The following is a 43,395-nucleotide window of genomic DNA, read 5'->3' on the forward strand; positions in this document are numbered from 1 at the left end:
TTGGACCTCGCAGAGCGCGATCGGCGGCTCGGCCAGTGTCCCGTCGGCGAAGTTGATGCCGTCCCAGGAATCCTTCCAGCCCTGGTTAATCAGACCGTGGTCATTGAGGCGCTCGTACTCGACAAATCCGTCGCCGTCCCTGTCCCCGTACTTCAGGATCCATTCCAGTGCGCGGTCTGCATGGGGCAGCAGTGCGGCGATGGTCTCCTCGGCGAATCCCCAGCGGCTGACAGCACCTAGGACCATCAGGAACAGGGGTGTGGCATCGATGCTGCCGTAATAGTTGGATTTGCCACCCAAAGAGAGCCCGCTGGAGACGTCGAGCCGGACTTCGTGGAGGATTTTTCCCGGCTCCTCCTCGGTCATTGGGTCAACTACGGTACCTTGGCGGTCCGCTAACGTCTGCAGAGTGCCCAAGGCCAGGGAAGGGTCCACGGGCATCGCCATTACCGAAGCCCACAAGGAATCACGCCCAAACAGGGTCATGAACCAGGGCGCGCCGGCGGCCACCACCACCCGGTCAGGGTGGTTCGGGTCCTCAATGCGAAGGGCGCCCAAGTCGTCATAGCTCCGGCGCAGGGTCCTTTCGATCAATCGGTTGCCCATCTGCAGCACCGGAATCTTAGCCACCCATTCTCTCCGGCGCTGGTCCCGGGGGGACAAGCCGTCCCGGTCAGGATGAACAAATGCCGCCACTGCTCCCTCCTTGTTGGGCAGCACGGTCAGAACTGTACTCCAGTATCCGTGCGCCGGGAGAGACACCCGATAGACCACGGCATCTTCGCTAATCTCTGCACCGGTTGCGTGGACGACCATGCCCTTCGTGACGTCTTGCCAGACAGCCTGGATAGTGAGCATGTCCCTGTAGGCCTGGCGGGTTTCGTCCCAGCGCCGCTGAATCCGTGCCTCTTTCACCTCGAAAAGGTCTGCAAAATCCGCCTCTACGCTCAGCGCAATTACGCATTCGGCCGGTTCAGCGGAGTAGTTGCGAACGATGACCTGCTCCTGAATGCCGGCCCCGACTTCCCGTAACCGCTCTACCAGCAGTGTGCTGTCGGCGTAGCCGTCAGAGCGGCTGACCCTTCCGACAAACAACGCCCGGTACGGCTCCTTGGTCTCCGCCGCCAGCGGTTCAAGCGGTTGGTCATCAACTGTAAGGCTCCAGCCCGAGAGAATTCGGGCGTCGTGGACGAAAAGGCCATGTGGATGTTCCGTATTGATGTCCCCATTCGGCAAAGAAATGCAGAAGGACGAACCTTCGACCAAAGTGATAGTCCCCGCCCCGAGGGGGCCGGCGGCCGTATCAGCGTTCCAACCTGCCATCGAAGACCTCTCAGAGCAACTAACCGGTGCCGTTATCTTTGAGCGCTGCCCCATTCACCGCCGCTTCTCCAAACGACGCTACTCTGGCTTGAACTCCCGAACCAGAGCTAGTCCAGGACAAGGTGCAGATTGCCAAAGACATGGGAATGTATGCCGGCGATACATGGACTCCCGCCTGGAGGAAACTCGGGAAGCCGCTGGGGCATTTGTCCGCAATTCGTATGACTAGGTAAAGCTCTCGTCTGGGCGTTCGACCAGGAGGAAGTGATGGGGCCTGCGGCGCTTGGGGGAGGTGCACGTGGTCTCAGGCCTACACCTCCGCGACGGCTCAACTTTAGTTCTCAGAAACGCCGAAATCGCAGTGAATCGGCAGTTCTTGCAGCCACCCCCCGCCTTTTTGAAGAGCCGATAATGACCTTTCCTCAAGCTAAGGCGACGTCTATAGGGCATAACGACGATCCCTGCGGGAAGCGCTCTCATCCCAGTTTTGCGTGGCGGAGGTACTGGTAGACAGTCTCCCGGCTGATCCCGTAGTCACGGGCAAGGAGGGCTTTTGGAACACCGGTGCCGGCACGCTGGACCAGTTCGGCGGCCCGTTCCGGCGTAAGGGTCTTTTTCCGTCCTTTGTAGGCGCCGCGCTGCTTGGCCAGGGCGATGCCTTCCCGCTGGCGTTCCCTGATGAGTGAGCGTTCGAATTCGGCGAAGGCTCCCATGACGGAGAGCATGAGGTTGGCCATGGGGGAGTCCTCGCCCGTGAACACCAGGCTTTCTTTGACGAACTCCACCCCGACGCCTTTGCGGGTGAGTCCCTGGACCAGGGCACGCAGGTCATCGAGGTTGCGGGCGAGCCGGTCCATGCTGTGCACAACCACAGTGTCGCCTTCACGGGCGAAGCGCAGGAGTTCGGTGAGCTCTGGCCTGACGGTGTCCCTGCCAGAAGCTTTGTCCGTGAAGACCCGGTCCAGCACCTGGCCTTCGAGCTGGCGTTTCTCGTTCTGGTCCAGTGTGCTGACCCGCACATAGCCGATCCGTTGTCCCGCCACCCTGCGCCTCCAACCCTCGTCATGTCAGGCTGAGTTCTAAGCTCTTCTCAGAACAAAGTCAAGAGTGGTGACCACCGTCACCCTTTTGTGGCGTTTACGGGGTAATAGCGAGATTGAACGTGCCGCTCTTAGCCGCCGCCGTGCATTCGAAAGGGAATTAGTCGAGTTGGTTTCCACGGCGTGTGATGAAGGCTCGATTCGCGAAACCCTCAGTTGCCGCGCGCATGCTCATTGGGCCGCTGAAATGCCGGCTGAAGGGTCTTTGCCGCCACTCCCCCGGCCAGAACCGTTAGCCGATAACCGTGATTCCGTTAACTTGCCTCTCTCGGCCAAGTCGGTCGGCTACGACGTCGCCCGGGCGTTGGCATAGGCCTTTCCTCTTCCCGATCAATAGGGAAGGGGGAGGAACAGCACCGCTTTTTTGCGGAATTCTTCTCATGTCCTGTACGTTGCAGGACCGGTAACCCACCCCAGCAGAGAAGAGATGCACCGCCGTGGCAACCGATTACGACGACTGTGCACCGACGTTAAGGAGTCCCAGGAAAATTCGCTGGAGGCCCTGAAGTCCGCCAAAGCACCGGATGCCAAGTCTGTAGTTCAGGAGCTCGACGAGGCTGACACCCTCGACGGCCTCACCCCGGGCGGCGAGTTCATTGCCGAAGAGCTCGTTGTGCAGGTCATTCCGCAGGCTGAGGATGAGTTCACCTGCAACTCGTGCTTCCTGGTCCGCCACCGTTCGCAGAAGGCGCGCGAGAAGGACGGCCATGCCTACTGTGTCGAATGTGAGGGCTGAGCCCCACTACTGGCCGGCTGTCCCGGAGCAGGTCTGGGATAGCATCCGCGAAGAATTTACCCTGCCAACCGCGGCAGACATGGAGACCCACTTCCGGTCTCTCGGCGAGCCCGAAGGGATGCGCCGGACCGTCCGGGTGTTTATCGGCGAGGAAACCTTCTGCCCGGGCTTGCAGCTCAAAGACGGGGTTCTCCACGAACCCGTACTGCGGCTCTTTGACCACGCCATGGCGCTGAAGGTCCCGCACAACGTGTTCGCGGCGTGGATGGTCAGCCCGCTGTCAGTCGGGGCGTGCTCCAGGCCCGTGGACATGCTGGACAGCATGACGCTGCTCCCGAGCTCCCTCGCTGCTTTCGCAGACAGGCACTGCCCGGTCGAAAAACGACGCTGACGCCTTGATGGCTACTCTCTTTGGCCAGGCGTGCATGATTCGAGCTCTTCAGCTGGTTTTGGGTTCTGATCTTCCGCAGTGCACGTGAGGCTCGACTCTCTTGGAGCGAAAAAGGAATAGGGATGCCTTCCAGCGCCTTGTTGCTGATGGGGCCGCTGACCGTTGGCTGCCTCATTCGAAAAGACCCTCTTGCCCACAGCTTTCATTCCCTTCACCATGCGCGCGTCAGCCCGTAATGACCACCGCGGCACCTTCCGCACTGACATTGAACGACTGAGCGCTGGACACCGGCACTGGGCGCCCCTGGACGTGCTCAGGTCCACGAATACCCAGGCTGTTTTCCGCGGTGCCGTGCCGAAGGGCGTACACACCGTGACTGATGCGAGCCTTGCACGCTTCCTTCAGGACCGTCTCGCCACTGTTGACATCCATCTGGACCTCAGCGTCACGATCGAGCGATAGCCGGCCCCAAAGCCCCGGACCATGGTCCGGGGCTTTTCTTGTGCCCGTTATAGTCACGAGTCCGGTCAGGCCAAAGGAAGGCCAAAAGAACCGCGGCTGACAGGGTCTCGGAGATCGCCTCGCCGAAGAGTCGCGTTGGACGGCCTGGCAGACAGCGCGTGGCCACTTGCGGCCGCCGATCGGCCGGCTTCACCTGGCAAGCGAAACTCGAAGCAACGATCGGCGTGGCGTCAGAATAGGGCGAAATTGCCGTTTGATTGACAGTCGCTCATGATGTTCTCAAATCCCACCCTGACAGTCGAATGGCAGTAAACCGAGGTGCGGTAGCCCGAGAATCGTCGAAATAGGCCAAAGAATCGGGACTCGATGAGACTCGTTTGCGGCCGGAGCTGACGAAGTCCCCTCTTGCGGCTCGACAGGTGTCTGAGAACAAGACCCAAGCCCCACCGGCAGGTGAATCCTCCCTTGTGAAACCGCCTTTACGTCAGGTTGGGGTGTGCTGCAACAGGACGCGGTAATGGAATGTGGCGCGTAGTACTCGTCGTCCTGAACCAGGCCGGCCCCTGCAATGGTCCTGACCGCTCGCGTAACCGCCAACCCGGTAGCCCGCCTGAGGGCTTCCCGTCCGAGAGGCCACCCGACCATCCCGTTCCGTGAACATGAGATGCTGGCCGTTATGGACTCTCCTGGCTGGTATCCCAATGAAGTCGCTCTCGCGGGCCGAGAGAACTTGGACGTGGAGCATGTCGCCCGGTACGACGGGAAGATGGACTCCAGTGCCAAGGATGAGCTCTCAATTTTGAGAAGGTACGGGCTCAGCGCGCAGTCGACTGTTATCGAATTTGGGGCAGGTACAGGACAGTTTACGGTCGAGGCGGCGCGAGCCTGCGCCCGTGTAGTTGCTGTCGACATCTCCTCACCGATGCTCGGTTATCTGGAGAAGAAACTCGCGGACCAGGATCTGACGAACGTGACCCTGGTGAACGCTGGGTTCCTCAGTTACATCCACCGTGGGAGTCCGGCCGGCTTCGTGTACTCCCGCTACGCGCTGCATCACCTTCCGGATTTCTGGAAAGCGATCGCGCTGTGGCGGATGCGGAAACTCCTCTCCCTCGGGGGCATTTGCCGCTTGTGGGATGTCGTCTACGACTTCGACCCCGCGGAGGCCACAGGACAAATTGAGGCATGGTGTTCCCAGGGAAGCGCCAGCGTCGATGGTGAGTGGAGCCGTGATGAGTTCGAAGAACATGTAAGGGACGAGCACTCAACGTTCCGGTGGCTTCTCGAACCCATGATGCAACGCGCCGGTTTCGACATTGTCGACGTCCAATACACGGCGGAAAGTTTCGATGCGAAGTACATAATGCGCGCCATCTAGGGGCATCGCTGCAGGGTTGCGCAGTCGCAGTTCGTCCGGCTTTTCGAGGACGTCATTTATTCATAGTCGTTGGTGATCTCACGCAAAGTTCCACCAATAATGAGCCGGCTTCTGATGTTTCCCAGACCGCATGCTCATAGTCGAACAGGAGAACCCCTATAAGCGAGGGACCTGGACATCTCCCTGCTCCCCCCAAATCGCTTCGGCTGCAGTGCTGCGCCCTTACCCAAAAAGGTGGGAACTCTGAAGAGGCAGGTGATCCACGATGCGGGGAAATCTGTTCTGAGTGGTGGCATATCGGCAGATTTCTATGTGTGCGAGTATTGCCGCATAGTCGTCCTGCAGAACATCAGAGCAAAGGGATGCACGTATTCCTGCTTTGGGAGCAGCGCTTTAAGGGGGAGGTAAGTTGGCCGGGCCTGGCGTTGTGGTGCTCATAGAGGATGATGCAGATATCCGGAATCTGCTTACGGGCATGCTCGTGCAGCAAGGGTACATGGTCCATACCGCGCCGACCGGCAGCGGCGGGATTGAACTCGTCTCTGGCGCGGTTCCCGACGTCGTCATTCTTGACCTTGGGCTGCCCGATCTTGACGGACTCGAGGTCCTGAGCCGCATCCGGCCACTAACTGCCAGTCCTATCTTTATTCTTAGTGGGCGGACAGGGAACACATCGCAACTCACCGCTTTGTCCCTGGGTGCTGACGGCTATGTCACCAAGCCTTTCCGCCCGAAAGACCTGCTGGCGAAGATAAGCGCTGTGATGAACTGGCCTAGGACCGGCGACAATCACAGATAGCAGCCATCTGAACACCTGCTCAGTTTTTGCGGAGCGTTTATCGCAGCCCAGGGTCCGGTTTTCCGACGGTTTCCAAACTAATTGCCCCAAAACCCCGATTGGAACCGCCTTCAGGCCTGCCATCCCCACCCGTCCGGAAGGACTCTCGGAATTTCCGCTCGCCCAGTCCTGCGAGCAGCCCTTCCGGCCGTGGTCATGTGGACGGTGGTTGCCGTCTCGACGGCGGTTCCCGCCGCCGGTCTGAAGCCTTCAACCCCGCCGGCGGTCCCCACCCCCGCGGCGTCACGGCCAGTCTGCAGGTCTAAATTGTGGGGACTCCCGGAGTGCCAACAGGGGATCACTCATCCACTCAGCAAGCGATCTTAGCCCCGCCTCGAGCTGTTGCGGAGCGGTAAGTATTGGCGTATCTTCGTGCTCCAAATTCGCCGGACGTGTGTCTGAAGTTTTCATTGCTCCCCCTGGACGCACCTGGTGCAACCACATTAGATATCGACAGAACTCGAAGGAAGAGATTTCATTCACCGAAGGGAATAACTGCGCAGATCTTGAGGGAACGTACGCCCACGCCCTACCCCTAACCCAGAACGTCCATGTACCTCCTACTTGAGGGTGAGGACGAGTTTGGGTGCGTATGTGCCTCCGTTGGCTTCCTTTGAGTTCAGGTCCAGGCCGTCGCCGCTGGTGGTGTCCAGGCCCAGTGAAAGCTGTTGGCCGAGTTCACCGGCCAGGCCGCTGGCGGTCAGCGGGACGTTGTAGTTGGTGTTGGCGGTTGTCGGGCCGAGCGTGCCGAGGATGGCGCCGAGCGTCGGGCGGTTGGTGTAGGTGATTCCGCCCTCGGTCCAGTCGTCCACTCCGGCCAGTTTGATGTTTTGCCTGCCCGTTGACCCGCTTCCGGCGCTGCGCAGCTGCAGCGTCGCGCTCTCCAGCGTCCTGCCCGCATACGCGGACAGGTCGAACTTCAAGTACGCGATCTCCACCGGGCTGTTGTCCACACCCAGCATGGTGCTGGTGCCGTAGTTCGTCCCCGTCGACCCGCCCGAGACATAGCTGTCAGCGGTGGCCGTAAGCGTGACGGTCTCCGATGTGCCGCCGCCAACCGGGGCAGCGGCCGTGGTGAACGTCCAGGTCTTGTCCAACGCCAAGGGGTTACCGGCGGCATCCTTCACACCTTCAGCGCCGCCCTTGATCGTCGCCGTGTACCGGGTATCCGCCGCCAGGTCCGCGCCCGGGTTCAACGTCGCAACGCTGCCCGCGTACGTCACAGCTGCCGATACCGGCGCCGTCGCGCCCGCCGCGGTCAGCGTGAACGTAGCCGGCGTGACCGTTGAGGAAGTCATCGCCTCCGAGAACGTCCCGGTCACATCCGCACCCACCGCCACATCCGCCGCGTCAGCAACCGGAGAGGTACCCGTCACCGTAGGAGCCGTCATATCCGTCGGCGCAGTGCCGCCACCGCCCGTGCCGCCATAGTAGTGCCAGTACCGGCTTGTGGCGTTCACATCAGCCAACAGCAGCAGTCCGCTGTTCGCCGTACCCCGTGCCGAACTATTGAGGTTCTGTTTGGTCGAGGTCACGTTGTGGACATACTGGTCCGCATCCACGATGCGAGGCGTCTTCGTGGTGGTGAAGCTGATGCTGTCCAGGGGTGTGGACTTCTCGTAAATCGCGCCGCCCGAGGTGGTACAGACACCGGCGTTCGTTGTGCCGCTCGGCTTGGGATAGGTAGCAAATGTTCGGAGCCTCTGGGTGCTTTCGTCAATCATTACAATCACACGGTTGGGGCATTCCGCGACGGTGGCAATTGTGTGCGCCGTCCACGTGGACGTCGATGTGTTCAGTGCCAGCAGCTGGATCAGCGGTTGTGACGATGACGTGAACGAGGTCTTGATGGCGGCGAACACCTTGTCGGAGGAAGCGTCCAGCCATTTCAAGTTCATATGGTCATCCCCGCTGCGCTGCCCCGACACCGCCGCGACGGGAGTGCTCCAGGTATTGCTCGCCGCTCCATCATTGTGGACGCTCCAGTACATGCCGTCTGTAGAGTCACCAACCTGCCGGCTCCACATCACGCCGATCTTGTTCCCGCCGAACGCGATGACCGAAGACGTGTCGTCAACGGACACATTGCTCAATGATGCAGGATGCGCGAATGGCGTGCCCCACGTCGCGCCATCCGTGCCAGTGACGTTCATGTAGATCCGGTTCCCCTGCTGCCACGTTGCCCACACCCGACCGGTCGAGTCCTTGTCGATGGACAGCGCCTCCACACGGTAGTTGTTGATTTGGGAAGAGCCGAGGCTCGTGTACGTCTTCGTGCTGGAGTTGTAGCTGTAACGCCGTAGCGTGGTTGGGAAGTTTGGTTCTGCCGGCAGGCCGTCGTTGACGAACCGGTAGCTCGCCACGTACAGAGTGCTGCCGTCCCAGAGGACGTCGTGATGAGTGCTTGCCCGCGTGTCCGTGGTCACACCTGTACTGGCCCACGTGCTCGTCGAGGCATTGAACCGGAAGATTTCGAAATCCGAACTTGCCGTGTCCCAGAGATTCCCCCACCAGATCCCGTCATGAAACCACAACGCGTTCGTCGACCGCTTTGTACCTGTTGGCGTCCCCGTTCCCGAATGCGAAGGACCCTCAACCCCCACATCACCCTCAGCAGCCGACGCTGAAACCGGCACCACGAAACCAGCCAGCGCGACAAGCAGTGCTGTCAGCAGTGCCTGCAGCCGCCAAACCCGCGACCCGCGGAAACGAAGGTCGGCCTGGCGGTCAACTCCCCGCCTTGCCAAAAGCCAGGAAGCCCTGGGACCCCTATCACGCCCGCCCTTGTGAAGAAATGGATGGTCCACGTCGCTCCCCGGAGTTGAATTTCACAGGCAATGCCCAGTTCGATCAGTGTTAGGTGCTGGAACATCAAAAACAATCCCCGGCATCCCCCCGTTGTGAGGCCCCTGGAATCCCCTAAAGGGGGTAGCCGGCATTTATCCCGAGCCTGCAGCTCCGGTTCCGACCGCCCTGTCGCACCACAGTAAACTCCATGCAACGCCCGACACACGAGTACCGACTACCTGTTTACAGGCTTAGTGATACTTATCATCAACCAGAGGCCCTGAGCCCTGACACAAGGGCATTCTTTGGTGATTCCTCTTGCCGTTTCCGAGCGATGGAGCGCTCTCTAGTGCTCCACCGCCCATCCATCAAATGCCGATAACGGATATTCCGTCAATCTGGGGGAGTGGTCGGATCACCGTTCTCCAGCTAGAGGCGAGGCTGGGTGAGGGTATTTGGCTAGTCTCCCTTCGCGACTCCGGACGGTCCTTTCCCGGTCACAACTGATATACCCCGTTTTTAGAGTCAGGGGTGACCCTCTGACCATTAGCTCGGGCGGCGAGGCTCCTTCCTCGCTTGGTATGCCAAGAGTGGACCCGGGCCCCCTGGTCTCTCATTCACGTAGGCTCCGCTGGATCACTCGGTGCGCGCCGGGAACGTTCCAGTTTCAAAGATGCCAATGCAAAAGCCCGGCGTGAGTCGGGCGTCGCGCGAACTGTCCTCGACATAGGGAGCGTTCCCTGAAATTCGTCTAATTCTTCCGAGAGAGAGCTAATGGCGAAATCCAGCCCGACTAAGTCCTCAACGGCTTCCAAGTCCAAGGCGTCCAAGGTCCATGTTGGTTCGGGCGTTCCTAGTGGCGCCTGCGCCCCGACGAGCCGGGCGACTATATCGAGTACGGGCCACGAATTGTCTCGGACTAGCTCTGCCATCCAACCGCCAACTCCGGATGGCTCAAGCCTTCGCCATTCCCAGACGAGAGCCCAAACATAATCCGGAACTTCCAGAGGGTTCGTCTGCCGATACCTGTTTAAAGTTTCTGCAATGAGTTGGATGAACCGCTTGCGTGCCGAAGCGAAGGTATCAGCTTGCGGCTGACTGGCAGTAACGTTTCGCGCCGCAGCGTCGATCCAGTGAGCGGCTAAGGAAAGGCCCTCCTCTACATGGTCCGCCGCGTCGATTGCCTTCACCGCCGAGTTACTATCCAACTGAATAAACAAGCGTTGCGTAGTCCAGCGGACGTGGTGCCTAGGCGTGACGAAGGCCAGTTCATCTTCCAATTCGTGGTAGCGGGGCAGAAACCACTCGAGAAGCGGTAGCAAGTCCTCTGCACGAGAATTAGACAAGTTCTCCATCTTGTCGACGATCATGGAAGTCTTGGTGGGAAACTCCGTTTCAACACGGCTCTTTTCCCACCCGTCCTGGCGGGCAATAATCTGGTGAAAGGCGAGTTCAACCACCGTGTCGGCGATGTCCTCAGGCGGAACTCCAAATGCGAAATATCGATCAAAGTAGTCCGGATGGGAGATCCTGCCGGGAGATGGGGAGTGAGATCTACTTCTTGATTCCACTTCTTTCCATGCATCCTCAAATCTGGGAAAGAGCTGGCTCAGCACATCAGCAACACCCGATAAATTTGCCTCAGTGACGCGTGCCTCCTCTAAACGGTCATGCCATACCTTCTTTTTCTCCTTGGGGTCTTCTTTTCCAAGAATAGACTGGACGCTCCATGCCGAGTTGGTGCCAAGGAGTTCTGCCCTTCGGGTGACCAGGAGTTCATACACCAGCGGCTCTGCGGTACGTAGCCAGGTCACTAGAAGGAAGTCGACAACATCAACTTCGGTCCTCACTGGCTCGAAGAAAGCCTCAACCTGACTAAAGTAGCGTTTGATGGACCGTGGCGTATTAAGTCGTGCACGTATATGTGCGTGGTATGCACGGCTGAAACGAGAGCTATCCTCTGAACCCAAGCTGATGCTAAATCTATTCGCGAAGCTGTTCAGCGCATTATCGACCCAGGTCGACACTTGGTGTTCACGCAATGGCGGAAGGTCGAGCCGAATTTGGACGATTTTTTCGAGATAGTCAACCGCTCTACGGGGATCTTCCTTGCCTACAAGACCGGTCCTGCTCAGAGCGTCGAGAAGAGTGTCCTCGTCATAGGACACTAGGTAGTACAGATGTGGCAAACGGCCGGTTAAGCGGATGAGTTTGAATACGAGTAAAAGTTCTTCCGGTGCTAGCCGGTCGAGATCATCGACTATAACTAAAACAGGTTGGCCTGCTTCGCGAAGGGCTGCTTCGGCTTCCTGACGAGCAGCAGCCAAGCTTTGGTCGCCTCCGACCAGGTCTGCGATGGCTTCCACCACCGGAGCAGCGTCCACGCCGACGATCGACCCCAAAGAACCCAGCGGAGCTACTCGGCGGCCAATCTTTGACAGCGCGTCTCTGGCACGTGACCAGGCCGTCCCAGGCGGCAGTGCAGATTGGAGTTCGGTGAAGAAGCCTGCTTGCAGAGACGCGAGGTCTTGATAGTTCCACGGATTGAAGTCCACCGTGCGCCAAGTTACGTTGCCATTTGCTGTTGGAAGCCTATTGCGAATCATGTTTAAAACGCTGGACTTGCCCGCCCCCCATGGGCCAATGAGTGCAACTACGGACGATTCGCTTTGTTCTCGGAGGCGGTCCAGCATCGAAACGGAGGAATCGGCAAAACCCTGCCGGTCAAGCAAATCCAAAGCCGGATTTTCCGGGCTTATAGGATCATCGCTGAGCCAAGCATCTGTTTCCGGCAGGGTTCTTGTCATGGGGTAATGCTCACATGAAGCTACGTGCCGGGTAGAGAGGACACGGGGTCATGGAGGAAGTCCGGCGGGTTCTTTGTCGGGGCAGACTCCTCTTTCCCAGCAAATTTTGCATTAAGGTCAACTATCGAATATAATTGTTGACTCCGCTAGCTGAGCCTGCTAGTAGGTGCCGTTCAATTCGGCACTCTATTGGGGATGGCTGTAGCGATCCTGGTTCTGGCGCTTTTACGTCTGCTAAGTGAAAGAAAAATCCACTTCAAACGTCGAGGCAACAGGAAAGGAACAAAATGACCGGAAAGAACAATAACGGTAACATAGGCCAGAGAACCTTCGTGCAGTACCTATGCGAAACAATTTGGGCGATTGGCGCCGGAGCCTTGGTGGCCTACTGGCTTCCTGAACTAGCGGTAAAAGACAGGGTCTGAGAACGAAGTTTCTCAGACCCTTCTTTTATACGTGCCACACCCCACCATACGGACGGTGAAGAGCCGTGATTTGAACCCCGCGACCCGCTGGATCATGCGGAACCGCCCGTAATCGAAACAAGCTCTGTGACGGTCCTCCGTGCACGTTTGCCCGACCCGACTAGGTCGAGCCGGCACTGCCGTTATGACGACGGCCCCGGCGGGGAAAGGCTTATTCCTCCAGCTTTGCGTGCCGGAGGTACTGGTAGACCGTTTCCCGGCTAATCCCGTAGTCGCGGGCAAGGAGGGTTTTGGGGACACCCGTGCCTGCGCGCTGGACGAGTTCGGCGGCGCGTTCGGGGGCGAGGGTCTTTTTCCGTCCTTTGTAGGCGCCGCGTTGCTTGGCCAGGGCGATACCTTCGCGCTGGCGTTCTCTGATCAGGGAGCGTTCGAATTCGGCGAAGGCTCCCATGACAGAGAGCATGAGGTTGGCCATGGGGGAGTCCTCGCCAGTGAAGACCAGGCTCTCTTTGATGAACTCCACCCGCACACCTTTGCGTGTTAGTCCTTGGACAAGAGCACGCAGGTCGTCGAGGTTGCGGGCGAGCCGATCCATGCTGTGGACAACAACAGTGTCCCCGTCGCGGGCAAACCGAAGCAGTTCAGTGAGCTGCGGCCGCTCGGTGTCCCGGCCCGAAGCCTTGTCCCTGAAGACCCGGTCCAAAACCTGGCCCTCGAGTTGGCGCTTCTCGTTCTGGTCGAGCGTGCTCACACGCACGTAACCGATTCGCTGTCCAGCCACCTGCGCCTCCCACCCTCATCCTGTCAGGTTGAGTTCTAGGCCCTTCTGCGAAGAAAGTCAACACAGGGGGTAGTGCCCTCAGATACGGAACTCCTTGGGAACTAGCAGGGGGGAGTTTCATACCGCGGGACATGTCAGTCCCACGTGCGAGACTTGCACTCACTAGGTCAACTTAAACGGGGGTACAAATGAGGCTTGTTTCTGTCCACATCAAGCGGTTCAAAAGCGTAGATGATTCTGGGAACTTCGATTTAGAACCTGATGTAACAGCGTTGGTCGGGAAAAACGAGTCCGGAAAGACGGCCGCTCTGCAAGCCCTCTATCGAGTCAACCCGGTCGCGTCCGGTTACTCGCGCAAGTTTGACGCGCTCAGGGACTATCCTCGAGGGGATTACAACGAGGACGAGGCGGATGGAAACATCGCCGGACTGTCACCTGTTACGGCTATCTTTAAACTGGATGATGGTGACAAGGAAGCCATCGCTGAACAATTTGGGCCTAAGACGCTAAAAGCTGATGTGATCTCCGTCAGTCGCCGCTATAACGACGACACGATATTTATGGGTGTAGAGATCGATGAACTGGCGATGGCTAAGCACCTGGTCACGGCCGCGGGTGTCGATGAAAAAAAGTACGCTGCGGGAACGTCAGTAAAGGCCATAATTGATCGGCTCCAAGGCGAAGCTGAGGCTGCTGCGGTCATTGAACTTGGTGAAAAGTTAGCCTCAATGGACTTCAGTGCGGTAGTCCGAAAGTTCATTCGGCCGCGGATCCCCAAGTTTGTCTACTTCGACGAATGGGGGACGATCGGCGACGACATCCCTATCAACCGCCTCTTAGACGATGAGGCCGATCTAACTCCATCCGAGCGGACGGCGCTGTCACTGCTCAGGGTCGCGAAAGCCGACGCCGGGCGATTCACAGAGGAAAACTACACGATGCGGAAGGCCTCGATGGAAGGCGCCGCAAACAGCCTCACCCGAAAACTTTTCAAGTACTGGAGCCAGAACCAGGACCTTCGCATCACTCTAGACGTCGACATGCGCAAGACCGAGATTGACCCGATCGTAAGCAACCAAGGCATGAGTATTCCCCAGTACGACTTTGACCCCTACTTGAAGATAGGCGTATTCAACAATCGCCATCAGGTCACTCTGGATATCGGCCAACGCTCCCGAGGGTTTCTCTGGTTCTTCTCTTTTCTCGCCGCCTTCAGCGAGTACGCAAGAGACAAGACACCCAAAATCATTCTGCTCGACGAGCCGGGACTAAGCCTTCATGCAACGGCACAGGCTGACCTTCTTCGGTACATCGAAGAAGAACTCGCCCCTCACCACCAGGTGATCTACACGACGCACTCGCCGTTCATGATCGATGCCTCACACATCGAACGATGCCGAACCGTGGAAGACCGGCAATACGAGGGCACAAAGATAACTGCCGACGTCCTTCGCGCCGGACAAGAAACAATGTTTCCTCTGCTCGCGGCAATCGGTGTTGATCTGGCACAGACACTCCTCATAGGTCCACACCAACTGCTCGTCGAGGGACCGAGCGATCTGCTGTACCTAGCCGTCATGTCAGAAGCTGTGAAGACGCGGACAGATAATCCTATGGCGGGGCTGGACCCCCGATGGAGCGTTGTCCCTGCCGGCGGCATCGAAAAGATGCCTGCCTTTATCAGTCTCTTCACTGGCAGCAACCTCAACATTGCCGCCATGATTGACGTCGCAGCTAAGGGCAACCAGCGAATCGACGACATCATCAGCAAGGGACTCATCGAGCATTCGGCCATTATTCGCCTGACCGAGTTCACCAACACCCGAGAAGCAGACATAGAGGATCTCTTTGACCGCGCTTGGTACTTGAACCTTCTGGATGAGTCCGGCATCGGCACCTTCACTGCCGATAGCCTGAACCCTGGCCGCATCATGCCCCAGGTCGAGAAACTATTGGGCAATAGATTCGATCATTACCATCCTGCCAGCGTCCTCAGCCGCAACCCAACTTTCATCGACAAACTTACAGAGGAAGACATAGCGCGTTTTTCGAGGCTATTCACTCGCCTCAACAACATGCTGCCAACGGAATAGGCAGTCCAAAGCGGCAAAAGGATCCGGTCGGATACTTCTGATCGGATCCTTCCGTGGGCCCTTCTGATTGAGCAGGCCCAAAGCCGCCGTGCCCCGAACAGGTGGTAAAAGAGTCGCGATCTGGGTTGCCGCTGAATCATTTGTCGCGGTCGTGGTGTGCGGCGCAAGGTATGGTCCGCAGAGGCTGCCGAAGCCTTCGGGAAAGCCCCTTTCAGCGCTAGCCTTACATAACGTCGGTTATCGGCGTTTTAAAACGGGCAGGGGAGTGCCTTTAGAAGGGGCTGTTCCTGCCATCGTTCGTGGTGTTTTTCCCGCCGGGCTCATAGCGGCCCCCGTCACCTTCGCTGCGGAGTTTCACCAGTGGCGCCAAGACATTTGACGCAGGATTTCCGGACACAATCACAGGATCTGCGCAGGGTTCACCGAGGAAAGGTTGAAACGGTGTCTCTTCCCGATTCCTGCCTAGAGAATTATCTGGGACGCCTTTTCAACGCCTCCTCTGAGACTTGGGCGCGCGAAAAAGGGCTTCCGGTTCGTCGGTTTGGCAGAACATTGCCAGGCGCCATAGACAAAGCATCGCGGGGGCTGAGCCAAGCCACCATGCAGGGCAGTGATTCTAAGAAAAATGTTGGGGAGTATCTGTGGGTAAAAAACGTCTTTTTCAATCAATCGTTACGGGCATTGTCCTGTCACTGGCCGTGTTGTTCAGCATTGCAGTACCTGCTGGGGCCGCAGGCCGGGCCGAAATTTCCCTTGGTGCTACTTCCGGGCCGACAGGGGCCTCGGTAACAGTCAATGGCGCTGGCTTCGGTCCTCATGCCTCCGGGACGATCACGGCAGGTTCGACCATCGTTGAATTCACCACCACATCCAACGGCACCTTCACGGCCGCTGTGACTATCCCGCAGACGAGCTCAGCCTCGGTCACAGTAACGGCCAAGGCGCGTAAGGTGACGGCCTCGGCTCCCTACGCCGTCACGTACAGCCCCGCCTCCCTGCGAGCCGGCTCCCCAAGCGCGACAGCGGACCCACGAGCCCTGATGACGATGTCCGCGCAAACCCAAACGACAACAACAGTCGCCCCGCCGATAAGTTCGGACCCGCTGCGCTTCGGAGTATCGACACCCGGTGGCCCACTGGCCACGGGCGAGCTGGACGCGGTCGCCGCCCTGGTCAACGAAAACCCGTCCATCATCATGTCCTACAAGGACTTCAGCCAGGCGGCCCCGATCGCGGACCTGAACGCCGTAAACGCCCGCGGCGCCACGAGCCTCATCACGTGGGAGCCCTGGTTGTGGAGCGGAAACGGTGCCAACCAGCCGGCCTACGCACTGGACCGCATCACGGCCGGAGACTTCGACACCTACCTTCAGCAGTGGGGCACTGCCCTGAGGAACTGGGGCAAACCGGTCATGCTGCGCTTCGCCCACGAAATGAACGGTAACTGGTACCCCTGGGCCGAAGCGGCAAACGGAAACGGTGCCGGTGACTACGTTGCTGCCTGGCGCCACGTCCACGACGTTGTGGCCGCAACAGGTGCTTCCAACGTGCAGTGGGTCTGGAGCCCGAACGTACCCTACTGGGGGTCGACCCCGCTGACCGGGCTCTATCCCGGTGCCGGATACGTCGACACCGTAGCCCTGGACGGTTACAACTGGGGCACGTCACAGTCGTGGAGCTCCTGGACCTCACCCTCCGCCCTGCTCGGCGACGGCCTGGCAGCGCTGCGCAGCCTGGCACCCGGCAAGAAGATCATCATCTCGGAGATTGCTTCAGCTGAAGCCGGAGGATCAAAGGCCAGCTGGAACACAGCCCTGGTCTCCTACCTGGCAGCACAATCCGATGTCACCGGCTTCGTCTGGTTCCACCACAACAAGGAAGTCGACTGGCGGATCAACAGCTCCACTACCTCCGCCAACGCTCTCGCCACAGCTCTGGCCGCCAGGAACTAGCACTTAGGGAGGGCCCCGTCCCCGTTGCCCTCCCATCACACAGGAAGTTACCCCAACAGCTCCCTAGCAACGCAATTTCCCTCAACCTCCGGAGGAAACCCTTGCCGCTGCTATTGCCGCTCCCCCGCGGAGTTACCCCAGACAATTTTTCTAAGCCTCTCGTGACCTGCGCCTTCTCCATTCATCTTGGTGCGGGCGACTCGAAGCCTCTGTCATGACAGATACTGTCAAGTAGCTTGTCGTAGGCGTAATCTAAGCTGGTCAGTGCTTGGGGCTGACGGATACCTGGGGAGGGTCCGACAGGCGGATAGGGCAAGTAGTCCAATACTTCACATCGGTTCAAAGACAAGGTCTCAGTCATGAAAACTCCTTCTGCACGCACCCGTAAACTCGCGATGTTCGCCGCCGGCCCCCTCGCCGTCCTGGTCGCGGGCGGCATGGTCTGGCAAGGTTCGCAGGCAGCCTTTACCGCCAACACCCGTAACGCTGGCAACTCCTGGAGCACGGGGAACGTCGTTCTCACCGACGATGACCAGGGCGCTGCAGCGTTCACGGTGGAAAACATCGTTCCCGGCCAGACGGGCCAGAAATGCATCGTGGTCACGTCCCAGTCCAACGTCGCCGGCGAAGTCCGCGCTTACACCCAGAACCTGATCACCTCCCGCGGCATGGAAGACAGGATCTTCTTTGACCTGGAACAGGGCACCGGCGGGTCCTTCAATGACTGCACCGGCTTCACCCCGACCGCCAACCAGGTCCCCGAACTGCCGTTGTCGACCCTGGCTTCGGTGAACCGTGACTTCGCCACCGGCGGCGCGCCGTGGCAGACCACCGGCACCCCGGGTGAGACCCAGAGCTACCGCGGCACATGGCGTTTCGACACCACCGGCATGAGCCAGGACGCGATCAACGCCCTGCAGGGCGCCCGGGTTGGCATCGATCTGGTCTGGGAACTGCAGTCGGACGACGCGCCGACCCCGTAACCCGCAGACGGCGCTGACCATCCTGTGACTCCGGAGAGGACCGGCGCTCACCCGGTCTTCTCCGGCGTGGGCGCGTTGTTTTCCGCGGACGGCTGGGCGCTTTTCCTTGCCTGCCTGGCTTCCCGGCTGTACCTGGGCGTGATGCTCAGCCTTGCCCTGATCGCTGTCCTGCCCGCCCTGGCAGGTTGGCACGGCACCGTGGTGCAGAGCGGATCCATGGAACCGCACATCAGCCCCGGAGATGTCGTCCTGGCATCCGCCCTCGAAAACACTGCACCCGTTCCGGTGGGCGGGGTCGTGGAATTCACCAGCCCCGCAACGGCCGAACCAGGTGGTGTCGAAAAGACCCGCCTGCACAGGATCGTCGCGGCAAACCAGGACGGGACCTACGTCACCGCCGGTGACGCCAACGCCGACCTGGACAGCACCCCGCTGGTCCGCGAACAAATCACCGGGCAGGCACGGCTGCTCATCCCCTCCATCGGGCTACCGGGTCTCTGGCTGGCCAAAGGCAATCTCCCTGCCCTGGTGCTCTGGACGGTGCTTACGCTGCTGGCCGTGGCCGCCGCACTCTTCGCCGGCTACCCGGCCAATGAACCAGGACCGGAAGACCCCGGGCCCGGAGAATCGGGATCGGAAAAGCCCGGCGCCGGGCCAGGCGGTCCGGAAAGGCCAGATGGCGCCGGAACTCCCGGTCCTGTCAATGACATCCCGCGGCTGTCGGTGCGGGCGGGGGCCGCCGCCGCAATCGTAGCGGCCCTCACTGTCATGGTTTTCGCAGGGGCCGCAGTGTTTTCCTCGGCGGCGTTCACGGCGGCCACTGCCAACGCCGTCAACACCTTCAGCGCCGCACCGGACTGGACACCGCCGTCTGTTTCCCTGACCTCGCCCGGAGCCACGGTGCAGGGCACCGTCACCCTGACCGCCGAGGCCGCCGACGCCGAAACGGGCATCCGCACAGTCTCTATCCAGTACTCCCCCGCGGGCAGCAGCACCTGGACGCAGCTCTGCACCGTAGCTGCTCCCCCTTACTCATGTGCGTGGAACACGGCCACCACACCGGATGGCGGGTACGACCTCCGGGCCCTGGCAACAGACAACACCGGCTTGACCAGCACCTCAGCGACCATGGAAACGCGGGTGGCGAACACCTTCAGCGTGGACCTGACCGACCCGGGCGAATTCCAGCGCGGCACCGTCACGCTGGCCACGACGATCAACAACCCCGCCGGTGGCAACTACACCGTCAGGGTCGAATACTCCGTGGCCGGCAGCAACAGGTGGAACACGCTCTGCAGCAACCTTGCTGCTCCGTACAACTGCACCTGGAACACGACGGCCTTCACCAATCAGGCCTACGACCTCCGCTCGGCAGCCGTGTCCGGCAGCTCGGTCACCTACTCCGAGACCATCACTGATGTGCTGGTCGATAACCAGGCACCAGCGGTAACCATGACTGATCCGGGCACCCCGCTCAGCGGTGTCCGCAGTATCACCGCCCAGGCCAGTGACGCCCATTCCGGGATCGCCCATGTCCAGCTGCAATACGCCCGCACCGGAACCACAACCTGGGCCACCCTGTGCACGGCCGACACCGCTCCATACTCCTGCCGGTTCGACACGACAACCGTGCCCAACGGCACGTACAGCTTCCGCGCCATTGCAACAGATGAGGCAGGATCGTCCACCACCTCCGCTGCGGTCAGCAACCGGACCGTGGACAACACGATCGCCTCCGTTTCCGTCGACGACCCAGGCGCTTACCTGACAGGCAACGTGTCGTTGACTGCTGCCGCCAACTCCAGCGCCGGGATCGGCACTGTCAGGATCCAGACGGCGCCGGCAGGCACCAGCACTTGGACCACCCGCTGCACACTTAACGCCGCCCCGTACACCTGCACCTGGGACACCCGCACCATCACCGACGGGACGTACGACATCCGCGCCGTCCTCACCGACACCGCAGGCAGGGAAACCACCTCCGCCACCGTGACCGGCCGACGAGTGGACAACAGCCCCCTGCGCGGAACCGATATCCAGGCCGCCAACGGCTCCGGGACCGCCGGCCGGCTCAGCACGGGCGACACCATGACCTTTACCTACAGCCAAGCCGTGAACCCGGCCACCGTCACCCCGGGCTGGACCGGCAATGCCCTGCCGGTGACCGTACGGCTTCGCGACGGAAACCTGCTGGGCCTGGGCAACAGCGGTGACACCCTCGATATCCAACGCCCCGGCAGCACCATCAACCTCGGATCCGTAAACACCAAGAACAACCTGGCACGGAGCCGGAAAACCATCACCTTCAACGCAACAATGACAGCCGCCAACTCCACCATCTCTGGCGTACCCAGCACCGTCGTCACCATCACCCTCGGCAGCCCTGCCAGCGGCAGCAGCAGCCTGCGCACTTCCAGCACTGCCGCAGCCATGGTCTGGACACCGACATCCACTGTCACCACAGCCCAGGGAAACCCGTCCTCCACCGCCCCCGTAACCGAAACCGGCACCCTCGACAGAGACTTCTGACGAAACAGAGGATCCCCTTGCAGCTCACCGCCCACATCATCAGCGCCGCGGACGGACAACTACTCCTCGGCACAGAAGAACTGCCAGCCCTCCGCGCCACGGCGCGGAACATCGACGCCATAGCCGACGCCGTGCGAACCGAAGCGGCGCGCCTGACAGGACAGGCCTCGGAAGACATCCACGTGGAAGTTCCCTACTAAACCTTCTGATGCACAACGGCCCAAATCCGAGGCCGTCTCGTTCCGCGCCGACAAGCGACCCCTAACAATGACGTCATAAGCAGCTTTACAGAATCTCCATTATCGGCGCTTGAAAATAGGCGGGGGAGTATCCCGAAGCGGCCAGCTGAGTTGAGTCGGCGCCTGGGGCGGACTTGCGGTCAATCTACGCCAACTGGCGAGCACTTCTGAACGTACTGCAAGGACAAAAGTGAATCCTGCAGAGGAAAGTCTTACCAGGCATCTGACAGCTAGCGAACGCCGGCTTGCCCACGAGGCCTAAGGGGTACCTGTGACAAGCCTGCCCGAAGGCACGAACTGTCTAAGCGTAAGGCAGCTGGAGTTGGTTTCGACACAGAATTCGCCGGCGTGCTGCCGTCAAAGCTCGGGCCTTCGAGGGCAAGATGGAAACTATGGAAGTCCTTGCAAGCCGCATTCTGCTTTGTCCGTCCGACCTTGAGCGCAGCCACCGTTTCTACCGGGACACGCTGGGCCTGGCGATTTACCGGGAATTCGGGAACGATGATGTTCCGGGCCTGGTGTTTTTCCTCGGTAGCGGTTTCCTTGAGGTCAGTGGGCATTCGGCCCATCCATCAGGCGGCACGATGGCGATCTGGATCCAGGTTCGCGACGTGCAGCTCGAGCACCAGCGACTACTTGCAGCTGGCGTAGCAGTGATACGCGAGCCGCAGAAGGAGCCATGGGGGTTAGTGGAAATGTGGATCACGGACCCGGACGGCGTGCGCATCGTGCTGGTTGAGATTCCCAGTGATCACCCCCTGCGGCGCGACCAGCGGGAAACATTAGCGGACGCATGACGTCGCCCTGCCCAGTTTTTCAATAAACTCCTTCCACCTTACCTGCGGACTATCTTTGTGAGGCGTTGAATAAGGCTGTTTACAGGAAGTGGAAGTGAACGAGCACTTTGTAGGCCCGGGGGCCGAACCCTCGTTCAAACCGGTTCGCCGTAGTCAGGCCAGTCAACGGTAGACGGAAACGCGACTGACCCTGAGGGTCTCCCCTAGTACTTGCCGACGAAGCCCTCAGCTCTCAGATCGCGGGAGCGCCCAACCTTCAAACAAGGGAGCCAAGTGCGTTGCCATAACTGTGACGGAAGCGTAGTCGGCCTTCTCGATGCGGATCCGGTACATCTTCGGGAAGCGGATATCCGTGATTGGGCCCTCGAGTGTTCGGACCAGCACCGGCTACCTAGGCGGCACCTTCGTGAGCCCTTGCCTCGGGGAAGACCAGACCGAGGCTCGGCGTCCACTTGGGCAGTTGCATCAGTTGAATATCAAACCGCCCAAGCAGTAGTGGTGCACGTCGTGCCGCCAAAGACCGCCTTGAACTCTTCTTCCAAAAGGGCCCGCATGGACAGTTAGAGGATGCTCTCGTTGCCCCTCGAGATCGACCTTTATCGCTGAAGGAGACGACGATGTCTGGTACGCCGGCTTACGAAGGCCCCGATCGGGCAATCAGGTTCAGTGTCCTGTTGCTCGAACTACAGCTCCCGGAGGCACCATAAACAGCTAAATGCCTTAGGCCTGAGAAAACTAAGAATGCAGTGAGCGGCTTCGTACTGAGATACCACCTCTGACGAAGTCCAAAGACTTCGGGGCAGGGCCAGTAATCATTGAAGCGTTGCAGTTATAGACCTCACTCACCAGCCGCGATCCGCTAAGCCCGAGGGCGCCGCTACGGCGATCGCCGTCCTTCACGTCCGCTTTCCGCAACTGGCGTAGGAATACGCGTGGATAGAAAGAATCCCTGAAGGACCCGGAGGGAAGACATGAACTTCCGGTCGCTTGTCGAACTAGGCGCCGACTCGGACAAAGGTACGCCGGTTCAAGGTGGCGCCTCACAGCCAAACAGAAGATCATACCTCATGTGTGACTTTGACCGCCGATGACCAGGTCGCGTCCGGCGAGCACACCGGTCACGGAAACAGCAGCCATGATGCCTGCGGTGACGAGGAGCGGCAGCGTCCAGTCTCCGCTGAGGTCGCGAAGACCGCCGAACATTACCGGCCCGACAGCACCTAGACCATAGCCGACAGATTGCGCCATTCCCGACAATGAGGCTGCCTGAGGGTAATTCACGGTCCGGAGGCTGAACAGTGACAGAGCGATGACAATAAGGCTCCCGCACCCGATTGCGCCCAGAAGGACCCACAGCAATATAAGGTCCGGCGCAAATGCCAGCCCGAGAAAAGTCACGAACATCAGTGCGCCGCTGGCGAGCGATACAAGCCGTTGGTCTGAACCGCGGTGCAGGATTCCCCCAGTGGCAAGGCTGGCGAAGACGCTGATAAGCAGGAAAACGGACAGATGGATGCCGGCAGTAGTGGCCGGGACCCCGCGGCTTTGTTCGATGGTGGGCAGCCAGGCCATCAGAACATAGAAAGCGATCGACTGCAGCCCCATGAAGATGGTCACCTGCCAGCCCAGGGCTGAGGCCCAGGGCGACCGGTAGGAAACCTCTGGCTTGGTGGTGGTCAGGGTGTGTGAGCCGTGCCGGCGCAGCCACGGCAGGAGCACCGCCATGGCAATAAGAGCAAGTCCCACCCACATTCCGAGAGCAAAACGCCATCCCTCCTGGGACGTTTGTGCCACGGGAACGACGACGGCGGCCCCGATCGCGGCGAAGGCGGCTTGCGTGGCGGAGTAGCTTCCGGTGACCTGGCTGACCCTCATCGGAAAGTCCCGCTTGACGAGGGAAGGCACTAGTACATTGAGGAACGCGATAGCCAAGCCGATCAGTGCGGTGCCCGCCCAGATGAAGCCGGGCACCGGTAAGGAGCGAAGCATGATGCCCGAGGCGAGGATCAGCAGTGACGTCCACAGCGCCCGGTCGAGACCCAGCCGGGAAGCGAAGCCGGGAGCGACGGGTGAGAAGATGGCGAAAGCAATGAGTGGAAGACCTGTGAGGAACCCTGCTGCGGCACTGGATAGGCCAAGTTCGCTGGTAATGTTCGCGAGTACCGGTCCCACGGTGACAAGGGACACCCGAAGGTTGACTGCGATGAGCAGAACACCGATAAAGGCGAAGCCGATCCTGGTAGTCCAGTCCGACGCGCCTCGAATGGCAGCGGGCATCATGCCTTTTCCCTCCAGGAGACGATTGGCGCTCGGCGCGCCCCTTCGGTTCCAGCGTAGGTTGCTGGAGACAGCTTTTAGGCACTACAAGCTCCTACCGAAAGTTAAGCGCGCTGGTAATGAGGTGCTCCCGGCTCAGTAGCACCGGAAGGCGGGCAGATGGCCCTATCCGCGCTTGGTCAGAATGGCAGAACGCGAGGTCCCCCGCAGGTGCGGGGGGACCATCACGTTCTAACTTCAGAAAAGCCCTAACCTACGAGCTGGGGGAAAGCTTCCCTGACGCCGGGGTAAACCAGTGCACCTTGATCGACATTGAGCCCCCTGGCCAACGCAGGATCTGTCTCCACTGCTTTCCGTGTTCCCAGTGCGGCGAGCTTCCGGACATAGGGCAATGTGGCGTTGGTGAGAGCCCGAGTTGAGGTACGCGGGACTCCCCCGGGCATGTTGGCCACGCAGTAATGGGTGCGGCCGTCTACTTCGAAGGTCGGGTTGTCGTACGTCGTGGGCCTTGAGGTCTCAAAGGACCCGCCCTGGTCAATTGCGACGTCGATGAGCAGAGCTTCGGGTTTCATGAGGTCAAGGTGTTCGCGCCGGATGACCTTGGGAGCGACGGCCCCCGGGACGAGGACGGCCCCGATGACCACGTCTGCGGTGGAGATTTCATCTGCCAACGTAAGCGGATCCGATGAGAGCACCCGCACGCGTGTTCCGAACAGCTCTGTAAGCTGCCTGATCCTGGTATGGGAGGTGTCCAGGATGGTCACCTCGGCCTGCAGTCCTGCTGCGACGATTGCAGCCTGGGTCCCTACGACACCGCCGCCGATGATTACGACTTTGGCGGCAGGTACGCCCGGGCTGCCACCGAGCAGCAGGCCAGGACCGCCGGAGACGTGCAGCAATTGGTGGGCCGCGGCCTGTGCGGCAAGACGTCCTGCTACCTCGCTCATAGGCGCCAAGAGCGGCAAACCACTATGGTCCTGAACGGTTTCGTAGGCGATGGCCGTGGTGTTCGCAGCCATAAGCGCTTCGGTGAGGGGCTGGTCCGCGGCCAGGTGAAGGTAGGTGAAAAGCGTCTGACCTGCGCGCAGTTGGCGGTATTCCTGGGCAATGGGCTCCTTGACCTTGACCAGGAGATCGCTTTCACCCCAAACTTCGTCCGCGGAACCGAGCTGTGCCCCGGCCGCTACATACACTTCGTCGTTGTAGCCGGATCCTACCCCGGCTCCTGACTCGACGAGGACCTTGTGCCCGTCCGCGGTCAGTGCGCTGACTCCCGCGGGGGTTAGGCCGACCCTGTTCTCCGAGGGCTTGATTTCTTTTACAACTCCAACCTTCATGGGTGGACCTTCCTGAGTATGAGCTACTTGGTAGCGAGGTTGTAAAAACGGGTGTTTTGGTATTCCTCGAGGCCTTCGGCGCCGCCTTCGCGGCCGAGCCCCGAGTGCTTGATGCCTCCGAATGGGGCGGCGACGTTTGAGACGACCCCTTGGTTGAGGCCCACCATCCCCACTTCCAGGGCGTCCGCCACTCGGAAAGTGCGGTCCACGTCCTGGCTGAAGACATAACCTGCTAGGCCAAACGGCGTGCTGTTTGCCAAGGTAATGCCCTCGGCTTCTGAGCCGAACCGGGTAATGGGCGCAATGGGGCCAAAGATTTCAGTTTGGGTTATGGCGCTGCCTGCGTTCACCCTGTCAAGGACGGTGGCCTCGAAGAAGTTGCCGTCCCCTTCGAGGGCGCTTCCGCCGGTGCGCAGGACTGCGCCTTCCGCGATGGCTGATTCGACGAGCTTCTGCATCGATGCGACAGCGCGGTCATCAATCAGCGCACCGAGTCCTACTCCGTCGCCGAGCGCGTGTCCTGTTTCAATTTTGGACATGGCTTCGGTGAAAGCTTCTGTGAAGGCGTCAGCAATCCCGTCCTGGACCAGGAACCGGTTTGCTGCGATGCAGGATTGGCCACAGTTGCGCAGCTTTGCACGCATGGCGCTGGCCACCGTGTGCTCCAGATCGGCATCGTCAAACACCAGAAAGGGAGCGTTTCCGCCCAGCTCCATCGAGCTGCGGAGCACATTCCTGGCAGCCTGCTCCATTAGCCGGACGCCCACTTCTGTTGATCCGGTAAAGGACACCTTTCGCACGCGTGGATCCGACATCACTGCAGAACTCAGTGCGCCCGAGCTGCTGGTAGTGACGACGTTAACCACCCCGGCTGGCACCCCGGCCTCTACGAGAAGGTCTGCAAAAAGCAAACTCGTAAGGGGTGTCAGTGACGCGGGTTTTAGAATGACAGAGCATCCCGCCGCCAGGGCCGGACCGATCTTCCGGGTCGCCATTGCCAGCGGGAAGTTCCAGGGAGTGATCAGCAAGCAGACCCCGACCGGAGATCTGCTGGAGATAAGACGGGCATCTCCGTACGGGCTGGGCCGGTAATTGCCGCCGGGACGGACTGCTTCGTCTGCGTACCAGCGCAGGAAGTCGCCTCCGTAAGTGACCTCACCGCGCGCCTCGGCAAGGGGTTTGCCCATTTCGCGGGCGATCAGCAGTGCGAATTCCTCGCTGCGGTCCATAAGGAGGTCGTAGGCACGACGCAGGACATCGCTTCGGTGCCGGGTGCTTGTCGCTGCCCATGCCCGACCGGCTTCATAGGCGACGGTCACGGTATCGGCTGCAATGGACACGTCGGCGTCGGCCACGGTGGCGATGCGTGCGCCCGTACCTGGATCTGTAACGGCAATCTGGTTACCAGTTGTTTCCAGGCCAGCGCCGATCCGCAAATGACCATCGAGAGAGGTGAGAATGCGATCGGATGCTGCCAACAGCGCCGGATTTGCAGATATATTTGTCACGCTTTTTCTCCTGCCTTGTGCACGCACTCTCCGATGACATCGATGATGCGGGCGATTTCTGCTTCGGTAACGATGAAGGGAGGGCTGATCTGCACAGTGTTTCCGCGCAGAGCGCGCAGAATAACCCCGGCCTCCAAGGCCTGGTCGGCCACGAAATCGGCAGATACGCCCTCGACCAATTCCACGCCGCCGATAAGGCCGCTGTTGCGGATGTCCTTGACTTCGCCAAGAGGGGCCAGTCGCTTTAGTTCGCGGCCCAACGTTGTTGAGAGTGCGCTGACTCGGGGCAGGATTTCTTCCTGCTCCATGATGTCCTGATGGACCCATGCAACAGCGCATCCGGCCGCGTGGCCGGCGTAGGTAGTGCCATGCCGGTAGATGGGCGCATCCTTGCCCTCGTAAAAGCGTGACCAGATCCTTGGAGCGACGAGAATACCGCCCATGGGGAAGTATCCGGAGGTGATGCCCTTAGCCATCAGGAGCATGTCCGGGGTGAACCCGAAGAAAGTACTAGCGAACATTTCACCGGTTCGACCGAACCCGGTGATGACTTCATCGGCGATCAGCAGGATGTCGTTATCCTTCGCGATCTTCTGCAGGCCTTCAAGGTAGCCAGGTGGGGGCGGGAAAACTCCTCCTGTTCCCATGATGGGTTCGGCAATGATGGCTGCAATGTTGTCCGCCCCGATTTCGGCTACCTGCAGCTTGACTGATTCGATGTCGAGGTGGTGGATTCGGGCGGTTTCCGGAATGAGCGAATCGGTTCCGTAGCCCTCCCTGTTGGTTTCGATACCGGCAATGCTGGTGCCGTAGGCATGGATGCCGTGGTAGGAGTTGGCACGGCTGAGTATCATCATTTTCTGCGGCTTGCCTTCGAGCTGCCAATGGCGGCGGGCAAGTTTGCAGGCGGTTTCGACAGCCTCGGACCCACCGCTGCCGAAGATGACCTTGGCGTTCTTGAAGGGGGCAAAGGGAGCCAATCGGTCAGCCAGCGCCAGCGCCTTGTCGTTCGCGAAGCGGTTGAACACGTGATAAGTCTCAATTTTGCGGAGCTGATCGTACGCAGCTTTCGCAAGATCCTCGCGGCCGTGACCCAGGTTAGCGTGCCACAGCCCTGCTGTTGCGTCGAGGAGCCTAGCACCGTCCGAAGTCTCCACATAGGCGCCAGAACCACTGGTAATGACGACGCGTCGGTCCTTTATGGACGGCATATGGGCTTGCGCGCTCCACAGGGCGGCACCCGGAGCTTCGTTCGGTGACATCTTATTCTCCTCAAGTGAAAGTTGGGCTCTCATTAATTGTAGGACATTTCTACAGTAGAACTGTTCCTTGCCGCTGTCTATACTCGTAAGGTGACGACTTTTGATGACATCGACCTGCATAGGGCGAGCACGGCGGAGCAGGTCGCCTCAGGCCTCATGGGAAAAATCATGCGCGGGGAAATTCGCTCGGGTGACCCTCTGAGGGAGAGCGCCATAGCAAGTGCCCTGGGGGTCTCACGCAACAGCGTCCGCGAAGCCGTAAGACTTCTTGAACGCAGCTCCCTAGTCACCTATGAGTTCAATAGAGGAGCAGTGGTCAGGGACCCCACGCCCGCCGATGTCATGGAGCTCTACAGGGCAAGAGGAATTCTGGAGGTTGCTGCTGCTGGAACCAAGAACCCAGGCGAACCTCGTATCAAGGCACTGGAAAAAGCCTTTGAGGAGCTCGTGGCTGCAGCTGGGGCGGGAGAGCCCCGCGCGATCGTGTCCAAGGACCTTGCCTTCCACTCCGCCATAGTCGAAATGCTGGAGAGTTCGCGCATCAGCGATTATTTTTCACAGCTCGTTCGCGAACTTGAGTTCTACCTGATGGTTCTCTCAATCGGCGAGAAGGAATATGCGAGGCCTGGGCTCATCATTGACGAGCACCGGATAATTCTTGACGCCATCAAGGCCCGTGACGTGGATCTGGCAACGGCCGTGGTTGCTGAGCACATCCAGGGCAATGCCTCCCGTGTCGAAGAAGTCCTGCGCAGCCGCTCCGCCTGACCGCTCAAAACCGGCCAGTGGCCCCGCTCCCGGTGGGTCGACTGGCTCTAGTCATTTGGCGGTTGCTGCCGCGCCCAAGCCCTTGGGTTGTGCCGGCCCGCGGGTCCCTGTCGCCGGGATCCGTGGTCCCGCCAGAGCGGGTCGCCTTGCCCATAGCCGCCGTTGAACTGCGAAGGAGAGTTAGGCCGGAGGAATCAGAGCCCGCCCACGCTGCCGTGTCGGGAGAGAGGGGCCTGATTGGAAATCCGAAAAGCAGCGATGGGGCAGCCATGCCATCACTTAACCGCAATTGATTGAGATCGCGTAGGCCAGCCCCTGGGGTAAATCCCCTTGCCCGTGCTTCGAGGGCACCCATGGTCAGGCTGCTCCTAACAGGCAACGACTCGCGCTTCACCGGCCATGGCCGCAGCCGGAACGTACAAGAACCTTCTTGTCGGGCTTCCGCGTAGAGTCTTGACCGTTCGCTCTGCCCACAGGCCATCGCAAATTTCGTGCATTGACGTGCCCCTCAGCTTCTCCGGCAACCTTGCCGGACCACTTCTTAACTCAGGGTCAAAGCGGGCTTCGGACTCCTTCCGATGGAGCAGCACCAGGGTTGCCGGTGTAGACAAGATCGCCTGGGGTGGTGTTCATGAGGGTCGTTCGGTTTTCTTTTTCCCGGGATCAATGATTTCCGCGATGTGCAGACTTGCCCGGTCCGGTTCCAGTTGCTTGACCTGCATTGCACAGCTGAATCCATCGGCAAGAACGGGTACATCTGAGCTGGTTGCTTTCAGGGCCGGTGAAAGGGCCTGTCCGGCGACTTTCATGGAAATGTCGTAGTGGTTGGCTTCGAAGCCGAAGGTCCCTGCAACTCCACAGCAACCGGTGGCTTCCCGTACCTCTGCCACTCCCAGGGCTGCCAGGGCCTTGCGCTGGACTGTGGCCCCAAACGTGGAGTACTCGTGGCAATGGGTCTGCACAGTTACGGCTGCGGGAATTTCCACCGACGGTCTCCAACCCTGCTCGGTCCAGCCGGAGATCGCACCTGCGAAACTTTGGATCCGGGCAGATACTCTAGCGGAGGCTTCGGTGCCCAACAGTTCGGGGGCGTCCTTTCTTAGTGCCGCCGCACAGCTGGGTTCGATCACGATGATCGGAGCGTCAGTGCCGTCATCCAGCCTTGAGACGGTCTTCGACAGGATCTTCTTTGCGATGTCCAACTGGCCGGTCGATATCCAGGTTAAGCCGCAGCAGGCTTCCGTTTCGCATTTGATCTGCCGACCGGTGTCGGCCAGGACCCGCGCAGCTGCCCCGGCCACTTTCGGGCGGAAACCTTTCGTGAAGGAGTCCACGAAAAGCACAGCGTCGGCCGTGCCGGCCTTTGGTTCGAAACCGCCAAGCTCTTTGCGAAGTTCCCGACGCGAGGCAAACCGGGGCAGCACCCGTTTTGTGGTTAGCCCGCCCATCGTCGAAATGACTTTTCCTAGAGGCGTCCACATTATTGCGTTAATGATGGGACTCATGAGCGTGGTGATTTTCAGCCAGCGTGGTAGCCAACCCAGTGAAAAGTGCGACACGGGGCGGAGGCGTCGTGCGTAGTAGTGCGAGAAGAACTCCGACTTGTACGTCGCCATGTCGACCCCGGCAGGGCAGTCGTTGGAGCAGGCTTTGCATGCCAAGCATAGATCCAGTGTTTCCCGGACGTCCTCGGATTTCCAGCCTTCATCAATGGTTCTCGCGCCTCTCACCATGTCCTGCAGCGCCCTGGAACGGCCTCGGGTGGAGTCTTTCTCATCTCCGGTGGCACGGTAGCTGGGACACATGACACCACCGACGTCGGAACGGCACCGGCCTACGCCGATGCAGGCCTGGACTGCGTGCACCCAAGGGTTGGAGCCTGATCCGGCGGACCCCACGGAGCGCAGATCGAAGTTGGTGCGCCATTCGCGGTCCGGGATCTCATTGAGAGCCAGCTGTTCGTCGATGGGATCCGGGTGGGTCATGGAACCGGGGTTCAGGATCACGGCCGGATCCCAGATCTGCCGGTAGTCCTCAAACGCCTGGATCATCGTCGGGGAATACATGACAGGCAGGAGCGCTGACCGCGCCCGGCCGTCGCCATGTTCACCCGAAAGGGAACCTCCATGGGAAACCACGAGCGCCGCAGCTGCCTCGGTGAATTTTTTGAAGACGGAACGGCCCGATTCGCTACGCAGGTCGTAAGTGATGCGGATGTGCATGCAACCTGCCCCGAAGTGCCCGTACATGATGCCAGTCAGCCCGTAGTTGGCCAGTAGCTTCCTGAAATCGGCGAGATAGTTTGCGAGGTTTTCCGGGGCGACTGCGGAGTCTTCCCACCCGGGCCAGGATTCGCCACCGGTGGCTGGTCTGGAGGACAACCCTGCACCGTCTTCTCGGACGCGCCACAGAGTGGCTCGTTCCACGGGGTCGGCAATTGTGCGGCCGTCGGAGAGCCGGCCGTTCGCGTACAGTCGCTCGAGCAACTGCTCCGCTTTTCCTGCCACCTCCTCGGGGTGGTCGCCATCAAGGTCGACATAGAGAAATGCCTTGCCCTTTGGTAGGCCCAACACTGAGTCGTGGCCCCGGCGCAGCCGCATGGTGTCAACAATGACTTCGTCGATGCCCTCAACGGCCGCTGGTGAAAAATCGAGGATGGTCTCGATGTCGCGTGCCGCTTCAACAACATCCGGGTATCCGAGACAAACCAAGAGTGCACTCGCGGGCTTCGGGACCAGCTTCATGCGGGCCCCAACTACGATAGCGCAGGTTCCCTCCGAGCCGGCCAGTGCACGTGCGACGTTAAACCCGTTTTCGGGCAGCAAATTGGCGAGGTGGTAACCGGATACCTGGCGCTGAATGCGGCCAAGCTCTGTTCGGAAGGGAGCAAGATTTGCCTGGGCCAGCGCCTTCAGGTCCTCTGACAACTCGAAGGCCCGTGACACCGAGTAGGCGTCAGAAGCATCCGTCGCACACAGGCCGTGGGTTGTCGCCGTTAGCACCGCACCGTCTGTGGTTATGACATCGACTTCGCGGATGTGGTCCGAAGTCCGGCCGTACCGCACCGAGTGGTTCCCACACGCGTCATTACCGATGGATCCCCCGACGGTAGCGCGGGTTTTCGATGATGGATCAGGGGCAAACGTCATCCGCCCTTCGGTACCCTTCTCAACTTCGCGTGTGAGGGTGGAAAGGATTACCCCGGGCTCAACATCAACTGTCGATGAATGCGCGTCGATGTTGCGGATGCGGTGCATGTGCCGGGAAAAGTCCAGCACGAGGCCAGGGCCGATCGCGTTACCGGCCATGGAAGTCCCTCCGCCGCGGCTGATGAGTGGTGTTCCTGTTTCCCGACATACATCCACGGCAGCAATGACATCGCCGACGCTCCGCGGGAAAACGACACCAAGCGGCGCTACCCGGTAGTTCGAAGCGTCGTAGGCGTAGGCCGCGAGGCGGTGCCCAGATGTTTCAACAGGAATACCGCGCTGCTCCAGGCGCGATAAAGCCGCTGCCCGGTCAGTGGCGGCGAGGATGTCTTCGGTCATGACGGCTGCACCCCGTATCCTGCGCAGTTTGCACCTGTTACGGCAGCCGCAGCCGTTTCGAAGTGTTCCAGCCTCGCCATAACTTCCCTTCCGGTCACGCCATGGGCCGTAATTCCGCCTCGAAGGACGACGGTTTTCGGCCTGCCGGTTGCCATCGAGGCGAGGCGAATGGATGATTCGACTGCCTCTAATCCGGAGTTTGGGTTGAAGACGGGGTCCAAGCCGGCATAAAGCACCTCGCCTAGCTTTTCCGTGATTTCGCCTAGCGGCTTATGCACGACGGCGGTGTAGTGGTCGTGTACGGCTTTGCCGCATTGTTCGAGTGCTGCTTCGACGACCTTGGGGAAGTAGTTCGTGCCGGTCACACCGCCGGCGCGGGCGGTAAAGTCCCGAGTCTGATTGTCGTCCGTGGTGTAGATGCAGCTGCCGAGAGCACAGTCAACCACTACGGGAGCCGGATGCGTGAGATGGGGCTCATGGTTGTCATTTCCGTCCTTAGAAATTGCGGGCGCTGTACGCTGGAGCCTCGTTAAAGCAGCCGCAGCGCCTCGTGCAACGCTTGGACATGCTGCGGCGGCAGGAACCCTCCGCACGGTCGCGTTATGGTCTCATCGCTCAAGGGCGCAGGAAGTGAAGGAGATAATCTGTGAGGAAAAACGGCAATGAGTCGCTAGAGGACGCGCGTCGGCGCAATCAGCTCCGCACTCCCTGAGCAGCCGGAACAGCCGCCTGGAGAGTCCGAATAGACATGTCGAGAAGCCTCGGCCCAGCCATGTCCTTCAGGGTCAGCCGTTGAAGAGTGAACCCGTCAATGGCTCCTATAAGAAGCTGGGCCATGGTCCCAAGGTCCGTTTCCGTGTCACCGTCCGTCATGACCTCCCGCAGCAGCTGCATGAAGCCGTCGAAGTACCTGCGGTAAACCCGGCCCGCCAAGTGGCTGGACCCCGGATTCCGAAGGGACCACAGGGTGAGCTCATACATCGCCAATTGGACGTCCTGGCTTCCGCTGTTCCATCGCACGAACGACCGCATGATGTCGTCGATGCCCTGTTGGAGGCCTACGCCGGGAGTCACCTGGCGGCCTATTTCTGCAAAGGCGTTCGAGGCAGCCGACTCGTAGACTGCCTGCAGCAGGTCTTCTTTAGTGGCGAAGCAGTAGTGGAGATTGGGAGCCGGAAGACCCGCCACTTCTGCTATTCGCCGCGTAGTTGCTTTAGCTAACCCCTCCCGGGTGATGACGTCGATGGCTGCGCTGACGAACTGTCGTCGCCGCTGCTCGACCGGCATGTGGGGCTGAGCCATCGTTCCTCCAAAGCGTATACAAGCAAGCGCTCCCGGCGCGGGCAAGCTGTCAAATCTCCTTCCCAGTGTACCTGCGCACCCGCTCAAAACAGGAGAAAGTTCTGAGCACTCGAAATAAGCGCTTGATCAAAAACTTCCGGCCCTAGGCCTCTTGCCCGGTCTTCTTCACGCAGAATTTCGCAACGAAATCCGTTGGCCTCCAAGGCTTCCCGCACAAATGTTGACCCTTGCAGGGTGATGCAACTCACGCTAGACTTGAGCGACCGCTCAGGTTCGAGCTTTGGACCAGCGCTAACACGGCAAAGATGTTGTAAGAGAAAAGCCGCGTATAGGTCCCGCCAGCCACCGCCAGGGCTAGCGCAATTGGCCTCCCCTACTTTGGATATCCCAGGCAGCCAAGGAGTTACGATGACCATCATCACCGAGCGGCCCACCCTCATCAGTTCAACCGAAGCCCGCGACATCATGGCGACGCTGCCCACCAGCGTCACTGTTGTAGCCGGCGATCCCGAACTCAGCGACGAGAAAGCCGCCATGATTGTCGGCTCATTCGTCGTCATCTCCCTCGACCCTTGCCTCGTGGGCTTTTTTATTGGCCGAGAGTCCACCAGCTGGCCAAAACTGAACACTGCCGCCGTACTCGGCATAAGCACACTTGCCTCATCACAGAAGGAATTCTGCCGAAAGCTCGGAAAGAAGGAGGCCGACCGTTTCGCTGACAGCTACTGGACCCGCGGCGTTTATGGCGCCCCCCTGGTAACGGACTCGGTGCTGTCAATGGAATGCCAGGTCGACGCCATAACTCAAGTCGGTGACCATGACTTTGTGTTGGCACGCGTTCTCGGTTTCAGCTCCGGTGCCGCCAATCCACTGATCTTCCAGAACCACGGGTTTTCTGAGCTAGTTTCCCTCGGGTAACGGCTGTTGAACAGGGGGCAGGGCCCAGGTGAGTTGACCAAAATCGCAGCACACATCTTTGTACATCCAGTTGCGGCTGCACGAGAAGCGCCGGCCTTCCGTAGTGAGGATCGACCGAAGCAAGAGGACCACAAGGACAAGAAATGAAGAACCAATCCCGATGAGAGCCGAAAAACAATCGGCAGTGCGAGCTGCCGTCATAACCGGCGCCACCGGAGGTATCGGCGAAGCTGTGGCCAGGAGCCTCTACGCCGAGGGCTACCACACCTTGCTAGTGGGGCGTTCGCAGGTTCGTGGAGAGGCGCTGACCGATTGTCTCGGAGAACGGGCCCGGTTCCTCCAAGCGGACATAACCGAGCCGGGCAGACCACAGTTCATCGTCGATCAAGCACTTACTTTCGCCGGTCGGGTGGACGTCCTTGTAAACAACGCTGGCATCGACCACACCGGCGATATTCTCGGCGCACCAATTGAAGAGGTCAGGGAAGTGTTTGAGACAAACACCTTCGCTGCTCTCGCCATGCTGCAGGCAGCGGCGTGTGCCATGTCCACCGGCCGCGGCGGTTCCATTATCAACATCACTTCACGCCTGGCATCTGTAGGCGTTGCAACGATGGGTGTGTACGCAGCTTCAAAAGGTGCTGTATTGGCCATGACCAAATCGGCAGCCGTAGAGCTCGCACCCCACAACATCCGCGTGAACGCGGTAGCACCTGGAATGACGCGGACGCCCCTCTACGAAGATTGGTTGGCTTCACTGCCTGATCCTCTCTCTGCTGAAGAGGAGGTAGTCGCCGGCATACCCCTTCGGCGCGTCGCGAAGGTTGAAGATGTGGCTGCTGCGGTGGCCTTTCTAGCTTCCGAGAAGGCCAACTACATCACCGGTGTCTCCTTGCCCGTTGATGGCGGCTACACCGCAGCATAGTCACCTGACAGCCAGCCAAGGGAAGTCCGCTCCCCCGGGTACTCGGCTCCATAGTTCCAGCTTGAGGCCAAGCGGCGATTCCAGCTGGTTAGCGGTCGGAGACCACCAGGCTGGGGTAGTTTTTAACCGCCCAAACTTTGGTTTGTTCCACGTCCAAGCGCATCTGTACGACCAGCTCCTCGGCGCTGTCGAATGCGATCTGAGGGCGAAGCCGTTGAAGAAGGTGAACGCGAATCAGTCTTCCATAGAGGTTTTGGTTGACGTTCAGGAGGTGGGCTTCGAGCAGCCGGGGACCGTCACTGGAGTAGAAGGTACGACGTCTGCCTATGGAAATGGCTGCAATAGCGTGGGTATCATCACCGATTTCCACCAGGCCCGCCCACACGCCGTCCAGTTCAGGAGATCCACTGATCTGGATATTGGCCGTGGGAAAACCCATCTCACGGCCTCGTTGGTCGCCGGGTTCGACGACGCCCTGGACAACGGTCAAGGCCTGTCTCCTGTCACTCCTCGCCGGCAACCAGAATTCTGCCTGCCGTCCCTCTGCTGCCCGCCCCGCCCGTTACTAAGTGCAGGGCGGGGCGGTGGCGGTCTGCTTAAGGCTTACGGAGCCTGGATGACGGCAATGCCCTGAATCTCGATCAGTGCTTCTTTCTGCCACAGGCGCGTCACGCCGATTCCGGCCATTGCTGGGTACTCGGTGCCGGCCATCTCCCGCCAGATTCTGCCGATTTCCTTGCCGTTGGCCATGTAGTCGTCCACGTCGGTGAGGTAGATCGTGACATTGACGAGGTCCTGCGGTTGTCCGCCGGCTTCCCGCAGGGTCGTGAGCACGTTGGAGAAGGCCTGACGAAACTGGGCGACGATACCCCCGGGAACGATGTTCATGTCCTTGTCCAAGGCGGTCTGGCCCCCAAGGAAGACGGTGTTCCCGGAAAGTACGCCGTGCGCGTACCCGGATGGCTTCGGAAGCGCTGCAGGGTTGATCGTTTTGTTGGTCATGCCGGTTCCTCCTACGGATGTTTGGAAAGCATCTGGTCAGATCATTTTCCTCGTGCTACCTTGAGCTTATGTGACGATCGTAAAAAAGTCGACATATCTGATTGGAGGGAAAACAATGAAGCTGGCCACTCTTAGGTCCGGACGGCACGGAACGACTGCTGCCGTGGCGGTTGGTGAGGACAACTACATCCCGCTGCCCTACGCCAGCGTGGGATCAATGCTGATGGACAATGGCTGGAGGGAAGTCGCCGAGGATGCCGTGTCCGGCAGGAACGCGGGCGCAGTGCCCCTGCATGGTTCCCAAGTGGAACTGGCTCCCCTGCTGCCCGCGGCAGTCAAAGTCATCTGCTGCGGTCTCAATTATGGGGACCACATCCAGGAGATGGGCCGCGCCCTCCCCGACTACCCGACGTTGTTTGCCAAGTACGCTGACACCCTGGTCGGGGCCTCAGACCCCGTCTATGTTCAAGGCAGCGAGAAAGTCGACTGGGAAGCCGAGCTGGCGGTTGTTATTGGTTCCAACCTGTACCGCGTCGACGAGGGCCGGGCTTTGGCCGGCATCGCCGGCTACACCGTCGCGAACGACATCTCGATGCGGGACTGGCAGAACCGCACCCTTCAGTGGTTCCAAGGAAAAGCCTTTGATGCCACCACTCCGCTGGGTCCCGTCATGCTAACAGCGGACGAGGCACCGGCTGATTTCGACGTCCACGGCTACGTCAATGGCGAGCAGGTACAAAAGGGCAATACGTCCACCCTCGTGTTTGGCCCCGCAAAACTGGTGGCCTACATCTCGCAATTCACGATGCTTCGACCAGGAGATGTGGTTCTCACCGGAACCCCCGGCGGCGTTGGAATGGGCATGACGCCTCCCCGCTTCCTGCGCGACGGAGACGTCCTCACCACCGAAATTCCAGGCATCGGACGCCTCGAAAACCGCATTCACCTCTCCCCCACTCCTGATCCGGGCAATACCGCCCCGGCTCAGTCAACCGCCTCAAGCACCAAGGAGTGACCACCATGACCAACACCACCACCGAATACCTGACCGAAGGCGACAACTCCTCTTACGCTGGCCCGGACGGCAAGGTCGTCCCCGTCATCACCCGCGCCGGGCAGGAAGACACCAACACCGCCCAGTCCGGTGACTGCATCCGCGTCTCAGGGGTTTCCATCCAGCACACCCCGGCTACGAAGATCTGGTTCGGACAGGTATCCAACACCCCGGGTTACCGCTCGCTGCCGCACCACCACGGAGAGGCGGAAACTGGCGGATACGTCCTGCGCGGCCACGGACGCATCTACTACGGGGAGAACTACTCCGAGTACCAGGACATGAAGGCCGGCGACTGGGTCTTCGTCCCTCCCTTCATGCCGCATGTTGAAGCCAACATGTCCGTGACAGAGGAACTGGTGTGGCTCACAACCCGCACCCCCGAAAACATCGTCGTGAACCTCGAAGACGTTCCCGACGGGACCCTCGCTGACTACCGTCGGGCGTAATAGCCGTGCCTTCCACGACCCCAGACGTCCAGAAGCCCACCTCGGAAATTTTCCTCCGCGCAGTGGAGCTGACACCTGCCACTGCCGAGGTCTTCGACGAGGCATATGAGGCAACGCCGCAGTATGTGCCGTGGCCCAAAGCCTACGGCGGCGACATGGTTGCCCAGTCAGCGGCAGCAATGATGCGTTCGGTGCAGGCCGACCGCGTACTGCATTCGATGCACAGCTACTTCATGCGTCCGGTCGATGTCGGGGTGCCGGTCCGGTACGAGGTCGAAAAACTTCGTGATGGCCGGGGCTACTCCACAAGGAGCGTCCGCGGCTTTCAGAGCGGAAAAGTCGTTTTTACAGGCATGGGGTCTTTCCAGGTGCCGGAAGAGGGCCCTGAATACCAGTCCCCGGCACCGGCACACTTGGACCCGGACGAACTGCGCAGCGCTGCCGAAGTCCTCATCGACGAAGACGGAGCCGCGGCAGACTACTGGGCCGCGGGCCGAAGTTTTGATATGCGCCATGTTCCGGGTCCGGTCTATGTAGCAGTTGACGGAGGCGTGCAGGCGCACCAGGCGGTATGGGTGAAGGCCTTCGGCAGCCTGCCGACAGGGGAGGACGAGCAGGCCACAGCCGACCTGCACCGCGCAGCCCTTGCCTACGTCTGCGATTACACCATCCTCGAATCGCTCCTCCGCGTTCAAAACCTGCACTGGTCTTCGCCTGGCCTCATCACCGCGAGCCTGGACCACTCCATGTGGTTCCACCGGTTCGGAAGGGCCGACGACTGGTTGCTGTACACCCAGGAAGCCGTCTCTGCACAGCGAAACCGCGGACTGGCTCTAGGCCGGTTCTTCGACCGCAGTGGCCGTTTGCTGGCCACCGTAGCCCAAGAAGGCATGATCCGCTCGGGTTCCTGACCCGGGCCCACTCCCCATCACCTGAAAGGACCGGCCATGACTTTCACATCATCGGCCCACGTGGATACGTTCACCAGGGACCACCTCCCACCGGCCCACCTGTGGCCCACCCTCGAGTTCACCCTCGACGAACTTCAGTACCCCGAAAACCTCAACGCGGGCAGCGTGCTCATCGACGACGCAGTCGCTGAGCACGGAGCTGACCGGCCGGCGCTTCACACCCCCGACGGCGCCACTTGGACCTACGGCGACCTCCAAAGGCGCGCCAATCAGGTAGCACACGTGCTCACCGAGGATTTCGGAGTCGTTCCCGGGAACCGGGTACTCCTGCGCGGTCCGAATAATCCATGGATCGTAGCCGCCTGGCTTGGCGTGCTGAAGGCAGGCGCAGTCGTCGTCACCACCATGCCGATGCTCCGGTCAAGCGAGATCAGCACCCTGATCGATCTAACCAAGCCCGTCGTCGCCATATCCGACCACCGGTTCGTCGACGAATTGTCCGTAGCAGCAGGGGATGACGTTGCGGTACTGGCGTACGGCGGCGAAGACGAAGCTGACCTAGTCTCCCGTTGCGGGGCCAAGAGCGGACACTTCACGGCGGTGGAAACCTCCGCCGACGACGTCGCCCTCCTCGGGCCGACGTCGGGCACCACCGGGGCTCCTAAAGTGACGATGCACTTCCACCGTGACATCCTCGCCATCGCGGACACGTTCGCCCGTCACATCCTTACACCCACCCGTGACGATGTGTTTGCCGGTTCCCCGCCCATCGCCTTTACCTTCGGGCTCGGGGGCCTTGTCATCTTCCCGTTGCGGTTCGGCGCTTCGGCCCTGCTGACAGAGCGTGCAGCGCCTGTGGAACTGGCCGAGAACGCGGAAGCTGCAGGTGCAACCATTCTGTTCACGGCGCCGACCGCTTACCGGGCCATTCTCAAGGCTGAACGGGGTGATCTTCTCAGCAGGCTTCGGGTCGCTGTATCAGCTGGAGAGCACCTGCCAAAGGAGACGTGGGAAGCTGTGCACCAGGCTACGGGCGTACGCCTGGTCAACGGTATCGGTTCCACCGAGCTGCTCCACGTCTTCATTTCCGCTGCAGGGGAAAACATCCGCCCCGGAGCCACGGGCAAGGCCGTCCCGGGCTACCGGGCGACCATCCTGGACGATGAAGGGCGGGAGGTCGCGACTGGTGAACCCGGACGCCTGGCGGTCATCGGCCCAACCGGATGCCGATACCTGGACGATCCGCGGCAGGAAAAGTACATCCTGAATGGTTGGAACATCACCGGTGACACTTTCCTGCGCGACGAAGACGGCTACTTCATCTACCAGTCCCGGTCTGACAACATGATCGTTTCCTCCGGGTACAACATCGGTGCGCCGGAAGTCGAAGCAGCCATTGACCAGCACCCCGATGTTCTCGAGAACGCTGTGATCGCCCGGCCGGACCCCGAACGTGGCAGCATCGTCTGCGCTTTCATCGTGCTGCGCGAGTCGGTTGTCGGTGACGACGCCAAACGCAAAGAAATCCAGGACTTCGTCAAAGCCACAATCGCCCCCTACAAGTACCCGCGGGACGTCAGGTTTGTCGGCACACTGCCCCGAAACCCGAGCGGCAAGCTGCAGCACTACAAACTGCGCGACCAAGTCAACCACGAGAATGACCAGTTGGCCGGCGCGTCCGCCCAGCCATAAAGGAGTAATGCCATGAAGATCGCAATTGTCGGCGGCGGCCCCGGCGGCCTGTATTTCGCGACGCTGATGAAACAGCTCGACCCCACCCACGACATCACACTGTGGGAACGGAACGCAGCCTCAGATACCTTTGGGTTCGGCGTTGTCTTCTCAGACGAAACCCTCGGTGGCATCGGCAACGCAGATCCTGTTGTGGCCGAGTACATGAGCCGGCGCTTCGCCCGCTGGTCCGACATCGACATTCATTTCCGCGGTGAAACGCTGACCGTCGGTGGCCAGGGTTTCGCAGCCATGAGCCGGAAGGAACTCCTGGAACTCCTGCAACGGCGCTGCCTCGAACTCGGTGTAGACGTCCGTTTCAGCACCTCGGCACCACCCATCGCAGACCTTGAAGCAGGATACGACCTCGTCCTCGCTTCTGACGGAATCAATTCCCAAATCAGAAGCGAGTACGCGGATTCCTTCGGTCCCAGCCTGGACCGGCGCCCCAACAAGTTCATGTGGCTGGGCACAAACCAGGTCTTCGAGGCGTTCAAGTTCTTCGTCAAAGAGACCGAATTCGGCACGATGCAGATCCACGGTTACCCGTACTCTGACGAAGGCTCCACCTTTATTGTGGAAATGTCCGAAGACGTCTGGCAGGCTGCAGGCTTCGACGAAACAGCAGATGAGATTTTCGCTCCAGGAGTCTCCGACGAGAAGGCGATCAGCAAGATCCGCTCCATCTTTGCTGAGGAGCTCAAGGGATATGACGTCCTCGCCAACAATTCCAAGTGGCTGAACTTCACCACTGTCCGCAACCGCAGCTGGCGGCATGGCAACATCGTCCTGCTTGGAGACGCTGCCCACACCGCACACTTCTCCATCGGTTCCGGCACCAAGCTGGCAATGGAGGATTCCCTGGCACTGGCAGCCTGCCTGCACGAGCACCAAAGCTTTGAGGATGCCATCGCCGCCTACGAAACCGAACGGCGTCCTGTCGTTGAGTCCACCCAGCGCGCTGCCCAGGCATCGCTGGAGTGGTTCGAACGAATCGGCCAGTACAAGAACCAGGACCCGACACAGTTCGCCTTCAACTTGCTCACCAGGTCCCGGCGCATCACTCAGGAAAACCTTCGCCTTCGCGACCCCGAATTCGCCGAGGCCGTCGACCGGAAGTTCGCTGAGCTCCAGGGGCTGCCAACGGCTGCCCCCGCCATGTTCCAGCCTTACCGGATCGGAGGTCTGGAACTGAAGAACCGTGTCGTCGTCTCAGCGATGGACATGTACTCGGCCTCCGAGGGCAACCCGGGCGACTTCCACATGGTCCATCTCGGGTCCAAAGCCCTGGGTGGCGCTGGACTGGTCATGACAGAAATGGTGTGTGTCTCCTCAGAAGGACGTATCACCCCCGGCTGTTCGGGGCTCTACACCGATGCGCAGCGCGACAGTTGGAAGGACATCGTTAATTTTGTCCACACCCGTTCCACGGCAAAAATCGGTGCACAGATTGGTCATTCCGGCCGCAAAGGGTCGACCCGGCTCATGTGGGAGGGTATTGACGAACCCCTGGAGGCAGGAAACTGGGAAACTGTAGGACCTTCGGCGCTGCCATATGGTCCGAGCAGCCAGGTTCCGCGGGAAATCGACCGCGCGGGTATGGACAAAGTGAAGGCTGATTTCGTTGACGCGGCCCGCCGCGCCGATGAGGCAGGCTTTGACCTGCTCGAACTCCATGCTGCCCACGGATACCTCCTGTCGTCATTCCTTTCCCCCGTCGCCAACCGCAGGACCGACGAATATGGCGGCAGCTTGGAAAACCGGCTGCGGTTCCCCCTGGAAGTCTTCGATTCCGTCCGGCGGGTCTGGCCCGCGGATAAGCCCATGGTCGTCCGCCTCTCAGCCACGGACTGGATTGAAGGTGGCAACGACTCCGATGACTCCGTTGCGATTGCGCGGGCGTTCGTTGAGCACGGAGCTGACGGTATTGACGTTTCCACCGGGCAGGTCGGCAAAGAGGAAAAGCCGGCCTTTGGGCGGAGCTACCAGACCCCCTACGCTGACCGTATCCGCCAGGAAGTAGCAGCCCCAGCAGGAGTCGCCGTCATCGCCGTTGGAGCCATTTCCACCTACGACGACGTCAACTCCGTTCTGCTCGCCGGACGTGCCGACCTGATAGCCCTGGGCCGCACCCACCTTTACGACCCCCAGTGGACCCTGCACGCCGCCGCTGAGCAGGGTTACCGGGGCCCGGGGGCCGTTTGGATCCCCCAGTTCAAAGCCGGAAGCCGGAAGCCGCCAAGCGCAAGGACCGACGCGGTGCGGCCGCGGCTCTCCCTGCTCAAGGAACCCGACGCCGTTGTCGCTGACGGCCACCTGCGGTGGACGCCGGCACTGGTCGACGCTGCCGCGCTGGTCCAGTAACCCCAGGTTGCCCCCGGCGGCAGTACGGCCGCCGGGGCAACCTGCACAGTGCAACCAGACCGACCGATATATAGCTTTCTTGTGGCTGTCGGAATGATTGTGTTATGCTCTTTTCAGACGATGTGACCTCCACCACTAGCGGTTCTTCCGGTTCCGCGGTGGGAGGGTGCATCTGTCCAAGTTTGAACGCAGCGTAAGCCGTTGCGGGCCCACCGGGCCAAAAAATCTCGGTGGTGTGTGAGACACGTTGGTGTTACATGCGTATGCCTCTCGGCTTGTACGTTAGCTTCGCTGTACCTCCGGCGTATCTCATTTTCCTGACAACACAGTTAGTGAGAAATGATGACGCTCAAGGTTTCGATCATTGCCGGCAATCCCAAGCCGCAGTCCCGCACCCTGAAGGTAGCCCAGACCCTCG

33 protein-coding genes and 1 pseudogene (1 of these 34 running past the window's edge) are annotated in these 43,395 nt (G+C 60.2%); 19 read left to right on the forward strand and 15 right to left on the reverse strand.

Annotated elements, in window-relative coordinates:
- Both AC5RV1_RS09115 and AC5RV1_RS09120 read right to left on the reverse strand, forming a co-directional pair.
- Nucleotides 1–1,323: the 5' portion of an amylo-alpha-1,6-glucosidase gene (locus AC5RV1_RS09115; protein WP_493994282.1), read on the reverse strand. 858 nt of this gene lie to the left of the window's left edge; 1,323 of the gene's 2,181 nt are visible here — the first part of the coding sequence; it begins with the start codon at nucleotides 1,321–1,323; the stop codon falls past the left edge of the window.
- A gap of 476 nt (nucleotides 1,324–1,799) precedes the next feature.
- Entirely contained in the window at nucleotides 1,800–2,366 is a 567-nt protein-coding gene (locus AC5RV1_RS09120; protein ID WP_493994283.1) for a recombinase family protein, read from the reverse strand.
- A 494-nt stretch (nucleotides 2,367–2,860) separates the two neighbouring features.
- Between AC5RV1_RS09120 and AC5RV1_RS09125 the strand changes: the two are divergent.
- The 5 genes and pseudogenes from AC5RV1_RS09125 to AC5RV1_RS09145 all read left to right on the forward strand — a co-directional run bounded on the left by AC5RV1_RS09125 (nucleotide 2,861) and on the right by AC5RV1_RS09145 (nucleotide 6,189).
- Nucleotides 2,861–3,159 (forward strand): annotated as a pseudogene (locus tag AC5RV1_RS09125) (DUF4193 domain-containing protein).
- The gene (locus AC5RV1_RS09130) at nucleotides 3,131–3,550 is read left to right on the forward strand and encodes a hypothetical protein (RefSeq protein ID WP_493994284.1); all 420 of its coding nucleotides are present in this window, start codon (nucleotides 3,131–3,133) and stop codon (nucleotides 3,548–3,550) included. The pseudogene AC5RV1_RS09125 and the gene AC5RV1_RS09130 overlap by 29 nt, the downstream one beginning before the upstream one ends.
- A 189-nt stretch (nucleotides 3,551–3,739) precedes the next feature.
- Nucleotides 3,740–4,012, forward strand: coding sequence for a hypothetical protein (locus AC5RV1_RS09135; RefSeq protein ID WP_493994285.1), 273 nt, complete (start codon nucleotides 3,740–3,742; stop codon nucleotides 4,010–4,012).
- Between the two features lie 676 nt (nucleotides 4,013–4,688).
- Complete coding sequence (locus tag AC5RV1_RS09140; RefSeq protein ID WP_493994286.1) at nucleotides 4,689–5,390, forward strand: class I SAM-dependent methyltransferase; 702 nt, start codon at nucleotides 4,689–4,691, stop codon at nucleotides 5,388–5,390.
- A gap of 427 nt (nucleotides 5,391–5,817) precedes the next feature.
- Nucleotides 5,818–6,189 (forward strand): response regulator transcription factor, encoded by a 372-nt coding sequence (locus AC5RV1_RS09145; RefSeq protein ID WP_493994287.1) that lies wholly within the window; start codon nucleotides 5,818–5,820, stop codon nucleotides 6,187–6,189.
- Nucleotides 6,190–6,788: 599 nt separating this feature from the next.
- Here the strand turns inward: AC5RV1_RS09145 and AC5RV1_RS09150 are convergent.
- From AC5RV1_RS09150 to AC5RV1_RS09160, 3 genes are all read right to left on the reverse strand, one after another.
- A complete protein-coding gene (locus AC5RV1_RS09150; RefSeq protein ID WP_493994288.1) occupies nucleotides 6,789–8,654 on the reverse strand; it encodes a CBM96 family carbohydrate-binding protein in 1,866 nt (621 codons plus the stop codon).
- 978 nt (nucleotides 8,655–9,632) lie between these two features.
- Nucleotides 9,633–11,822: a KAP family P-loop NTPase fold protein gene (locus AC5RV1_RS09155; RefSeq protein ID WP_493994289.1), complete on the reverse strand. Its 2,190-nt coding sequence runs from the start codon at nucleotides 11,820–11,822 to the stop codon at nucleotides 9,633–9,635.
- A gap of 636 nt (nucleotides 11,823–12,458) precedes the next feature.
- Entirely contained in the window at nucleotides 12,459–13,028 is a 570-nt protein-coding gene (locus tag AC5RV1_RS09160) for a recombinase family protein (RefSeq protein ID WP_493994290.1), read from the reverse strand.
- A 188-nt stretch (nucleotides 13,029–13,216) separates the two neighbouring features.
- On the opposite strand from AC5RV1_RS09160, the gene AC5RV1_RS09165 reads away from it, so the two are divergent.
- Nucleotides 13,217–15,121 (forward strand): ATP-dependent nuclease, encoded by a 1,905-nt coding sequence (locus AC5RV1_RS09165; RefSeq protein ID WP_493994291.1) that lies wholly within the window; start codon nucleotides 13,217–13,219, stop codon nucleotides 15,119–15,121.
- A gap of 814 nt (nucleotides 15,122–15,935) precedes the next feature.
- Here AC5RV1_RS09165 and AC5RV1_RS09170 read toward each other — a convergent pair.
- Nucleotides 15,936–16,061, reverse strand: a complete 126-nt coding sequence (locus AC5RV1_RS09170; RefSeq protein WP_493994292.1) for a hypothetical protein — start codon at nucleotides 16,059–16,061, stop codon at nucleotides 15,936–15,938.
- 10 nt (nucleotides 16,062–16,071) lie between these two features.
- On the opposite strand from AC5RV1_RS09170, the gene AC5RV1_RS09175 reads away from it, so the two are divergent.
- The 5 genes from AC5RV1_RS09175 (at nucleotide 16,072) to AC5RV1_RS09195 (ending at nucleotide 21,621) form a co-directional block, all read left to right on the forward strand.
- Nucleotides 16,072–17,073, forward strand: coding sequence for a glycoside hydrolase family 26 protein (locus AC5RV1_RS09175; protein WP_493994293.1), 1,002 nt, complete (start codon nucleotides 16,072–16,074; stop codon nucleotides 17,071–17,073).
- A gap of 359 nt (nucleotides 17,074–17,432) precedes the next feature.
- A complete protein-coding gene (locus tag AC5RV1_RS09180) occupies nucleotides 17,433–18,056 on the forward strand; it encodes a hypothetical protein (RefSeq protein ID WP_493948562.1) in 624 nt (207 codons plus the stop codon).
- Between the two features lie 24 nt (nucleotides 18,057–18,080).
- Entirely contained in the window at nucleotides 18,081–20,585 is a 2,505-nt protein-coding gene (locus tag AC5RV1_RS09185) for an Ig-like domain-containing protein (protein WP_493994294.1), read from the forward strand.
- A gap of 17 nt (nucleotides 20,586–20,602) precedes the next feature.
- Nucleotides 20,603–20,785, forward strand: a complete 183-nt coding sequence (locus AC5RV1_RS09190) for a hypothetical protein (RefSeq protein WP_493948560.1) — start codon at nucleotides 20,603–20,605, stop codon at nucleotides 20,783–20,785.
- A 431-nt stretch (nucleotides 20,786–21,216) separates the two neighbouring features.
- On the forward strand, nucleotides 21,217–21,621 hold the full coding sequence (locus tag AC5RV1_RS09195) for a VOC family protein (RefSeq protein WP_493994295.1): 405 nt from the start codon (nucleotides 21,217–21,219) through the stop codon (nucleotides 21,619–21,621).
- A 1,065-nt stretch (nucleotides 21,622–22,686) separates the two neighbouring features.
- Here the strand turns inward: AC5RV1_RS09195 and AC5RV1_RS09200 are convergent.
- From AC5RV1_RS09200 to AC5RV1_RS09215, 4 genes are all read right to left on the reverse strand, one after another.
- A complete protein-coding gene (locus AC5RV1_RS09200) occupies nucleotides 22,687–23,901 on the reverse strand; it encodes an MFS transporter (RefSeq protein ID WP_493994296.1) in 1,215 nt (404 codons plus the stop codon).
- A gap of 245 nt (nucleotides 23,902–24,146) precedes the next feature.
- Nucleotides 24,147–25,235: an alanine dehydrogenase gene (gene ald, locus AC5RV1_RS09205; protein ID WP_493994297.1), complete on the reverse strand. Its 1,089-nt coding sequence runs from the start codon at nucleotides 25,233–25,235 to the stop codon at nucleotides 24,147–24,149.
- 23 nt (nucleotides 25,236–25,258) lie between these two features.
- Complete coding sequence (locus tag AC5RV1_RS09210; protein ID WP_493994298.1) at nucleotides 25,259–26,743, reverse strand: NAD-dependent succinate-semialdehyde dehydrogenase; 1,485 nt, start codon at nucleotides 26,741–26,743, stop codon at nucleotides 25,259–25,261.
- A complete protein-coding gene (locus tag AC5RV1_RS09215; RefSeq protein ID WP_493994299.1) occupies nucleotides 26,740–28,038 on the reverse strand; it encodes an aminotransferase family protein in 1,299 nt (432 codons plus the stop codon). Before AC5RV1_RS09215 ends, AC5RV1_RS09210 begins: the two co-directional genes overlap by 4 nt.
- 57 nt (nucleotides 28,039–28,095) lie before the next feature.
- On the opposite strand from AC5RV1_RS09215, the gene AC5RV1_RS09220 reads away from it, so the two are divergent.
- A complete protein-coding gene (locus AC5RV1_RS09220) occupies nucleotides 28,096–28,773 on the forward strand; it encodes a GntR family transcriptional regulator (protein ID WP_493994300.1) in 678 nt (225 codons plus the stop codon).
- A 629-nt stretch (nucleotides 28,774–29,402) separates the two neighbouring features.
- Here AC5RV1_RS09220 and AC5RV1_RS09225 read toward each other — a convergent pair.
- From AC5RV1_RS09225 to AC5RV1_RS09235, 3 genes are all read right to left on the reverse strand, one after another.
- Nucleotides 29,403–32,321: an FAD-binding and (Fe-S)-binding domain-containing protein gene (locus AC5RV1_RS09225; RefSeq protein ID WP_493994301.1), complete on the reverse strand. Its 2,919-nt coding sequence runs from the start codon at nucleotides 32,319–32,321 to the stop codon at nucleotides 29,403–29,405.
- Nucleotides 32,318–32,914, reverse strand: a complete 597-nt coding sequence (locus tag AC5RV1_RS09230; protein ID WP_493994302.1) for an aminotransferase class III-fold pyridoxal phosphate-dependent enzyme — start codon at nucleotides 32,912–32,914, stop codon at nucleotides 32,318–32,320. The genes AC5RV1_RS09225 and AC5RV1_RS09230 overlap by 4 nt, the downstream gene beginning before the upstream one ends.
- 100 nt (nucleotides 32,915–33,014) lie before the next feature.
- Nucleotides 33,015–33,623 carry a TetR/AcrR family transcriptional regulator gene (locus AC5RV1_RS09235; protein WP_493994303.1) on the reverse strand — a complete coding sequence of 203 codons (609 nt, stop codon included), beginning with the start codon at nucleotides 33,621–33,623 and terminating at the stop codon, nucleotides 33,015–33,017.
- 408 nt (nucleotides 33,624–34,031) lie between these two features.
- Here AC5RV1_RS09235 and AC5RV1_RS09240 point away from each other — a divergent pair, with 408 nt between their 5' ends.
- Nucleotides 34,032–34,541: a flavin reductase family protein gene (locus AC5RV1_RS09240; RefSeq protein WP_493994304.1), complete on the forward strand. Its 510-nt coding sequence runs from the start codon at nucleotides 34,032–34,034 to the stop codon at nucleotides 34,539–34,541.
- A gap of 160 nt (nucleotides 34,542–34,701) precedes the next feature.
- A complete protein-coding gene (locus AC5RV1_RS09245) occupies nucleotides 34,702–35,466 on the forward strand; it encodes an SDR family NAD(P)-dependent oxidoreductase (RefSeq protein WP_493994305.1) in 765 nt (254 codons plus the stop codon).
- An 88-nt stretch (nucleotides 35,467–35,554) separates the two neighbouring features.
- Here the strand turns inward: AC5RV1_RS09245 and AC5RV1_RS09250 are convergent, their stop codons facing one another.
- Together AC5RV1_RS09250 and AC5RV1_RS09255 are read right to left on the reverse strand one after the other, a co-directional pair.
- The gene (locus AC5RV1_RS09250) at nucleotides 35,555–35,956 is read right to left on the reverse strand and encodes a riboflavin kinase (RefSeq protein WP_493994306.1); all 402 of its coding nucleotides are present in this window, start codon (nucleotides 35,954–35,956) and stop codon (nucleotides 35,555–35,557) included.
- A 113-nt stretch (nucleotides 35,957–36,069) separates the two neighbouring features.
- Nucleotides 36,070–36,468 carry a RidA family protein gene (locus tag AC5RV1_RS09255; RefSeq protein WP_493994307.1) on the reverse strand — a complete coding sequence of 133 codons (399 nt, stop codon included), beginning with the start codon at nucleotides 36,466–36,468 and terminating at the stop codon, nucleotides 36,070–36,072.
- A 115-nt stretch (nucleotides 36,469–36,583) separates the two neighbouring features.
- Here AC5RV1_RS09255 and AC5RV1_RS09260 point away from each other — a divergent pair, with 115 nt between their 5' ends.
- The 5 genes from AC5RV1_RS09260 to AC5RV1_RS09280 are packed head-to-tail and all read left to right on the forward strand — an operon-like array spanning nucleotide 36,584 to nucleotide 42,977.
- Nucleotides 36,584–37,483, forward strand: coding sequence for a fumarylacetoacetate hydrolase family protein (locus AC5RV1_RS09260; protein WP_493994308.1), 900 nt, complete (start codon nucleotides 36,584–36,586; stop codon nucleotides 37,481–37,483).
- Nucleotides 37,484–37,488: 5 nt separating this feature from the next.
- Nucleotides 37,489–37,971, forward strand: coding sequence for a cupin domain-containing protein (locus tag AC5RV1_RS09265; protein WP_493994309.1), 483 nt, complete (start codon nucleotides 37,489–37,491; stop codon nucleotides 37,969–37,971).
- A 5-nt stretch (nucleotides 37,972–37,976) separates the two neighbouring features.
- Nucleotides 37,977–38,882: an acyl-CoA thioesterase gene (locus tag AC5RV1_RS09270; protein WP_493994310.1), complete on the forward strand. Its 906-nt coding sequence runs from the start codon at nucleotides 37,977–37,979 to the stop codon at nucleotides 38,880–38,882.
- Between the two features lie 36 nt (nucleotides 38,883–38,918).
- Nucleotides 38,919–40,574, forward strand: coding sequence for an AMP-binding protein (locus AC5RV1_RS09275; RefSeq protein ID WP_493994311.1), 1,656 nt, complete (start codon nucleotides 38,919–38,921; stop codon nucleotides 40,572–40,574).
- A gap of 12 nt (nucleotides 40,575–40,586) precedes the next feature.
- Entirely contained in the window at nucleotides 40,587–42,977 is a 2,391-nt protein-coding gene (locus tag AC5RV1_RS09280) for a bifunctional salicylyl-CoA 5-hydroxylase/oxidoreductase (RefSeq protein WP_493994312.1), read from the forward strand.
- The last annotated feature ends 418 nt before the right edge of the window (nucleotides 42,978–43,395 follow it).

The sequence above is a fragment of the Arthrobacter sp. Hb9-2 genome, from assembly GCF_059091165.1.

What these genes read in the sequence shown, in the direction of transcription:
- AC5RV1_RS09130 (WP_493994284.1), top strand. Translation starts at nt 3,131, where the DNA reads ATGCCTACTGTGTCGAATGTGAGGGCTGAGCCCCACTACTGGCCGGCT.
- ald (WP_493994297.1), bottom strand. Translation starts at nt 25,235, where the DNA reads ATGAAGGTTGGAGTTGTAAAAGAAATCAAGCCCTCGGAGAACAGGGTC.
- AC5RV1_RS09255 (WP_493994307.1), bottom strand. Translation starts at nt 36,468, where the DNA reads ATGACCAACAAAACGATCAACCCTGCAGCGCTTCCGAAGCCATCCGGG.
- AC5RV1_RS09200 (WP_493994296.1), bottom strand. Translation starts at nt 23,901, where the DNA reads ATGATGCCCGCTGCCATTCGAGGCGCGTCGGACTGGACTACCAGGATC.
- AC5RV1_RS09155 (WP_493994289.1), bottom strand. Translation starts at nt 11,822, where the DNA reads ATGACAAGAACCCTGCCGGAAACAGATGCTTGGCTCAGCGATGATCCT.
- AC5RV1_RS09265 (WP_493994309.1), top strand. Translation starts at nt 37,489, where the DNA reads ATGACCAACACCACCACCGAATACCTGACCGAAGGCGACAACTCCTCT.
- AC5RV1_RS09180 (WP_493948562.1), top strand. Translation starts at nt 17,433, where the DNA reads ATGAAAACTCCTTCTGCACGCACCCGTAAACTCGCGATGTTCGCCGCC.
- AC5RV1_RS09260 (WP_493994308.1), top strand. Translation starts at nt 36,584, where the DNA reads ATGAAGCTGGCCACTCTTAGGTCCGGACGGCACGGAACGACTGCTGCC.
- AC5RV1_RS09140 (WP_493994286.1), top strand. Translation starts at nt 4,689, where the DNA reads ATGGACTCTCCTGGCTGGTATCCCAATGAAGTCGCTCTCGCGGGCCGA.
- AC5RV1_RS09240 (WP_493994304.1), top strand. Translation starts at nt 34,032, where the DNA reads ATGACCATCATCACCGAGCGGCCCACCCTCATCAGTTCAACCGAAGCC.
- AC5RV1_RS09225 (WP_493994301.1), bottom strand. Translation starts at nt 32,321, where the DNA reads ATGACCGAAGACATCCTCGCCGCCACTGACCGGGCAGCGGCTTTATCG.
- AC5RV1_RS09235 (WP_493994303.1), bottom strand. Translation starts at nt 33,623, where the DNA reads ATGGCTCAGCCCCACATGCCGGTCGAGCAGCGGCGACGACAGTTCGTC.
- AC5RV1_RS09165 (WP_493994291.1), top strand. Translation starts at nt 13,217, where the DNA reads ATGAGGCTTGTTTCTGTCCACATCAAGCGGTTCAAAAGCGTAGATGAT.
- AC5RV1_RS09195 (WP_493994295.1), top strand. Translation starts at nt 21,217, where the DNA reads ATGGAAGTCCTTGCAAGCCGCATTCTGCTTTGTCCGTCCGACCTTGAG.
- AC5RV1_RS09215 (WP_493994299.1), bottom strand. Translation starts at nt 28,038, where the DNA reads ATGAGAGCCCAACTTTCACTTGAGGAGAATAAGATGTCACCGAACGAA.
- AC5RV1_RS09275 (WP_493994311.1), top strand. Translation starts at nt 38,919, where the DNA reads ATGACTTTCACATCATCGGCCCACGTGGATACGTTCACCAGGGACCAC.
- AC5RV1_RS09245 (WP_493994305.1), top strand. Translation starts at nt 34,702, where the DNA reads ATGAGAGCCGAAAAACAATCGGCAGTGCGAGCTGCCGTCATAACCGGC.
- AC5RV1_RS09280 (WP_493994312.1), top strand. Translation starts at nt 40,587, where the DNA reads ATGAAGATCGCAATTGTCGGCGGCGGCCCCGGCGGCCTGTATTTCGCG.